General features: G+C 70.6%; 50 protein-coding genes, 1 pseudogene and 1 riboswitch (1 of these 52 only partly in view). Of the genes and pseudogenes, 26 read left to right on the top strand and 25 right to left on the bottom strand.

Annotated features, from left to right (window positions below):
• Positions 1–136: 136 nt before the first annotated feature.
• Positions 137–1978 (top strand): AMP-dependent synthetase/ligase, encoded by a 1842-nt coding sequence (locus tag ACSMXX_RS25160; protein WP_473180973.1) that lies wholly within the window; start codon positions 137–139, stop codon positions 1976–1978.
• Between the two features lie 80 nt (positions 1979–2058).
• On the opposite strand, the gene ACSMXX_RS25155 is transcribed toward ACSMXX_RS25160, so the two are convergent.
• Positions 2059–3201, bottom strand: a complete 1143-nt coding sequence (locus tag ACSMXX_RS25155; protein ID WP_473180972.1) for a glycosyltransferase family 4 protein — start codon at positions 3199–3201, stop codon at positions 2059–2061.
• A gap of 236 nt (positions 3202–3437) precedes the next feature.
• On the opposite strand from ACSMXX_RS25155, the gene ACSMXX_RS25150 reads away from it, so the two are divergent.
• The gene (locus ACSMXX_RS25150) at positions 3438–4880 is read left to right on the top strand and encodes a glycosyltransferase 87 family protein (protein WP_473180971.1); all 1443 of its coding nucleotides are present in this window, start codon (positions 3438–3440) and stop codon (positions 4878–4880) included.
• Here ACSMXX_RS25150 and ACSMXX_RS25145 read toward each other — a convergent pair.
• The 5 genes from ACSMXX_RS25145 to ACSMXX_RS25125 all read right to left on the bottom strand — a co-directional run bounded on the left by ACSMXX_RS25145 (position 4837) and on the right by ACSMXX_RS25125 (position 10599).
• Positions 4837–6141: a hypothetical protein gene (locus tag ACSMXX_RS25145; RefSeq protein WP_473180970.1), complete on the bottom strand. Its 1305-nt coding sequence runs from the start codon at positions 6139–6141 to the stop codon at positions 4837–4839. The genes ACSMXX_RS25150 and ACSMXX_RS25145 overlap by 44 nt on opposite strands.
• A 34-nt stretch (positions 6142–6175) precedes the next feature.
• A complete protein-coding gene (locus ACSMXX_RS25140; RefSeq protein WP_473180969.1) occupies positions 6176–7168 on the bottom strand; it encodes a C40 family peptidase in 993 nt (330 codons plus the stop codon).
• Positions 7169–7490: 322 nt separating this feature from the next.
• Positions 7491–8522 (bottom strand): C40 family peptidase, encoded by a 1032-nt coding sequence (locus tag ACSMXX_RS25135; RefSeq protein ID WP_473180968.1) that lies wholly within the window; start codon positions 8520–8522, stop codon positions 7491–7493.
• Positions 8523–8888: 366 nt separating this feature from the next.
• Positions 8889–10178 carry an NYN domain-containing protein gene (locus ACSMXX_RS25130; RefSeq protein WP_473184952.1) on the bottom strand — a complete coding sequence of 430 codons (1290 nt, stop codon included), beginning with the start codon at positions 10176–10178 and terminating at the stop codon, positions 8889–8891.
• A 181-nt stretch (positions 10179–10359) separates the two neighbouring features.
• Positions 10360–10599, bottom strand: coding sequence for a hypothetical protein (locus ACSMXX_RS25125; protein ID WP_473180967.1), 240 nt, complete (start codon positions 10597–10599; stop codon positions 10360–10362).
• Between the two features lie 187 nt (positions 10600–10786).
• On the opposite strand from ACSMXX_RS25125, the gene ACSMXX_RS25120 reads away from it, so the two are divergent.
• Positions 10787–11467, top strand: coding sequence for a rhomboid family intramembrane serine protease (locus ACSMXX_RS25120; protein ID WP_473180966.1), 681 nt, complete (start codon positions 10787–10789; stop codon positions 11465–11467).
• Positions 11464–11745 (top strand): Lrp/AsnC family transcriptional regulator, encoded by a 282-nt coding sequence (locus ACSMXX_RS25115; RefSeq protein WP_070011961.1) that lies wholly within the window; start codon positions 11464–11466, stop codon positions 11743–11745. The genes ACSMXX_RS25120 and ACSMXX_RS25115 overlap by 4 nt, the downstream gene beginning before the upstream one ends.
• A gap of 133 nt (positions 11746–11878) precedes the next feature.
• Here the strand turns inward: ACSMXX_RS25115 and ACSMXX_RS25110 are convergent.
• The 6 genes and pseudogenes from ACSMXX_RS25110 to ctaE all read right to left on the bottom strand — a co-directional run bounded on the left by ACSMXX_RS25110 (position 11879) and on the right by ctaE (position 19243).
• A pseudogene (locus ACSMXX_RS25110) lies at positions 11879–13339 on the bottom strand (aminotransferase class V-fold PLP-dependent enzyme).
• Positions 13340–13404: 65 nt separating this feature from the next.
• Positions 13405–13524: riboswitch (SAM riboswitch) on the bottom strand.
• A gap of 92 nt (positions 13525–13616) precedes the next feature.
• Complete coding sequence (trpD, locus tag ACSMXX_RS25105; RefSeq protein ID WP_473180965.1) at positions 13617–14681, bottom strand: anthranilate phosphoribosyltransferase; 1065 nt, start codon at positions 14679–14681, stop codon at positions 13617–13619.
• Positions 14682–15019: 338 nt separating this feature from the next.
• The gene (gene qcrB / locus ACSMXX_RS25100; RefSeq protein WP_473180964.1) at positions 15020–16654 is read right to left on the bottom strand and encodes a cytochrome bc1 complex cytochrome b subunit; all 1635 of its coding nucleotides are present in this window, start codon (positions 16652–16654) and stop codon (positions 15020–15022) included.
• Positions 16651–17718, bottom strand: coding sequence for a cytochrome bc1 complex Rieske iron-sulfur subunit (gene qcrA / locus ACSMXX_RS25095; protein ID WP_473180963.1), 1068 nt, complete (start codon positions 17716–17718; stop codon positions 16651–16653). Before qcrA ends, qcrB begins: the two co-directional genes overlap by 4 nt.
• Complete coding sequence (gene qcrC, locus ACSMXX_RS25090; protein WP_473180962.1) at positions 17715–18527, bottom strand: cytochrome bc1 complex diheme cytochrome c subunit; 813 nt, start codon at positions 18525–18527, stop codon at positions 17715–17717. Before qcrC ends, qcrA begins: the two co-directional genes overlap by 4 nt.
• Before the next feature lie 95 nt (positions 18528–18622).
• Positions 18623–19243, bottom strand: coding sequence for an aa3-type cytochrome oxidase subunit III (gene ctaE, locus ACSMXX_RS25085; RefSeq protein WP_473180961.1), 621 nt, complete (start codon positions 19241–19243; stop codon positions 18623–18625).
• Between the two features lie 189 nt (positions 19244–19432).
• On the opposite strand from ctaE, the gene ACSMXX_RS25080 reads away from it, so the two are divergent.
• Entirely contained in the window at positions 19433–19849 is a 417-nt protein-coding gene (locus ACSMXX_RS25080) for a hypothetical protein (protein ID WP_473180960.1), read from the top strand.
• A gap of 24 nt (positions 19850–19873) precedes the next feature.
• Here the strand turns inward: ACSMXX_RS25080 and ACSMXX_RS25075 are convergent, their stop codons facing one another.
• The 4 genes from ACSMXX_RS25075 to ctaC form a co-directional block, all read right to left on the bottom strand.
• On the bottom strand, positions 19874–21145 hold the full coding sequence (locus tag ACSMXX_RS25075; RefSeq protein ID WP_473180959.1) for a L,D-transpeptidase: 1272 nt from the start codon (positions 21143–21145) through the stop codon (positions 19874–19876).
• Between the two features lie 113 nt (positions 21146–21258).
• Complete coding sequence (locus ACSMXX_RS25070; RefSeq protein ID WP_070011953.1) at positions 21259–21657, bottom strand: cytochrome c oxidase subunit 4; 399 nt, start codon at positions 21655–21657, stop codon at positions 21259–21261.
• The gene (gene ctaD, locus ACSMXX_RS25065; protein WP_473180958.1) at positions 21654–23384 is read right to left on the bottom strand and encodes an aa3-type cytochrome oxidase subunit I; all 1731 of its coding nucleotides are present in this window, start codon (positions 23382–23384) and stop codon (positions 21654–21656) included. The genes ACSMXX_RS25070 and ctaD overlap by 4 nt, the downstream gene beginning before the upstream one ends.
• On the bottom strand, positions 23381–24376 hold the full coding sequence (ctaC, locus tag ACSMXX_RS25060; protein WP_473180957.1) for an aa3-type cytochrome oxidase subunit II: 996 nt from the start codon (positions 24374–24376) through the stop codon (positions 23381–23383). The genes ctaD and ctaC overlap by 4 nt, the downstream gene beginning before the upstream one ends.
• A 246-nt stretch (positions 24377–24622) precedes the next feature.
• On the opposite strand from ctaC, the gene ACSMXX_RS25055 reads away from it, so the two are divergent.
• The gene (locus tag ACSMXX_RS25055) at positions 24623–26194 is read left to right on the top strand and encodes an aminotransferase class V-fold PLP-dependent enzyme (RefSeq protein WP_473180956.1); all 1572 of its coding nucleotides are present in this window, start codon (positions 24623–24625) and stop codon (positions 26192–26194) included.
• A gap of 142 nt (positions 26195–26336) precedes the next feature.
• Here the strand turns inward: ACSMXX_RS25055 and ACSMXX_RS25050 are convergent, their stop codons facing one another.
• Positions 26337–27311, bottom strand: coding sequence for a carbohydrate kinase family protein (locus tag ACSMXX_RS25050; protein WP_473180955.1), 975 nt, complete (start codon positions 27309–27311; stop codon positions 26337–26339).
• A gap of 138 nt (positions 27312–27449) precedes the next feature.
• On the opposite strand from ACSMXX_RS25050, the gene ACSMXX_RS25045 reads away from it, so the two are divergent.
• Positions 27450–27725 (top strand): hypothetical protein, encoded by a 276-nt coding sequence (locus tag ACSMXX_RS25045; protein ID WP_473180954.1) that lies wholly within the window; start codon positions 27450–27452, stop codon positions 27723–27725.
• A gap of 209 nt (positions 27726–27934) precedes the next feature.
• Positions 27935–29602, top strand: a complete 1668-nt coding sequence (locus tag ACSMXX_RS25040) for a hypothetical protein (protein WP_473180953.1) — start codon at positions 27935–27937, stop codon at positions 29600–29602.
• Between the two features lie 158 nt (positions 29603–29760).
• On the opposite strand, the gene ACSMXX_RS25035 is transcribed toward ACSMXX_RS25040, so the two are convergent.
• Positions 29761–30114 (bottom strand): HesB/IscA family protein, encoded by a 354-nt coding sequence (locus ACSMXX_RS25035; RefSeq protein WP_473180952.1) that lies wholly within the window; start codon positions 30112–30114, stop codon positions 29761–29763.
• Positions 30115–30356: 242 nt separating this feature from the next.
• On the opposite strand from ACSMXX_RS25035, the gene nadA reads away from it, so the two are divergent.
• A complete protein-coding gene (gene nadA, locus ACSMXX_RS25030) occupies positions 30357–31553 on the top strand; it encodes a quinolinate synthase NadA (protein WP_473180951.1) in 1197 nt (398 codons plus the stop codon).
• 85 nt (positions 31554–31638) lie between these two features.
• Here the strand turns inward: nadA and ACSMXX_RS25025 are convergent, their stop codons facing one another.
• The 4 genes from ACSMXX_RS25025 to ACSMXX_RS25010 form a co-directional block, all read right to left on the bottom strand.
• Complete coding sequence (locus ACSMXX_RS25025) at positions 31639–32346, bottom strand: response regulator (RefSeq protein ID WP_473180950.1); 708 nt, start codon at positions 32344–32346, stop codon at positions 31639–31641.
• Positions 32343–33968 (bottom strand): sensor histidine kinase, encoded by a 1626-nt coding sequence (locus tag ACSMXX_RS25020; RefSeq protein WP_473184951.1) that lies wholly within the window; start codon positions 33966–33968, stop codon positions 32343–32345. Before ACSMXX_RS25020 ends, ACSMXX_RS25025 begins: the two co-directional genes overlap by 4 nt.
• A gap of 169 nt (positions 33969–34137) precedes the next feature.
• Complete coding sequence (pspAA, locus tag ACSMXX_RS25015) at positions 34138–34416, bottom strand: PspA-associated protein PspAA (RefSeq protein ID WP_473180949.1); 279 nt, start codon at positions 34414–34416, stop codon at positions 34138–34140.
• Between the two features lie 108 nt (positions 34417–34524).
• Positions 34525–35421 carry a PspA/IM30 family protein gene (locus ACSMXX_RS25010; protein ID WP_473180948.1) on the bottom strand — a complete coding sequence of 299 codons (897 nt, stop codon included), beginning with the start codon at positions 35419–35421 and terminating at the stop codon, positions 34525–34527.
• A gap of 249 nt (positions 35422–35670) precedes the next feature.
• Between ACSMXX_RS25010 and ACSMXX_RS25005 the strand changes: the two genes are divergently transcribed.
• Together ACSMXX_RS25005 and ACSMXX_RS25000 are read left to right on the top strand one after the other, a co-directional pair.
• Positions 35671–36270: a DUF3043 domain-containing protein gene (locus ACSMXX_RS25005; RefSeq protein ID WP_473180947.1), complete on the top strand. Its 600-nt coding sequence runs from the start codon at positions 35671–35673 to the stop codon at positions 36268–36270.
• 96 nt (positions 36271–36366) lie between these two features.
• Positions 36367–37092, top strand: a complete 726-nt coding sequence (locus ACSMXX_RS25000; protein ID WP_473180946.1) for a class I SAM-dependent methyltransferase — start codon at positions 36367–36369, stop codon at positions 37090–37092.
• Positions 37093–37393: 301 nt separating this feature from the next.
• Here the strand turns inward: ACSMXX_RS25000 and ACSMXX_RS24995 are convergent, their stop codons facing one another.
• Positions 37394–37621 carry a hypothetical protein gene (locus ACSMXX_RS24995; RefSeq protein ID WP_473180945.1) on the bottom strand — a complete coding sequence of 76 codons (228 nt, stop codon included), beginning with the start codon at positions 37619–37621 and terminating at the stop codon, positions 37394–37396.
• 83 nt (positions 37622–37704) lie between these two features.
• On the opposite strand from ACSMXX_RS24995, the gene ACSMXX_RS24990 reads away from it, so the two are divergent.
• The 8 genes from ACSMXX_RS24990 (at position 37705) to ACSMXX_RS24955 (ending at position 49266) form a co-directional block, all read left to right on the top strand.
• Positions 37705–38922 carry a bifunctional adenosylcobinamide kinase/adenosylcobinamide-phosphate guanylyltransferase gene (locus ACSMXX_RS24990; protein WP_473180944.1) on the top strand — a complete coding sequence of 406 codons (1218 nt, stop codon included), beginning with the start codon at positions 37705–37707 and terminating at the stop codon, positions 38920–38922.
• 185 nt (positions 38923–39107) lie between these two features.
• Positions 39108–40247, top strand: a complete 1140-nt coding sequence (locus tag ACSMXX_RS24985) for a nicotinate-nucleotide--dimethylbenzimidazole phosphoribosyltransferase (RefSeq protein WP_473180943.1) — start codon at positions 39108–39110, stop codon at positions 40245–40247.
• 297 nt (positions 40248–40544) lie between these two features.
• Positions 40545–41315: an adenosylcobinamide-GDP ribazoletransferase gene (locus ACSMXX_RS24980; RefSeq protein ID WP_473184950.1), complete on the top strand. Its 771-nt coding sequence runs from the start codon at positions 40545–40547 to the stop codon at positions 41313–41315.
• Between the two features lie 470 nt (positions 41316–41785).
• A complete protein-coding gene (locus ACSMXX_RS24975; protein WP_473180942.1) occupies positions 41786–43348 on the top strand; it encodes a leucyl aminopeptidase in 1563 nt (520 codons plus the stop codon).
• 321 nt (positions 43349–43669) lie between these two features.
• Positions 43670–45058, top strand: coding sequence for a dihydrolipoyl dehydrogenase (lpdA, locus tag ACSMXX_RS24970; RefSeq protein WP_473180941.1), 1389 nt, complete (start codon positions 43670–43672; stop codon positions 45056–45058).
• An 83-nt stretch (positions 45059–45141) separates the two neighbouring features.
• Complete coding sequence (gene sucB, locus ACSMXX_RS24965; RefSeq protein WP_473180940.1) at positions 45142–46905, top strand: 2-oxoglutarate dehydrogenase, E2 component, dihydrolipoamide succinyltransferase; 1764 nt, start codon at positions 45142–45144, stop codon at positions 46903–46905.
• 247 nt (positions 46906–47152) lie between these two features.
• Positions 47153–48187, top strand: coding sequence for an ArsR/SmtB family transcription factor (locus ACSMXX_RS24960; protein WP_473180939.1), 1035 nt, complete (start codon positions 47153–47155; stop codon positions 48185–48187).
• Between the two features lie 428 nt (positions 48188–48615).
• Entirely contained in the window at positions 48616–49266 is a 651-nt protein-coding gene (locus ACSMXX_RS24955) for a DUF6461 domain-containing protein (protein ID WP_473184949.1), read from the top strand.
• 94 nt (positions 49267–49360) lie between these two features.
• Here ACSMXX_RS24955 and ACSMXX_RS24950 read toward each other — a convergent pair whose 3' ends face one another.
• A complete protein-coding gene (locus ACSMXX_RS24950; RefSeq protein WP_473180938.1) occupies positions 49361–49939 on the bottom strand; it encodes a YdeI/OmpD-associated family protein in 579 nt (192 codons plus the stop codon).
• A 98-nt stretch (positions 49940–50037) separates the two neighbouring features.
• Between ACSMXX_RS24950 and ACSMXX_RS24945 the strand changes: the two genes are divergently transcribed.
• Positions 50038–50574, top strand: coding sequence for a P-loop nucleotide/nucleoside kinase family protein (locus ACSMXX_RS24945; RefSeq protein WP_473180937.1), 537 nt, complete (start codon positions 50038–50040; stop codon positions 50572–50574).
• A 119-nt stretch (positions 50575–50693) separates the two neighbouring features.
• Positions 50694–51350, top strand: coding sequence for a GntR family transcriptional regulator (locus ACSMXX_RS24940; RefSeq protein WP_473180936.1), 657 nt, complete (start codon positions 50694–50696; stop codon positions 51348–51350).
• 103 nt (positions 51351–51453) lie between these two features.
• Here the strand turns inward: ACSMXX_RS24940 and ACSMXX_RS24935 are convergent, their stop codons facing one another.
• The gene (locus ACSMXX_RS24935) at positions 51454–52341 is read right to left on the bottom strand and encodes a PaaX family transcriptional regulator (RefSeq protein ID WP_473180935.1); all 888 of its coding nucleotides are present in this window, start codon (positions 52339–52341) and stop codon (positions 51454–51456) included.
• A 108-nt stretch (positions 52342–52449) separates the two neighbouring features.
• On the opposite strand from ACSMXX_RS24935, the gene ACSMXX_RS24930 reads away from it, so the two are divergent.
• From ACSMXX_RS24930 to ACSMXX_RS24910, 5 genes are all read left to right on the top strand, one after another.
• Complete coding sequence (locus tag ACSMXX_RS24930) at positions 52450–53367, top strand: SDR family NAD(P)-dependent oxidoreductase (protein ID WP_473184948.1); 918 nt, start codon at positions 52450–52452, stop codon at positions 53365–53367.
• Between the two features lie 38 nt (positions 53368–53405).
• Complete coding sequence (locus ACSMXX_RS24925) at positions 53406–54311, top strand: amidohydrolase family protein (protein WP_473184947.1); 906 nt, start codon at positions 53406–53408, stop codon at positions 54309–54311.
• Entirely contained in the window at positions 54308–54766 is a 459-nt protein-coding gene (locus tag ACSMXX_RS24920; RefSeq protein WP_473180934.1) for a MaoC family dehydratase, read from the top strand. Before ACSMXX_RS24925 ends, ACSMXX_RS24920 begins: the two co-directional genes overlap by 4 nt.
• 116 nt (positions 54767–54882) lie before the next feature.
• Positions 54883–56238, top strand: coding sequence for an MFS transporter (locus ACSMXX_RS24915; RefSeq protein WP_473180933.1), 1356 nt, complete (start codon positions 54883–54885; stop codon positions 56236–56238).
• Positions 56239–56240: 2 nt separating this feature from the next.
• On the top strand, positions 56241–57671 hold the 5' portion of the coding sequence (locus tag ACSMXX_RS24910; RefSeq protein ID WP_473180932.1) for an acyl-CoA synthetase. It continues 66 nt past the right edge of the window; the window shows 1431 of its 1497 coding nt (coding positions 1–1431); the start codon lies at positions 56241–56243; its stop codon lies off the right edge, out of view.

Below are 57671 nucleotides of genomic sequence, written 5' to 3'. Positions count from 1 at the left end.
CCCTACCCCGTTGACCCTACTCGTGGGTAACGTCCGGGCCGTCAGACATCCGGGGCCTTCCCGCGGCCCTGGATCCGAGCCATCGGAGGCCGCCCCCACGGTCGCCGTCCTCCGGCCGCGACGAGGAGCAAGAGTCTTGCGCGAGTTCAGCCTTCCGGCACTCTACGAGGTGCCGGCCGACGGCAATCTGACGGATCTCATCCGCCGCAACGCGGCTCAGCATCCAGATGTCGCCGTCGTCGCACGCAAGCAGGGTGGAGAGTGGGCAGACGTCAGCGCCGCCGCTTTCCTGGCCGAAGTGCAGGCTGCCGCAAAGGGTTTGATCGCAGTGGGTGTCCAGCCCGGCGACCGCGTGGCCCTGATGTCCCGTACGCGCTACGAGTGGACGCTGCTCGACTTCGCGATCTGGAGCGCCGGCGCCGTCACCGTCCCGGTGTACGAGACGAGTTCGCCGGAGCAGATCGCCTGGATCCTCGGCGACTCGGGCTCGGTCGCCTGCGTCGTCGAGACGGAGGACCACACCCGGGCTGTCGAGTCCGTACGGGACCGGCTGCCCGCTCTCGCCCACGTCTGGCAGATCGAGCCGCAGCCGGCCGCGGCCGGTACGGACGCTCTCGGTACGGACGCCGCCGGTACGGGCGCGGTCGAGCAGCTCACCGCGGCCGGTGCCGTGGTGGACGACGCGACGGTCGACGTCCGCTCCTCCAGCGCGCACGCCGACTCCCCGGCCACCATCGTCTACACCTCCGGCACCACCGGCCGCCCCAAAGGCTGCGTGCTCACCCACCGCAGCTTCTTCGCCGAGTGCGGCAATGTCGTCGAGCGGCTGCGCCCCATGTTCCGTACGGGCGAGTCCTCGGTGCTGCTCTTCCTTCCCGTCGCCCATGTCTTCGGACGGCTGGTGCAGGTCGCGGCGGTGATGGCGCCGATCAAGCTCGGCCATGTCTCGGACGTGAAGTCCCTGACGGACGAACTGGCCGCCTTCCGGCCGACGATGATCCTCGGTGTGCCCCGCGTCTTCGAGAAGGTCTTCAACTCCGCGCGTGCGAAGGCCCAGGCGGACGGCAAGGGCAAGATCTTCGACAAGGCGGCGGAGACCGCGACGGCCTACAGCCGCGCGCTCGACGACCCTTCGGGTCCGTCGCGCCGGCTGAAGCTGCGGCACAAGCTGTTCGACGTGCTCGTGTACAGCAAGCTGCGCGCCGTGCTGGGCGGGCTCGCCACTCACGCGATCTCCGGCGGCGCGCCCCTGGGCGAGCGGCTGGGGCACTTCTACCGGGGCATCGGCTTCACCGTGCTGGAGGGCTACGGCCTCACGGAGTCCTGTGCGGCGACGGCCTTCAACCCGTACGACCGGCAGAAGATCGGCAGCGTCGGACAGCCGCTGCCCGGCTCCGTGGTTCGCATCGCGGACGACGGGGAGGTGCTGCTGCACGGCGAACACCTCTTCACCGGCTACTGGAACAACGAGCAGGCCACACAGGAAGCGCTCGCCGACGGCTGGTTCCACACCGGCGACCTGGGCACCCTCGACGCCGACGGCTACTTGGCCATCACCGGGCGCAAGAAGGAGATCCTGGTGACCGCGGCCGGCAAGAACATCGCGCCGTCGGTCATCGAGGACGGCATCCGGGGGCACGCGCTGGTCGCCGAGTGCATGGTCGTGGGCGACGGCCGTCCCTTCGCCGGCGCGCTCCTCACCGTCGACGAGGAGTTCCTGCCGCGGTGGGCCGAGAAACACGGCAAGACGGAGCTCTCGTACGAGGAGCTGCTGAGCGACGAACAGCTGCTCGCGGAGCTCCAGGTGGCCGTCGACGGGGGCAACGCCCTGGTCTCGCGGGCGGAGTCGGTACGCAAGTTCCGTGTGCTGAAGGTCCAGTTCAGCGAGGAGTCGGGACACATCACGCCGTCCCTGAAACTCAAGCGTGGGGTGGTCGCCAAGGACTTCGCGGACGAGATCGAGGCTCTGTACGTCTGAGGGCGCGCCGGATGCGAGCACGGCCCGGCGGGGCCCGCCGGTCACGCCGGTCACGCCGGTCACTCAATGCGCAGGCCCCGTTAGAGCAGCGCCTTCAGCTGCTCCGCGAGCATGTCCCAGCGCCACCGCTGCACGACCCACTCCCTGCCCCTCTCCCCCATGCGGGCGCGCAGAGCGGGATCCTTCAGGAGTGTGATCACGCGGTCGGCGGCCTCTCCGGGGGCTCCGCCGCGTACTACCCAGCCCGTCTCCCCTTGCAGCACGGCGTCCGGTGCTCCGCCCGAGTCGCCCGCGACGACGGGCAGTCCGGTCGCGGACGCCTCCAGATAGACGATGCCGAGGCCCTCCACGTCCAGCCCTCTCCGGCGGGTGCGGCACGGCATGGCGAACACGTCGCCCGCGCCGTAGTGCGCGGGAAGCTCCTCCCAGGGGACGGCCCCGGTGAAGCGTACGGAGCGCTCCACCCCGGTCGCCGCCGCCAGCTTCTCCAGGTCACCGCGGTACGGGCCACCGCCGACCACCAGCAGTACGGCGTCGGGCACTTCGGCGAGAATCCGCGGCATCGCCCGGATCAGGGTGTCCTGGCCCTTGCGCGGCACCAGCCGGGAGACGCACACGACCACCGGCCGGCCGCTCAGGCCGAGCCTCTCGCGCACCAAGTCGCCGCCGGAACCGGGGTGGAAGGTCTTCTCGTCGACGCCGGGCGGCAGCTGCACCATCCGGGACGCCGCCTCGGGCGTGAGAGCACGGGCGATCCTCGACCGCGTGTACTCGCCGAGGTGGGTCAGGACGTCCGTGCCCTCGCCGATGCGGCGCAACAGCTGCCGGGAAACGGGCAGTTGGGCCCACGCCGCCTCGTGCCCGTGCGTCGTCGCCACCAGGCGCCCGGCACCCGCACGCCGGAGCGCCGGCGCCATCAGCCCGAGCGGCGCCGCGGCGCCGAACCAGACCGAGCCGCAGTCGTGTTCACGCAGCAGCTCCACCGCGCGCCGTGTCACCCGCGGCGTGGGCAGCAGCATCGTGCTGCGGTCGCGTACGACGGTGAAGGGCTGCTCGGCGTCGAACCGTGCGGTCTCCTCGGCTCCCGCACGGCTCCGCTTGAAAGTGGAGGCATAGACGACGACGCGGGAGGGATCCAGGCGCAGCGCCATGCTGTGCAGGAACGCCTGGATACCGCCGGGTCGCGGCGGGAAGTCGTTGGTGACGATCAGGGTCTTGTCCATCGCCGCCGACAGTACCGTCCGGGTGACCGGCACCGTCCGCCGACGGCCTGTCACCCGCGGCGTGCGGACAGCCGGGCATGATGACGCGCAGCGGCCACCCGGACGGGCAGAAGCACAGGCGGACGATGCACGGGGACACGGTCAACGGGGAACACGGTCAACGGGGAACGCGGTGAACGGGGCGTCGTGGCCAGGCCACGGCACGGCAGGCCACGGCAGGTGACGGCAAGGTGGGTATGACGGACAGCACGGCGGCTCCGGCATCACAGGAGGCCGGGACGGAAGCGCCGCGGACCAGAAGCGGCAGGCGGAACGGCGGCCGCGGCAGCCACCGGCGCCGGGGGCACCGCCCCGCACTCACCGCGCTCGCCGCGCCCGTCACGGTCTGGGCGCTCACGCGCACCGCGCTGCTGCTGTGCGTCTTCAAGGTCGTCATCCTGCCCGGCCCGGACTTCACCAACGACGTCAACGTCATCTACCGGGGCTGGTTCGAGGTACTGAAGTCCGGTGCGTTCCCTGAGAACGACGTCACCTGGCAGTACCCACCGGCAGCCGCTCTGGCGATCCTCTCCCCCGCCCTGCTGTCCTTCCTCGACTATTCAGCGGCCTTCTACCTGCTGGCCTGCGCCGCCGACGCCGTCGCCTTCGGTCTGCTGCTCCATGCCTCCGGGCGCCCCGGGCGGCGCCGTACGGGTGCCTGGGGCTGGGTGGCGGGCGTGGCTGTGCTGGGCCCGACCGCGTACGCGCGCTACGACCTGATGGTCACCGCCGTCGCCATCGGGGCGCTCCTCGCCGGGGCGCGGCATCCGCGTGCGGCCGGTGCCCTCGCGGCGTTCGGCGCGATGCTGAAGATCTGGCCCGGGCTGCTTCTTCTGGGGACGCCGCGAGGCCGTGCGACGCGCAAGGCGTGGACCGCCGCCCTGATCACGGGTCTTGTCGTCATGGGCCTGTTCGCGGTGACGATGCCGGGCACGTTCGCCTTTCTGGGATTCCAGCAGAGCAGGGGCACCGAGGTGGAATCGCTGGGCGCCCTGGTCTTCCATGTGGCACGGCAGTTCGGCTGGGACGGACAGGTGCTGCTCAATTACGGCTCGATGGAGTTCATCGGCCCGTACGTGAATCTCGTGAGCGACGCCGCGCTCCTGCTGACGCTCCTCGCCTTCGCGTGGCTGCTGCTGTGGCGGCTGCGTGCGGTCGAGTGGACGGAGGCGACTCCGGCGGACACCGCGTTCACCGCGGTCCTGCTCTTCACCACCACCAGCCGCGTCATCAGCCCGCAGTACATGATCTGGCTGGTGGGTCTCGCCGCCGTCTGTCTGACGCTGCGCGCGAGCCGTCAGACGCTGCCCTCGGTGCTGGTGCTGGCGGCCACGGCGGTGACGCTGCTGGAGTTCCCGCTGGGCTTCGCCCATGTCGTCGCCAGCGACTGGCTGGGCGTGCTGCTACTGACCCTGCGCAACGGCCTCCTCGTGGCCGCGTCGCTGCTGGCGTGCCGGCGCCTGTGGCGCTCGACCAAGCCCGCGCTGAGCGAGGCCCGTTCGGACGACGAGCACGGCTCGGACCACGAGGACGGCTCGGACCACGAGGACGGTTCGGACGACGAGGACGGCTCAAGCGGTCCGGACGGTCCGGGCGTCACTCCAGCTCCTTCTGTACGTACGAACGCCACCGCTCCGTGAACTCCCCCAGGCTCAGCCCCAACTCCGCCTGCATCGCCTCACCGACAGCCGCGTCCTGCCTCTTCTGCGAGGAACCGACGCGCAGATAGAGAGCCATCAGCTTCTTCTCGCCCCACTCGTCCGCGATGAGGCGGCACGCCAGCCAGCCGCTCTCATATGCGCGTCCCAGCGCCTCCGGGTCGCTGCCGAAGCGGAAGTCGCGGTCGGCGGGGAGTTCGCGGGGCAGCTTTCCGCCCTCCGCGGCGCGTACGAGTTCCGCCGCGCCCTCCTTGGGACTGCGGCCCGTGCCGCCGTAGCCGATCCAGTCGGCGAGTCCTTCCGACAGCCACAGCGGCGTGGCGCGGTTGGTGTGGGTGCGGCTGGCGACGTGCACCGTCTCGTGGGTGACGACGACCTGCTGTCCCTCACCGCTCAGCTCGCCGTACGCCTCGGGGTTGACCACGATCCGGTCCGCGGGCGCGTCCGTGTGCTCCCCGGCCTCGCCCGTGGTGACGGCGGCGATGCCCTCGTAGGAGGAGGCCGGTGCGTCCAGGAGCTGCGCCATGTTCCGCAGCGACGAGGGGGATTCGACGACGACCCTGCGCGGCCAGCTGCGCGGCCACTCGCGGTCCACCTCTGCGACCGCCCTGTCCGCCTTGCCTGCGAGGGCGCCGAGCGCCTCGCGGCTGCGGTCCGCTCCCAGCACCAGGCTCTGCTTGCCGCGCACCACGGTGACCTCGCCCTGCTCCCACAGCTGCCGGTCGCTGTCCGCCAGTTCGGCGCTGACATACCACTTGCCGCCGCGTTCGGTGAAGGCCAGACGTTCGGTGGCGGAGACGGGGGTCTGGTCGTCGCCGCCAAGCTTGTAGCGCAGGCGTACGTCGGCCTCGATGCGTCCCCGGCTTCCCGCCTTGTCCCCCTTGTCGCCTTTATCGCCCTTGCCGCCTTCCGCGCGGGCCTGCCGTACGTCCCCCACGTGATACGTCCACTGCGTCAGCGGCAGCCTGCGCAGGTTCTCGAACACCTGCCGCTGCGCGCTGCGGTAGCTCTCCTCACGCGGATCGACGGACGCCAGATAGGCGCCCTCCTCCTCACCGCGCACCGCTGCCGCCATCCGGTCCAGCACGCGCTGCACGGCGGCACGTTCACTGCTCTGACGGCTCGGCTCGGCGCCCGAACCACAGCCGCACGCCACGGCCAGCACGACGCCCGTCACGGCCGCGCTCAGCGCGCGGCGGCGTGCGGCGCTTCTCGCGTCACACCACTTCCCAGGTCCAGCCACGCGCACGATCGTACGGCGGTGTCCTGGAACCGGTTCACGGCCGGGTCACGGAGGAGACCGGCATCATGTTCACCGGGTCGTAGCGCACGGGCGCACCCGGATGCGGTGCGTGCACCACCTGGCCGTCCCCGACATACATGCCGACGTGGCTGGCGTCGTCGCGGTAGACCACCAGATCGCCGGGCCGTGCCTGACTCATCGGCACCTGCCGGCCGGCCGAGCGCTGCGCCTGGGACGTACGCGGAATGGACACACCGGCCCGGCCGTACGCCCACTGTGTGAGCCCGGAGCAGTCGAAGGAGGCGGGACCGGAAGCGCCCCACACATACGGCTTGCCGACCGCCGAGCGTGCGGCGGCGACGGCGGATGCGGCGCGCTGCGAGGAGGCCTGCGCGCCGCCGCCAGGTACGAACGAGCCGCCGCGCCCGCCCGCACGGGAGGCACGCTCGCGCTCCGCCCGCTCGGCGGGGGAGAGTTCGTGCAGCAGCTCGCGAGCCGCCTTGAGCTTCTTCAGCACGGCCTTCTTGTGATGCTTACGCTCGGCGCGCTCCCGCTGCAGCATGGTGAGCTTCGCCCCCGCCTCGGTGCGCTCCTGCTTCAGGGAGCGCTGGGAGCTCTTGAACCGCTGCAGTTCGTCCTGCTGGCGGCTGCCGATGCGGTCGAGGGTGGCGGCCTTGTCCAGATATCCGTCCGGGTCCTCGGTGAGCATCAGGGCGAGGGACGGGTCGACGCCGCCGGAGCGGTACTGCGCGCCGGCGAGCGAAGCGAGCGCGGAGCGGAGGCGGTTGACTCGCTGCTGCTTCCGGGCGGCGCTCTCCTGTGCGTACTCGACCTGCCGTTGCAGCTCACGGGCGCGCTCGTCGGCCGCGTTGTACTTCTCGGTGGCGGCCTCGGCCTGCGCGTAGAGCCTGTCGATACGGGAGCCGACCGCCGCCCGGTCCGCCGGCGCCCCCGGGTCGGCCGGCCTGGCGCCCGCGGGTGCGGCCGGGGACAGGGCGGCTGCGGCACCCGCCACCGCTGTCAGCACGGCGATACGGCTCGGCCAACTTCGGCCATGGTGGGCGGGTTTTCGATGAGTCCGGTAAGCGACCACGGCGGACGCGCTCCTTCCGTTACGGCGCGGCGAATCTAGCCGCACCGCCAGGAAGGTTCCACGCACCGCGCGCGGCGCGGTAGCCCGGACATATGCGCGGACCCCGCCGATCGACGCAGGTCAACGGCGGGGTCGGGGATCATTCCGGCGTGTTCGCTTTCACCCGTACGAACGACCTTGCCCGATGGGCGAGATGACGCGTGTGTTGCCGGAGTGGCCCAAGTTGCTGTGGAAACGGACGCCAGGAGGCGGAGAGTCAGCCGATCCGCACGCCGAACTGGAACGGCATGTTGTTGATCGACTCGTAGCGCACACCGGCACCCGGCTTCGGCGCGTGCAGGATCTGGCCGTTGCCGGCGTAGAAGGCGACGTGATGCTGGTCGCCGTAGAAGATGACCAGGTCGCCCGGGGCGAGTTCGCCGCGGCCGATCTGCGTTCCGGCCCTGGCCTGATCCTGGGAGATACGGGGAAGAGAGACGCCGGCCTGCTGGTACGCCCACTGGGTGAGACCGGAGCAGTCGAAGGAGCTGGGGCCGGTCGCGCCCCACACGTACGGCGAACCGATCTTGCCCTTGGCGGCGGAGAGCGCGGCCGAGGCACGCTGCGAGGCGGAGGCGTCGCTGCCGAGGTCGACGCGGGAGGCGGAGGCCCGGTCGGCTCTCGCCTGCTGGGCGGCGAGCCTCGCGCGGTCGTCCGCGGTCAGGGTGTTGAGAAGCGAACGGGCCTTGGAGAGCTTGGCCTGGATGTCCTTCTTCTTCTCGCCGAGCTCCTTGCGGGTGTCCTCGAGATCCTTCAGCTTGTCCGAGGCCTCCTGGCGCTGCTGCGACAGATTGCGCTGCTTGGCCTGGATCTTCTTCAGCGCCTCGGCCTGCTTGCTGCTCAACTGGTCGAGCGTGGAGGCCTTGTCGAGATAGCTGTCGGGGTCCGAGGAGAGGAAGAGCTGTACGGACGGGTCGACGCCGCCGGTGCGGTACTGCGCGGTGGCCATCGAACCCAGGCCGTTGCGCATGTCGTTGAGGTCGTCCTGACCGCGCGCCACGCTGTCCTGGAGGTTCGCGACCTCCTCGTTCAGCTTGCTCTGCTTCTCCTTGGCGCCGTTGTACTTCTCCGTCGCACCTTCGGCGTCCTCGTAGAGCTTGTCGACCTTCTCCTTGACCTCCTTCTTGGAGGCCTTGGGGTCGGCTTGTGCCGCCTGCGTGGTGAGGGCCACGGCCGCCGCGGCGGTTGCCGTGAGCACGGTCACGCGGCGAGTACGGCTGGGCTGCTTGGGTCGACGGTGGGACGCCACTGGGGCGAGCTCCTTCTTCCTCAGCCGCCTGCCGGACTGACACTCCGGCTCCACTTCGCCTTGGGCGGGGCTCTGCGGAACGAGGCGGTCCTCCGCCGTCGTCCCGGATGGACGGCCAACTGTGCGGAGGTTCGGGGCCAGACATTAGCCACGGGTAATCGTCGGATCAAATCACTCTGAGAAAAAACCTGTCACACAAGCGGATTCTTTACTCAGCTCGCACAGCGAGCGACAGGAGCGTCACGCAGGGGTGCGAACGCTGCCCAAGTGCGCCCGAGTTGAGCACCTGCGTCAGGAGTTGAGCGCGGCACACCCAGGACGGGACAAGCGGGTCGCGGCTGCCCTGAGCAGTACATCTCGGTACATCTAGGTGCGTCCGAGGCGGCGCAGAAGGAGAGTTGAGGAGACGGGGCGCGCTCCGGCAGCGGCGCAGCCGTCCGCCACTTCACGGTCCGAGGAGACGACCACCACGGCACGTCCCGCCGGTTCCGCCCGTACGAGCCGGCGGATGAGTTCGTCCGCGGTCTGGCCCGGCTTGCTGAAGAGCACCCGCACGCCGCGCGGCGGTGCCAGCAGCACGGGAGCGGCGAGTTCGGCACCGTCGAAGACGCATGTGACCTCTGCGCCGGACTGGGCCGCGAGACCGGCCAGTCCACCCAGCAGCCGCAGGCGCTGCTTGTCCAGTGGCATCGTCGGATAGCCGGTCTTGGTGACGTTGTAGCCGTCGACGACAAGATGCGCCTGCGGCAACGCGAGGAGCTGGTCGAGGAGTTCCGGATCGGTCTCCGAGAGGGCACGCGCGGCGATGTCACGCGGGGTCATGCGGGCCGGCTCGACGGCCTCGACCGTGTCGGCGGGCCGGCTCGTCGTCGGCGGCAGAGCCAACTCGCGGCGCAGGCCCTGTGCAGCGTCCAGCACGCTGTCCAGCAGCAGCCGCACCCGCATGTCCTGCACGCTGCGCCCCTCGCGAGCGGCTCGGCGTCCGGCCTCCAGCGCCGATTCCGCTTCCGCGAGCCGCGTACGGAGCCTGCGGCTCTCGCTCTCCGCGGCCGACTTCTCCGCGGCGGATGAGGAACGCAGCTCGTCCAGTTCGGCCCGGAGCTTCCGCGCATCCGCCTCGCGTCGCTTCACATCGCTCTGGGCGCTGCGCAACTTCCGCCTGGTCGCCTCCAGTTCCTTGCGCAGCGACTCCAGTTCGCCGCGGCCCCGTTCGGCCTCCGTGCGCGCGGCGGTACGCGCTTCGGTCAGTTCCCCGCGGAGTCGGGCCAATTCGCGCTGCGCCTCCTCGCCCGCCTGTTCGGCCTGGGCCCGCTGTGCCTCTTCGCCGGCGGCAGCGACCAGCTTCGGCCAGTCGACAGGGCGCAGTACGTAGGCCACGGCTGCCACATCGACCGGATCCGCGGCCGGCGGCGGAGTGCCGGACGCGAGCGCGTCGGTGAGCTCCGGGAACCGCTCACGCAGCTGTTCGGCGATCCGCTCGCGGAAGGCGGGCTCGCCCTCGAGAGCGGCGGCCATCGCGTTCGCGCCGAACCGGATGCGGCGCTGCGGGGTGAAACGTGCGTACTGACGCAGTGGGGCGGGGAGTTCGCCGACGGTCAGGCTGCCCAGCGCATCCCCCGTGAACGAGACCACCCTTCTGCGCACCTTCTCCGGCAGCGGCCTGTCGAACGGCTCGGCGTCCCCGGAGCGCGGCGGACCGGCGGGACCGGGCTCGCCACCGCCCCCGCCGGGAGCCGGCGCCGTGCCGGGCTCATGCTCCGGCTCGGCGCCCGGTGCCGACGGCTCGCGCTCCGGGCCGCCGGCAGTCCCATCCACCACCGTTCACACCTGCCGTTTCTCAGACCTGAGCGCCCGGCCGGTCCACGAGCTCGACCTGGTCGGCGGCGTCACACCACCGGCAGCGCACGGATTCGATGCTCTCACTGAGCACCTCCTGCTCCTCGGTCCGCGCCTCACCGGCCAGGTCCAGGTGGACGTACTCGACGACCTTGCTGGAGCGCGTCACGTCGAAGCGCGTCAGATTGCCGCAGAGTGTGCAGCGCCACCTGGTTCCGTCCGTGGGCTTGGGGACCGTCATGGTCTCGACCTCATTCCTTCGAGCGTTCACGGGCTTCGGAGCGGTGCGACCACGAGTGCGTGCGGTAACCGGACGAAAGCACAGCATCGCCTGCCGTAACCCTAAGACCTGCCGCACACCGTGTGTCCCGAGGAGCCTGCCCAGTGGCCGAGCCGTCATGAACCGCACCGCGCCGAAGCTTCCAGTTGTGACCTGTGCACTTGTCCTCCTGTGCGCCGTGATCTTCCTCACCGGCCCGGTCTCGGGCTTCCTGCCGGTCTACGGCACCGGGTCCGCCCTGCACCGGGCGCAGGCCTCGTATCTGAACCACTGGGGTGTCGTGCCGCGCACGCTGTGGAGCGGTGCCCTGCGGCCTTTGATCACTCCGTTGACCGCGCTCTTCCTGCACGGAAGCTGGCTGCACCTGCTGGGAAACCTGCTCTTCCTCCACGTCTTCGGCGGCCCGGTCGAGATGCGCATGGGCCGGCTGCGCTTCGCCGTCTGCTATCTGAGCGTGGGCTGCACCGCCATGCTCTGCTACGCGGCGGCGCACCACCAGTCGGCGGAGACGCTGGTGGGGGCCTCCGGGGCCGTCTCGGGGGTGCTGGGCGCCTTCCTCTACCTCCACCCGACGGCCCGGGTCACCAGCCTCTTCCCGTTCCTCTACTTCCTGCCGCTGCGCTTTCCGGCCTGGCTGGTGCTGGTCTTCTGGCTCGCGCTGCAGTGGATCGCGGCACGGGGCGACACCGACGGGCCGGGCGTGGCCTACCTCGCCCATGTGGTCGGATTCACCCTCGGCTTCCTCTACGCCTGGGCGCGTTTCCGCCGTTTCCGTACGGCTACAGTGGGCACGCCCGCTCCGGCGACCCAGGGAGAGTCGACACCGTGATCACCTCGATCGTGCTCATCAAGACCAGCACCGAACGCATCCCCGAGATCGCCGAGCAGATCGCCGCGCTCGAGGGTGTCAGCGAGGTCTACTCGGTCACCGGTGCGCACGACCTGATCGCGATGGTGCGGGTGGCGCGGCACGACGACCTCGCGGACGTCATCCCCGGCCGGATCAGCAAGGTGCCGGGGGTGCTCTCCACGGAGACCCACATCGCCTTCCGCACCTATTCACAGCACGACCTGGAGTCGGCCTTCGCCATCGGTCTGGACGCCTGACGGAGCGGCCCCCCCCGGCGGGCCGGCTCCGTTCTCCGCGACGATGCCGCCCGGCTCCGTCTCGGTACTCCGTTTCCGTACTCCGTCCCGTGCTCCGTCTCCGTCCCGGCTCAGGCCGGGAGCTCCGGACCGGCTACGGGACGCGGCCGCCCGGCTCCGGCACGCACCGGCCGTTCTCCGTGCGGTAGCGCCACCTCGCGCCGTCCCGTACGAGTTCGCGCACCGCCCGTACGAACCGCTCCACGTGCTCCTCCGGCGTCCCCGCGCCGATGCTCACCCGTACGGCGTTCAGTGACTGCCCCTCGGGGGCACCGCACCCGCCGGTGTCACCGCCTCCGGCTCCCAGCAGCGCGCCCACCAGAGGGTGGGCACAGAAGAGGCCGTCGCGTACGCCGATGCCGTACTCCGCGGAGAGGGCGGCGGCCAGATGCGAGCTGTTCCAGCCCGCCACGACGAACGAGACGACACCGACCCTGCGCGAAGCCCGGCCTTCGGCCCGCGAGCCGGTGCCCGTGCCCTCGTCGTCGCTCCCGAAGAGGGTGAGCACCTCCACCTGCGGCACCTGGTCCAGCCCGGCGAGCAGCCTCCGCGTCAACTCCTCCTCACGTGCCGCAAGTTGGGCGAATCAGGCCTCCGTAAGAGCCCGGCATGCGGACGCGACGGCGTACGCCCCGATCACGTTCGGCGAACCGGCCTCGTGCCGGGCGGGCCCGCTCTGCCACTCCACCTCCACGCCGCCGTCCGCGCCGCGCGCGACCTTGCGGCTCGCGCCGCCGCCCGCCAGATACGGCTCCCCCGCGTGCAGCCAGTCGGTGCGTCCGGCCAGCACACCGGTTCCGAAGGGCGCGTACAGCTTGTGTCCGGAGAACGCCACCCAGTCGACGTCCAGTTCACCGATGTGCACGGGCCGGTGCGGGGCGAGCTGTGCCGCGTCCAGCACGATGCGGGCTCCGTACCGGTGCGCGGTGGCGGCCAGCCTCCGTACCGGCCAGATCTCACCCGTGACGTTCGAAGCCCCCGTCACGCACACCAGCTTGGGACCTTCCGGTGCGGCGCTGAGCGCGCTCTCCAGCGTCGCGACGGCCTCACGCGGCGACCGCGGCGCGTCCAGGAAGACCGTCGTCGCACCGGCGCCCTGCCAGGGGAGCAGCGCCGCGTGGTGTTCGGTCTCGAAGACGAACACCCGTGTGCCCGCCGGCAGCGCCGACGCCAGCAGGTTCAGCGAATCGGTGGTGGAGCGGGTGAAGACGACCTCGTCGCTCTCGCGGCAGCCGAGGAACGAGGCCACCGTGGCCCTGCTCCGTTCGAAGAGAGCGGTCGAGTGCTGGGAGAGGTACCCGGCGCCTCGGTGCACGCTGCCGTAGTACGGGGCGTAGGCGGCGACTTCGTCCCAGACGCTGCGCAGTACGGGCGCGCTCGCGGCGTAGTCCAGCGCGGCGTAAGGGAGTTCGCCGCCCGTCACGAGCGGCGCGAGGACGTCCAGACCCAGTACCGGCAGCGGTTCCGGGACCACCGGAACGGCAGCGGACTCGGACGCGGATGCGGATCCGGAAACCGGCGCGGAAACGGACGCGGGCGCGACGGACAGGCTCATGCGATGACTCCCTCAAGACCAGGGATCCCTGCCTTGGGACTCCCCGCCGAAGGCAGGGGAAGAGGGATCCGTGCTTGCCGAACGGCCCTGCTGCCGTACGGCCCGGTCATCACCCGGGGCACCCCACCACGGAAGGAGGGTTGCCGGACAGCGGGCCGGGGCCTTCATCGCTGTCACTCGTGACCTGGCGGGAAGTATGGCACAACGTTCCGACGGCCCTGCCCCGCAGTCCGTATCCCGGACAGGGCCGGCAACGGGGCAGGACCGGACACAGGTGTCACATGTGGCTGGCCGTCACCCAGCGGTCCAGCGCGGCCCGTGCGGCACCGGTGTCGACGGACTCGGCGGCCCGTTCCATCGCGGCGCGGATCTGCTCGGCCAGCGGGCCCTCCCGGGGCTCCAGGGCGACGAGAGCCGCCGCCGAGTTGAGCAGCACCGCGTCCCGCACCGGGCCGCGCTCACCGTCCAGCACACGGCGGGCGACATCCGCGTTGTAGGCCGCGTCGGAGCCTCGCAGCGCCTCGACGGGCACGATGTCGAGCCCGACGTCACGCGGGTCGAAGGACTCCTGGCGCACCGCTCCGTCCCGTACGACCCACACCGTGGAGGTGGCGGTCGTCGTGAGCTCGTCCAGGCCGTCGTCACCGCGGAAGACGAGGGCCGAGGAACCGCGCTCGGCCAGCACGCCCGCCATGATGGGTGCCATGCGGGCGTTGGCGACGCCCGTCGCCTGTGCCTGCACACGGGCGGGATTCGTCAGCGGGCCGAGGAAGTTGAATGAGGTGGGGATGCCCAACTCGCCCCGCGCATTGGCCACATGCCGCAGCGACGGATGGAACTTCACCGCGAAGCAGAAGGTGATGCCCGCCTCGGAGGCCACCTCGGCGACACGCTGCGGGCTCAACTCCAGGTTGACGCCCAGCTTTTCCAGTACGTCGGAGGCGCCGCTCGCGCTGGAGGCCGCGCGGTTGCCGTGCTTGACGACCTTCGCGCCGCATCCGGCGACGACGACGGCCGACATCGTGGAGATGTTGACCGTACGTGCCCTGTCGCCGCCCGTGCCGACGATGTCCACCGTCGGGCCGGGCACCTCGATCACGTTGGCATGCTCGTACATCGCCCGCACGAGACCGGCGATCTCCCCGACCGTCTCACCCTTGGCGCGCAGCGCCACTGCGAAGCCCGCGATCTGGGCGTCGGTCGCCTCGCCCCGCATGATGCAACCCATCGCCCACGCGGTGGCGTCGGCGCTCAGATCCTCACCGGCGAGCAGCGACGTCAGTACGTCGGGCCAGGTGCGGAGGCCCCCGGTGGGAGAGCCGGCAGACGGAACGGCACTCATGATCCCTCCTGAGGTCCTCGGATCGGCTGTGCCCGCACGCCGGTTCCCCTGCCGGAGCTGCGGAGGCACCGCGGCGGGACCGGTATGCGGGGTACGGCGTGGGGGCGGCCCGGGCTCCGGGCCCGGCCAGCCACCACCCTAGCGGCACACGTCCCCGGCCAGGACATCCGTTTCCGTGAGCGGGTCGGGACGCCGCCGCCGGTACGGGCGGCACGGCCCGCCCTGCGTACAGCCTCCGCACCCCGGGGCGCCGCTTCCGGCGTCCGGGCACACGCGACGGGCCGGGCTCCCGTTCGGGAAACCCGGCCCCTCGTACGTGGCGGCTCGTACGCCGCGGCTCAGTGGTGGCCGTGGCCGCTGGTGAGCTCCTTGTACTCCTCGGCGGTCGGCTTGGGGATCTGCGCCTGTTCGCCGTAGTAACCCTTGGAGAGCCGTGCCCGCAGCTTCTGCCCGCGGCCGACCTTGCGCTGGACGCCGTTCTCGTCGACCTCGGGACCGGCCTCGTACGGCTTGTGCTGCTCGTGCGAGGTGAGGGTGTGCAGCTGCTCCTGCGAGAGCTGCTCGTGCACCTCGATGAACTCGCCGTGCGGAAGCCGCTTGATGATGCCGGACTCGCGTCCGTGCAGCACCTTCTCCTTGTCGCGGCGCTGCAGGCCGAGACACACGCGGCGGGTCACGAAGAAGGCGATCACCGGCACCACGAAGAACGCGATCCGCACGAACCATGTGATCGAGTTGATCGACAAGTCGAAGTGCGTCGCCACCAGGTCGTTGCCGCCGCCGATCAGCATCACCGTGTACCAGGCGATCCAGGCCACACCGAACCCGGTTCGGGTCGGGGCGTTCCGCGGGCGGTCGGCGATGTGGTGCTCGCGTTTGTCGCCCGTCACCCACGACTCGATGAACGGGTACACGGCGATCGCGGCCAGCACCAGCGGGAAGACCATGAGCGGGATGAACACGCCCATCACAAGCGTGTGCCCCCACAGATGGATCTCCCAGCCGGGCATGATGCGGATCAGCCCTTCGGAGAAGCCCATGTACCAGTCGGGTTGGGCGTTGGTCGACACTTGATCCGCCCGGTACGGGCCGAGCGCCCAGATCGGGTTGACCGTGAAGGTCGCCGAGATGACAGAGATGACGCCGAAGACGAGGAAGAAGAAGCCCCCCGCCTTCGCCATGTACACCGGCAGCAGCGGCATGCCGACGACGTTCTTGTTCGTACGGCCGGGACCGGCGAACTGCGTGTGCTTGTGGTAGAAGACCAGGATCAGGTGGGCCACCAGCAGGCCCAGCATGATGCCCGGCAGCAGCAGTACGTGGATCGAGAAGAACCGCGCGACGAAGTCGTGGCCGGGGAACTCGCCGCCGAAGAGGAACATCGACATGTAGGTGCCGATGATCGGCATGGAGAGGATCGCGCCCTCCATGAACCGCACGCCGGTGCCCGAGAGCAGGTCGTCCGGCAGCGAGTAGCCGGTGAAGCCGGTGAACATGCCGAGCACGAACAGCAGGAAGCCGAACAGCCAGTTGATCTCGCGCGGCTTGCGGAACGCGCCGGTGAAGAAGACGCGCATCATGTGCACGAACATCGCACCGAGGAAGATCAGCGCCGCCCAGTGGTGGATCTGCCGCACGAGCAGACCGCCGCGTACGTCGAAGCTGATGTCCAGGGTGGAGGCGAAGGCCTCCGACATGCGCACGCCCTGCATCGGCACGTAACTGCCGTGATATTCCACCTCGTTCATGGACGGGTGGAAGAACAGCGTCAGATACACGCCGGTCAGGATGATGATGATGAAGCTGTAGAGCGCGACCTCACCCAGCATGAAGGACCAGTGGTCCGGGAAGATCTTGCGCATGTTGGCCTTGGCCAGGGTGTAGATGCCCAGGCGGCCGTCGGCCCAGTCCGCGACCCGCTCGCCGGCGGGTGCCTTGCGCTTCGGGGCTGTGGTCTCGGTTGCTGTACTCATGCTCGACGCTCCCAGTAGGCCGGGCCCACGGGTTCTTCGAAGTCGCCCAGCGCTTCGAGGAATCCGTCGTTGTTGACGCTGATCTTCAGCTGCGGCAGCGCGTGGCCAGCAGGGCCGAAGATCACTCGCGCACCGTCCGCCAGGTCGAATGTCGACTGGTGGCACGGGCAGAGCACGTGATGTGTCTGCTGCTCGTAGAGGCTGACAGGACAGCCGACGTGGGTGCAGATCTTGGAGTAGGCGACGATCCCCTCGTGGGACCAGTCCAGCTCCCGCTTGTCCTTGATGTCCTCGGGTTCGAGACGCACCAGCATCAGGGCCGCCTTGGCGACCTCCTTCTGGAACTCCTCGTCCTCCTCCTCGAGCCCCTCGGGCCAGGCGAAAGTGAGCGATCCGACGCTGATGTCCTCGGGACGCAGCGGCTCATGGGTGTTCTCGTTGATGAGCAGCTTGCCCTTGCTCCACAGCGTGTGCTCCAGCTTGTCCTCGGGCAGCGGGCCTAGGTCACGCAGCAGTACGACGCCGGAGAGCGGCAGCAGGGTCAGTGCGCCGAACATGGTCTTGCGGATCAGCGAACGGCGGCCGAGACCCGACTCCTTGGCACCCTGCGCGAAGTCCTCCATGACCTTCGTGCGGGTCTCCGGCTCGGCGGAGACGGCGTGCCGCTCGTCGACCAGCTCGTGGTCGGACATCAGGGTGCGCGCCCAGTGGACCGCGCCGGCGCCGATGCAGAAGAGCGCGACGCCGAGGGTCGTACCCAGCGCGAAGTTCAACGCGCCGATGTTCCCCGCCGGCCAGACGTAGATGATCTTGTCGACGGGAATCAGCACGAAACTCGCGATGAAACCCAGTGTGGCCAGCATCGACGCGGTGAAGAGCATGGCCACGACGCGCTCGGAGCGCTTGGCGGCACGCTCGTCGAGGTCCTGGATCCGTGGCTCGTGCGGGGGCATTCCCGGGTCGGCGAACGGATCGTCCGCGACGGCTACCGCGCCGTGACCGTTTTCCTGCTCTTTCGGCAGGTGCTTCTCTGACACGTTCTCGTGTGATCCAGTCTCGCTCATGACTTCTTGGCCTTTGCGGTGCGAGCTGCGACCCAGATGGCGACGAGGATGAGAACGCCGAGACCGAAGATCCAGGCGAACAGGCCCTCGATGACCGGGCCGAAGCCGCCGAGCTTGTAACCGCCGGGGTTCTCGGAGTCCTTGCTGTTCACCGCCTTCATGTATGCGGCGATGTCCCGCTTGTCCTGCTCCGGCATCACCTTGTCGGGGAAGGACGGCATGTTCTGCGGGCCTGTTTGCATGGCCTCGTAGACGTGCTTGGGGTCGACGTCCGCCAGGTTCGGCGCGTACTTGCCGTGCGTCAGCGCCCCGCCCTCACCGGTGAAATTGTGGCACTGGGCGCAGTTGGTACGGAAGAGCTCGCCGCCGTTCGCGATGTCCGCACCACTCGGGTCGTACTGGCTCTTGGTGGGCGTGACGGGACCGGACCCCAACGAGGCGACGTAGGCGGCGAGCTGGTCCGTCTCGTGCTGGCTGTAGATCTTCTTCTTCTTCGGCACCTGGGCGCCCGGCTGCTGGGCGGGCATACGGCCGGTGCCGACCTGGAAGTCCACGGCCGCGGAGCCGACGCCCACCAGACTGGGGCCGTCGCTGCTGCCCTGGCCGCCCGTTCCGTGGCAGCTGGAACAACCGACCTGGTAGAGCCTCTTGCCCTCCTCGATGGCGAGGGACTGGCTCGACGACTGGTCGGCCTTCGCTTCACCGGCGGGAGCGAACGCGGCGTACAGCCCCCCGGTGGCCGCCAGCGCGAAGATGAGAACGACGAGCGCCGCCAGCGGATGGCGCCGTCGTGCGGAGAGCTTTTTCACGGATTACCCCGGTGTCAGGATCTTCTGCGTCGATGCTTCTGCTTGCGTCTGTCACTGTCCGGCTCGCGCTCGCGCACGGACCGGCGCCCGATCAGCTACTTGATCAGGTAGATCGTGGCGAAGAGGCCGATCCAGACGACATCGACGAAGTGCCAGTAGTAGGACACGACGATGGCTGCAGTGGCCTGCTGATGGGTGAAGCGCTTGGCCGCGTACGTCCTGCCGAGCAGGAGCAGGAACGCGATCAGACCACCCGTCACGTGCATCCCGTGGAAGCCGGTGGTCAGGTAGAACACCGATCCGTAGGGATCCGAGGAGAGGGTGATGCCGTCCTTCTCCACCAGCTCCGTGTACTCGAAGATCTGGCCACCGATGAAGATCGCGCCCATCACGAACGTGATGATGAACCAGCCCCGGAGCCTCTTCACATCGCCCCGCTCTGCGGCGAACACACCGAGCTGGCAGGTGAGCGAGGAGAGCACCAGGATCGTGGTGTTCGCCGCCGAGAAGGGCACGTTCAGCGAGTCGGCGTGTTCCTTCCAGAAGTCCGCACCCGTCACGGACCGCAGGGTGAAGTACATCGCGAAGAGGGCCGCGAAGAACATCAGCTCGGAACTCAGCCAGATGATGGTTCCGACGCTGGTGAGGTTCGGCCTGTTGACCGACGGGTGCGCGTGCCCGGTTTCTACTGCTGTTGCTGTCGCCACGACCGACATTATGTCGGTCGCTCATACGGCCCTTACTGCCGGGGTGCCGTTCGGTGTGTCCAGCACGCGTGCACCGCTCAAACAGGCCTCTCCCGCGGGCACACGGAGCGGTGTCGACCGGGCGCGCCAGGGAGTAACATCCGCGCTGCGGCCCCTTGCCGCCATGTGTTCACGTGCGAGACGTCCAGCGGAGGAACGATGCAGCCGACCGCCACGGTGCTGGTCTACAGCGACAACGCCGACACCCGCGAGCAGGTCCGGCTCGCCGCCGGCCGCCGCCCCGCCGCCGACGTGCCGCCCGTCGAGTACGTGGAGTGCGCGACGCTCCCCGCCGTCCTGTCCACGCTGGAGAAGCACCGCATCGACGTGTGCGTGCTCGACGGGGAGACGGCACCGGCCGGCGGTATGGGTGTGTGCCGGCAGATCAAGGACGAGATCTTCGACTGCCCGCCCGTGCTGCTGCTGATCGGACGTCCCCAGGACGCCTGGCTGGCGTCCTGGAGCCGCGCTGAGGCCGCCGTATCGCACCCGGTCGACCCGGTCGCCCTCGCGGGCGCCCTGGCGGGGCTTCTCCGTGAGGGCGACGGGGCGTCCGCTCAGGTGCAGCCTCTCTGAGCCGTTCCGGCCCTGCGGTGCCGGTCAGACCTGGGGACGGAGCCGGTTCACTCCGGTTGCGGAATCGACGCCGGCGTGGTCCTGGGTGCCGCGGAGAAGGGCGCTGCCCTTCTTCCACTTCTTCCAGGACAGGTTCCAGTCCCCGAACCCGTTGCCGAACGGCGCCATGTCCTCGCCGCCGGAGTTGACGTACTTCACCGGCACGCCCTGCCGTACGTTCTCGAAGAACCACTGGGCGTTCGCGGTGCTCATGCCGGTGCAGCCGTGGCTGCTGTTGGACACCCCGTGCGAGCCGGACGACCAGGGGGCGGCGTGCACGTACTCGCCGCTCCAGGTGAGCCGCGACGCCCAGTGGACACCCAGGTCGTAGGACTCGCCGCCGCCGATGCCGACGCTGCCGCTGCGCATCCGTACGTACGACTCACGGCCCAGGATGACCTTGGTGCCGTTGCGGGTCTCGAAGCCGGCCTTGCCGGTGGTGATCGGTATCTCCTTGACGACCTTGCCGTTCTTGCTGAACTTCATGGACAGGCCGGACGCGTCAGCGAGCGCCTCCACCCGGTCGCCGGTCTTCAGCTTGACGGGCTTGGCCTTGTCCCCGTACAGGCCCTCGCGCACCTTCAGGCCCTTGAGACGGGAGCTGACGCTGATGCTGGCGTGCGCGGGCCAGTACTCCTTCGGGCGGTAGTGGAGCTCCTTGCTGTCCACCCAGTGCCAGGCGCCCTCGACGTGGGGCGAGGACTTCACCCTGAGCGCTCCCTCGACGAGCTTGCGCTGCTTGGCGCCCTTGACCTTGTGGCTCAGCTCGGCGGTGACGGGCTGAGCCACGCCGTAGGTGCCGTTGTCCGGCCCGAAGGTGACACCGAGCCGCTTCGCGTGTGCGGGCTTGGTCTGGAAGTTCAGCGTCCGGCGCCCCTGCTCGCCGGAGCCGTTCTCGGTGCTGATACGGACGGTGTAGCGGACGCCCGAGGCGAGGTCCGAGGTGCTCCGCCAGCGGGTGCCGTCCTCGGAGAGCTTGCCGCTGAGGAAGCGTCCCGCGGTGTCGACGGCCGTGACGTCGGCTATTCGTCCTTCGTCTCCGGTCGTGGTCACTTCGAGGGGCTTGGAGGGGTCCACGACGGCCCCCTCCTCACCCGCGCTGACGGATATCTGGTTGCTCGCGTCGTACGGGGCACCTGCGAGCGGGCTCCCTTCGCTGCCGACACTGCACGCGGACAGTCCGACAGCCATGGGCGCGAGGGTGAGGGCACAGCCGGCTGTGATCCGGCGCTTCATCCTGTTCGAAGAGTGATTCATAGGCCCAAGGTAGGAAGTGTCGCCATTCAGGGCCTGTTGGGCGCATGCAAACGGGTCGGCCCCCGGTGATCACCGGGGGCCGACCCGTTTGCGGACTGCCTCAGCCTGGAGCCTTACTGGGTGCGATTCTCGCCGTGGTAGTACTCGAAGACCCAGCCGAAGAGGCCGACGAAGAGCAGCGGAGCCGATACGAACACCAGCCACCATCCGAAGGCCACGCCCAGGAAACCGAAGGCGGCGCCGAGCCCGAGAGCCAGCGGCTGCCAGCTGTGCGGGCTGAAGAACCCGACCTCGCCAGCGTCGTCCGCCACCTCGGCCTCTTTGTTGTCCTGCGCGCCGACGTCCACGCGACGGGCCGTGAAGGCGAGGTAGTAGCCGATCATCACCGCCAGGCCGAAGGCGAGGAACAGCCCGGTGGTACCGACCGGCTCCTTCGACCAGGCTCCGTAGATGATCGCTGTGGCCAGCAGGAAGACCGCCAGGCCGAGGAACATCTTGCCCTGGATCTTCACTTCGAGCCCTCCTTGCCGCCGACGAGCGTCCGGTCGCCCGCGGCCTGCTGCTCACCGAGCTGGTCGAGGGCCGCGACCTCTGGGTAGTGCAGATCGAAGGCCGGAGACTCCGAACGGATGCGCGGCAGCTGCAGGAAGTTGTGCCGCGGGGGCGGGCAGCTCGTCGCCCATTCGAGGGAACGGCCGTAGCCCCACGGGTCGTCGGCCTCGACAGTCTTTCCGTACTTGGCCGTCTTCCAGATGTTGTAGAGGAACGGCAGGACCGACAGCCCCAGCACGAAGGAGCTGATGGTCGAGACCGTGTTCAGGGCGGTGAAGCCGTCGGCGGCCAGGTAGTCGGAGTAGCGCCGCGGCATGCCTTCGGCGCCCAGCCAGTGCTGGACGAGGAAGGTGCCGTGGAAGCCCGCGAACAGCGTCCAGAAGGTGATCTTGCCGAGTCGCTCGTCGAGAATCTTTCCGGTGAACTTCGGCCACCAGAAGTGGAAGCCGGCGAACATCGCGAAGACGACCGTCCCGAACACGACGTAGTGGAAGTGCGCCACCACGAAGTAGGAGTCGGAGACGTGGAAGTCCATCGGCGGCGCGGCCAGGATGACACCGGTCAGACCGCCGAAGAGGAACGTGACCAGGAAGCCGATCGACCAGAGCATCGGTGTCTCGAAGGACAGCGAGCCCTTCCACATCGTCCCGATCCAGTTGAAGAACTTCACGCCTGTCGGCACCGCGATCAGGAACGTCATGAAGGCGAAGAAGGGCAGCAGCACCCCGCCGGTGACGTACATGTGGTGGGCCCAGACGGTCACCGAGAGGCCCGCGATGGCGATCGTCGCGCCGATGAGGCTGATGTACCCGAACATCGGCTTGCGGCTGAAGACCGGGATGATCTCGGAGATGATGCCGAAGAACGGCAGCGCGATGATGTAGACCTCTGGATGGCCGAAGAACCAGAACAGGTGCTGCCACAGCAGCGCACCGCCGTTGGCCGCGTCGAAGACATGGGCCCCGAACTTCCGGTCCGCCTCCAGTGCGAACAGCGCCGCGGCGAGGACCGGGAAGGCCAGCAGCACCAGCACACCGGTGAGCAGCACGTTCCACGTGAAGATCGGCATCCGGAACATCGTCATGCCGGGTGCGCGCATGCAGATGATCGTGGTGATGAAGTTGACGGAGCCGAGGATGGTGCCGAACCCGGAGAGCGCCAGGCCCATGATCCACAGGTCGGCACCGATGCCCGGTGAGCGGACCGCGTCCGAGAGCGGCGAATAGGCGAACCACCCGAAGTCCGCGGCGCCCGACGGCGTGAGGAAGCCGCCGACGGCGATGAGCGAGCCGAAGAGGTAGAGCCAGTACGCCAGCATGTTCAGCCGCGGGAAGGCCACATCGGGCGATCCGATCTGCAGCGGCATGATCCAGTTCGCGAAACCGGCGAACAGCGGGGTGGCGAACATCAGCAGCATGATCGTGCCGTGCATGGTGAACGCCTGGTTGAACTGCTCGCTCGACATCACCTGTGTGCCGGGCCGTGCCAGTTCGGCACGCATGAACAGCGCCATGACGCCGCCGAAGAGGAAGAAGACGAAGGACGTGACGAAGTACAGCGTCCCGATCTTCTTGTGGTCGGTCGTGGTGGCCCAGTCGACCACCATGGCGCCGGGCGTCTTCTGCCGTACGGGCGGTGCTGCCTCGGCCGTCGCGGCGGCACCCTTGGGTTCGTTGAGGATGCTCACGGGTTATTCGTCTCCGCATTCCTGGCGTCGCCGGTGGTGGCGGTGCCCGACGGGATGTAGCCGGTCTGGCCCTTCTCGGCCAGGTCCTTCAGATGCTGCTGGTAGCGCTCCGGGGACACGACCTTCACGTTGAAGAGCATCCGGGCGTGGTCGACGCCGCACAGTTCGGCGCACTTGCCCATGTAGGTGCCCTCCTTGGTGGGGGTCACCTCGAAGCGGTTGACGTGACCGGGGATGACGTCCTGCTTCATCAGGAACGGCACCGGCCAGAAGGAGTGGATGACGTCGCGTGAGGTGAGGATGAACTGCACCTTCTCGCCCTTGGGCAGCCAGAGCGTGGGGCCCGGGTTGCCGTTCTGCGGGTTGCGCTCGGCAGGGGTCCCGACGGTGTAGACGCCGTCGGCGCCCTTGGGGAAGGTCGTCCTCATCCGGTCCGGGATCGCGGAGAGTTCCTTGTCACCGGTGTTGGAGGTGGAGGCCTTGCCGTCCACGTCCTCGATGTAGTTGAAGCCCCAGCTCCACTGGAAGCCCACCACGTTGACGACGTGATCGGGCTTCTTCGACGTCGCCAGAAGCTTGGTCTCGTCCCGCGCGGTGAAGTAGAAGAGCACCGCGACGATGATGATGGGGACCACTGTGTACAGGGCCTCGATGGGCATGTTGTACCGGGTCTGCGGGGGAACTTCGACCTTGGTCCTGGAACGGCGGTGGAAGACCACGCTCCACACGATCAGGCCCCACACCAGAACGCCCACGGCGAGCGCTGCCGCCCATGATCCCTGCCACAGGGAGAGGATCCGCGGAGCCTCGTCGGTGACCGGGGTGGGCATGCCGAGGCGGGGGAAGTCCTTGTATGTGCAACCGGTAGCGGTCGCCAGGACCAGGCCCGCGGCAAGCGCCTGCTGCAGCTTCCGCCGCATCGGGCGCCGCGACATGGGGGTACCGCCCACGCCCGGCGGGCGGTGGGGGAGGTCGGAGCCGTTGGGACTCACGTAGCGCCTTCCCGAGAGTCTCGCCCGCCCATGCCGGCTCGGCCGTTTTGCAGGTCGGGCGCGGGTCCTGGCGCGGGCAGGGGTTTGGATGTTTATGCGGGGCAAACCTTACTGGACCGTTCTTGGGGCCTCGCGGGGAGGGTCCCCAACGCGCCGCACCCCCTTCAACAGGCGCTCTGCGGCGCCCCGTCGGGCACCACGGGGCACCCGCGAGCCCGTACGTCCGCAGCGCGCTAGCGTTCCTGTGTGCCCTACTTCGACGCCGCGTCCTCCGTGCCTCTGCATCCCGTCGCCCGCGAGGCGCTCGTCGCCGCGCTGGACGAGGGCTGGGCGGACCCCGCACGTCTGCACCGCGAAGGACGGCGGGCGCGGATGCTGCTCGACGCGGCGCGGGAGACGGCCGCCGAGGCGGTCGGATGCCGCCCGGACGAGCTGGTTTTCACCCCATCGGGTACCAGGGCCCTGCACACCGGCATCGCGGGTGCGCTCGCGGGGCGGCGCCGTGCGGGACGGCGGCTGGTCGTATCCGCCGTCGAGCACTCCGCGGTGCTGCACGCGGCGTCCGCTCACGAGGCCGCGGGCGGGGCCGTGGCCGAGGTGCCCGTCAGCCGTACGGGGCAGGTGGCCGCGGCGGACTTCGGTGCGGCGCTCGGTGAGCACGGCGAGAAGGCCGCGCTTGCCTGCCTGCAGTCCGCCAACCACGAGGTGGGCACCGAGCAGCCCGTAGCGGAGGTGGCCGGGGCGTGCGCCGACGCGGGTGTGCCGCTCCTGGTCGACGCGGCGCAGTCGCTGGCCTGGGGCCCGCCCGGGGGCAGTTGGTCGCTACTGGCGGGCAGCGCGCACAAGTGGGGCGGCCCGCCCGGCGTGGGGCTGCTGGCCGTCCGCAAGGGCGTGCGCTTCGCGGTGCCGCCGCCCGTGGACGAGCGGGAGGCGGGGCGCGCGGCCGGTTTCGAGAACATTCCGGCGATCGTGGCCGCTGCCGCCTCGCTGCGGGCAGTGCGTGCCGAGGCCGGCGCCGCGGCCGCCCGGCTGCGCGGCCTGACCGACCTGGTGCGGTCGCGCGTGCCGGAGCTGGTGCCGGACGTCGAGGTCGTCGGCGACCCGGTGCGGCGCCTGCCGAACCTGGTGACCTTCTCCTGCCTGTACGTGGACGGTGAGGCGCTGCTGCACGCGCTGGACCGGCAGGGCTTCTCGGTCTCCTCAGGGTCGTCCTGCACGTCGAGCACGCTGACGCCGAGCCATGTGCTCCGCGCGATGGGGGTGCTGTCCGAGGGCAACATCCGGGTGTCGCTCTCCCCGTCGGCCGGGCCGTCGGCGGAGGAAGAGGTGGAGCGCTTCCTGGAGGTGCTCCCGGAGGCGGTGCGCGAGGTGCGCGCGCAGCTCGACGCGGCCGGCGGTACGAAGGCGGAGCCGCGAAGGGAACCCGGCGAGGAATCGGGCGAGGAGCCGCGCGAGCGGTCGGGCGGGGCGTGGCGGGCGGCAGGGGCAGCACACCAGGCCGACCAGACGGACCAGGGAGACCAGACGTACCAGGAGGGCCAGCAGGGCCAGCAGGACCAGCAGGACCAGCAGGACCAGGAGGTGCCCGCGCCACCCGCCGGGTCCCCGGCCGTGACGGTGGACGCGCTCGGTTCGCTGTGCCCCCTGCCGGTGATCGAACTGGCGAAGGTGATCGGCGACGTACCCGTGGGCGGTGTGGTCGCGGTCCTCGCGGACGACGAGGCCGCCCGCGTGGACATTCCGGCCTGGTGCGGGATGCGCGGCCAGGAGTATCTCGGCGCGGACGGCACCGAGTTCAGGGTCCGCCGGCTCAACTGACCGTGTGCGGCGCCGCGTACGGACGCTCCACGGGTCGGGACGTCCAATACGTCCGTACGTCCGGACCGCACGAACGCGTACGGCGGGGCGGCCGGTGCCGCCCCGCCGTACGGGGAACCCAGGGGTCCGGCGCGTCAGCGCATCAGTTGAGGTGCGCGGCGACCTCGGCGGCCGCCTCCTCGCCGTACTGCGTCGTGAAGCGCTCCATGAAGTGGGACCGCTTCAGCTCGTACTCCTGCGTGCCCACCGTCTCGATGACGAGGGTGGCCACCATGCAGCCCACCTGCGCGGCGCGCTCAAGGCTCACGCCCCACGCGAGGCCCGAGAGGAAGCCCGCGCGGAACGCGTCGCCGACGCCCGTGGGGTCGGCCTTGGCCTCCTCCTTCGGCACACCGACCACGATGGGCTCCTCGCCCTCCCGTTCGATGCGGACGCCCTTCGCGCCCAGCGTGACGACCCGGGTGGCGACCTTGGCGAGTATCTCCTTGTCGCTCCAGCCGGTCTTGGTCTCGATGAGCTCCTTCTCGTACTCGTTCGAGAAGAGGAAGGTGGCGCCTTCCACGAGGGTGCGGATGTCCTCGCCCTGCATGCGCGCGATCTGCTGCGAGAAGTCCGCGGCGAAGGGGATCCCGCGCTTGCGGCACTCCTCGGTGTGCCGGGTCATCGCCTCGGGGTCGTCGGCGCTGATGCAGACGAGGTCGAGGCCGCCGACGCGTTCCGCGACGGTCTGGAGTTCGATCTGGCGGGCCTCGCTCATGGCCCCGGTGTAGAAGGAGCCGATCTGGTTGTGCGCCTCGTCGGTGGTGCAGACGAAGCGGGCGGTGTGCCGCAGTTCGGAGATGTGGACGGACTCGGTGTCCACCCCGTGCCTGTCGAGCCAGGCGCGGTACTCCTCGAAATCCTCGCCCGCGGCGCCGACCAGGATCGGGTTCGCTCCCAGCTGCCCCATGCCGAAGGCGATGTTGGCACCCACGCCGCCGCGCCTGATCTCAAGCGAGTCGACGAGGAAGGAGAGCGAAACGGTGTGCAACTGGTCGGCGACCAGCTGGTCGGCGAAGCGACCAGGGAACGTCATCAGGTGGTCATTCGCGATGGAGCCGGTGACTGCGATACGCACGGCGAAAACTGCTCCTGTCGGAGGACGCTGTCGGATGGCACCATCACGCTACCTGCTCCTCCCGCGTAACCGAACAGGACGTAACTACCAGATAGTAGGGCCTTCCAGGCGCCTCACCTGCTGCGTAGCGTCGGCTGCATGCCCGATCTGACGCGGCGCACGGCCGCAGAACCCGAGTCGATGGACCAGCTGCTGGGTGACTGTGCCCACATGGCGCGGCACTGGACAGTCCCCGTGTCCGACCCCGCGCTCGACCTGCTCTCCCCCTGGGCCTCGCGCCCCGGGTGGTGCCCCCAGGCTGATCCCGGCGTCCCGGCCGTCCCCGCGGCGTCGTACGAGGCGCTGCACGGGGTGCGGGTTCCGGCGGCCTCGGTGCGGGTCCTGGAGGGCATGTCCGAGTACGGGGTCTGGTGAACGTACGGACGAAGGTGCCAGCCCCGGCGCGCGCCCCTGCGCGTGCCTGCGGGCCTCCGGCCGCACGGGCCGCCGCGCTTCGCTGAGATCTTCCGGGGACTTACGGGAACCTTCCGGCCTCCGGCTCCGTCACATGGGTGTCCATCGCGGTTCTCGCGCCAGGCAGGGGCGGGAGGAGGCGCGATGAGCGGAGCCGAAGGAGCACTGCCGTGAGCACCGAACCGTCCCCCGCCTCCGGCGGGGAGACCTCTGCCGCCCTGGGGACGCCACCCGGGCCGCAGGGCCCAGGGGGAGAGCCGGCCGTCCGGCGGCGACGGCACCGCTTGCCTGTGATCACGGTGGCCGCAGCCGTACTGGTGACCGGCGGCGGTGGTGCCTGGTGGGCCTCGACCGGCGGCCCAGGGGGAAGCTCCGCGGGAACCGGCAGTGCGTCCGAGCCGCCGAGGCTCGCACTGGACGGCCTCGTCTCCGCCGAGCAGAGCGGTGAGGACGGACGCGACGGGCCGGGCATCGCGCCGGGCGAACCGCATCCGCAGGTCTACCGCGCCAACGGCGAGCTGCCGGACGGCCCGGACGCCGCAGCCGTCTACCGGAATCCGGCCACCGTCGAGCGGGGCTCCGTCTCGGCGCTCGCCGGGGTGCTCGGGGTGACGGGAAAGCCGGAGAAGAAGTCCGGCCGCTGGGTCGTCGGTGAGGACGAGAAGTCCCCGGGCGGCACGGCCCTCACCGTGAACGACGACCGGATGGCCGGCAACTGGACGTACCGGTCCGGGAGTTGGCCCGGCATGCCCTGCGGCAAGCCGCCGGTGAGCGCCGGCCTCGTGCCGCCCGAGGGCGGCGGCGTCCCGGATTCCTGCCCCGCCATGCCGGGGTCCGGCGAGGGCGATCCGATCTCGGAGGGCAAGGCGAAGAGCGCCGTACGGCCGGTGCTGAAGACGCTGAAGCTCGAGGACGCCGAGCTGGACGCGGGCGTGACCGCGGGCTCGCTGCGCATGGTGACCGCCACCCCGAAGGTGGCCGGCATGAAGGCGAACGACTGGAACAGCACCTTCACGGTGAACAAGGACGGCAAGGTCGTGCGGGGCCACGGCAACGTCGGCGAGCTCAGGAAGGGCGCCTCCTACCCGGTGATGTCGGCGGAGGAGACGCTCAAGCACCTCAACAAGCAGGGTTCGGCGGGGGCCGGCGCCGGCGCGGGCACCGTTCGTGAGCCGTGGGCCCACGACGGGAAGGCCGAGCCCGGCACGGAACCCGCGAAGCCCGACCCCGGGAAGCCCGGGGAGACCGAGCCGGGAAAGCCCGACTCCGGGAAGGTCCAGCCCCGCAAGCCGCTGAAGGTGACCGGTGCGGAGTTCGGGCTGGTCACGCGCTACACGGTAGGCAAGCCCGTGCTCGTGCCGTCGTGGATCTACGAGGTGCGGCTGGGCGGCGACCAAACGGCGAGCGTCGCCCACCCCGCGGTGGAGCCCGAATACCTCAAGCCGGCGCGGCCCGCGCAGCCGGGTTCCGGCGATGCGCCGGATTCGGACTCCGGTTCCGGGCCGGCCCCGGCCCCGGGGTCAGGTTCCGGCTCGGATTCGGATTCCGGCCAGGCGGCGGAGCCGGGACCGGCGCCCGTACAGGCCGTCAACTCCTACGAGGCGGACGGCCGCAAGGTGAAGCTGACCTTCTGGGGCGGCGTCTGCAGCGGCTACGAGGCGGTCGCCGAGGAGTCCGGGAAGACGGTGAAGGTGAGCGTGCGTCAGAAGGAGAAGGACCACAAGAAGGTGTGCGTGAAGATGGCCAAGCTCCAGAGCGTCGAGGTCGAGCTGGACAAGGCGCTCGGCGACCGCAAGCTCGTGGACGCGGCCGACGGGCAAGGACTTCCGCGCAAGTGAACCTGCGAGCGGTGGGTAGGCATAGCGGCATCGCGACGCCGGTCAGGACCTGAGAGCACGGGGGCGGGAACGACGAAGGCGGCGGACCCCTGGTGGGGGGAGTCCGCCGCCTTCGTCTTGTTCAGATGTGCGGCCGCGCCGGCCTTGACGGCCCCTTCTCAGTTGAAGGAGTCGCCGCAGGCGCAGGAGCCCGTCGCGTTCGGGTTGTCGATCGTGAAGCCCTGCTTCTCGATGGTGTCGACGAAGTCGATGGAGGCGCCGCCCAGGTAGGGGGCGCTCATCCGGTCGGTGACGACCTTCACACCGTCGAAGTCCTTGATCACGTCGCCGTCGAGCGACCGCTCGTCGAAGAAGAGCTGGTAGCGCAGGCCGGAACAGCCACCGGGCTGGACGGCGACCCGGAGCGCCAAGTCGTCGCGGCCCTCCTGCTCGAGCAGGGTCTTGACCTTCGCCGCGGCGGCGTCGGACAGGATGATGCCGTCGCTCACAGCGGTGTCGTCCGATACGGACATCTGCTTCTCTCCCGGGTTGTTCGGACTGCTCTGCCGTCGAATCAACCGACGGCGTCCCGGATTCATTCCAGGGGGACACGTTCTTTTCTACGTCGTTCTCCTCCCTCATGCTCGCACACGCCGGGAGCCGCCGGGAATGCGTCACATCGACGCGAACGCCATCGTCAAAGTGACGTGAAGCGGTTATGATTAATAGCGTCAATTAGACGAAAAGCCGCTTGCGGCGATGGAGAAAAGGGAGGGTGGGTGCCGTGACCGCCCCACTGGATGTACAGCCGACTCCGCTTGCGCTGCTGCTCCTCGGCCGCGAGTCCGACCCGAGGAGCGAGCGCGGCGTCGAGTGTCCCGGGGACCTTCCCGCCCCCTCGGATCCCGGTCTGGTCGAGCGTGCGCGTGCGGCCAAGGAGAAGCTCGGCGAGCGGGTCTTCGTGCTCGGCCATCACTACCAGCGCGACGAAGTGATCGAGTTCGCTGACGTCACAGGGGACTCCTTCAAGCTGGCACGGGACGCGGCGGCCAGGCCCGGTGCGGAGTACATAGTCTTCTGCGGCGTGCACTTCATGGCCGAGTCGGCCGACATCCTCACCTCCGCCCGTCAGAAGGTCGTCCTTCCAGATCTCGCCGCGGGCTGCTCCATGGCGGACATGGCCACCGCCGAGCAGGTCGCCGAGTGCTGGGACGTGCTCACCGAGGCCGGGGTCGCGGACGCGACGGTGCCCGTCTCGTACATGAACTCCTCGGCCGACATCAAGGCGTTCACGGGCAGGCACGGCGGCACGATCTGCACGTCGTCCAACGCGCGGCGCGCTCTGGAGTGGGCCTTCGGGGAAGGCGATCCCCGGCAGAGCCGGCGGAAGGTGCTCTTCCTGCCTGACCAGCACCTCGGGCGCAACACCGCCGTACGGGAGCTGGGGATGTCCCTGGAGGACTGCGTCGTCTACAACCCGCACAAGCCGGACGGCGGGCTGACGGCGCAGCAGCTGCGCGACGCGAAGATGATCCTCTGGCGGGGCCACTGCTCGGTGCACGGACGCTTCTCTGTGGACTCGGTGCGGGACGTGCGCGAGCGCATCCCGGACGTCAACGTCCTGGTGCACCCGGAGTGCAAGCACGAAGTCGTGGCGGCAGCCGACCAGGTCGGCTCGACCGAACACATCATCAAGGCTCTAGAAGCCGCGCCCGCCGGTTCGAAGTGGGCCGTCGGCACCGAACTCAACCTGGTGCGGCGGCTGGCCGCACGCCACGCCCCCGACAAGGAAGTCGTCTTCCTCGACCGTACGGTCTGCTTCTGCTCGACGATGAACCGCATCGATCTGCCGCATCTGGTCTGGGCGTTGGAGTCGCTGGCGGAAGGCAAGGTCGTCAACAGGATCGAAGTCGACGCGGAGACCGAGAAGTTCGCGAAGCTCGCCCTGGAGCAGATGCTGGCCCTGCCGTAACCGGCGGCGGATGCTTCCGGGGCCGCGGGCGCCGGTGCCTGTGCCGGTGCCCGCCCGGTCAGTGGCTGCGGGTGCCGGTGCCCGGTCAGTGGGTGCCGGGCCGCACGAGGCCGTTCTCGTACGCGGCGACCACGAGCTGCGCACGGTCCCGCGCCGCCAGCTTCGACATGGTGCGGTTGACGTGCGTCTTGACGGTGAGCGGGCTGACGGCGAGCCGCTGCGCGATCTCGTCGTTGTTGAGGCCGCCTCCGATCAGCGTCAGCACCTCGCGCTCCCGGCCTGTGAGCGCGTCGAGCGGGCGCTGCTCCTGCGTCCCGCCACGGCTCGCCTGCTCCTCGGTGTCCATCGTCGCGTACGGGCCTCCCTGCGCCAGGAAGGAGGCGATCAGGCCCTTGGTGGCCGCCGGCGAGAGCAGGGCGTCGCCCTTCGCGGCCGTACGGATCGCGGCCAGCAGCTCCTCCGGTTCCGCACCCTTGCCGAGGAAGCCGGAGGCCCCCGCACGGAGCGCCTGCACGACGTAGTCGTCCACCTCGAACGTGGTGAGGATGACGACCCGGACCTCGGCCAGGGACGGATCGGCGCTGATGGCGCGCGTGGCGGCGAGACCGTCAGTGCCCGGCATCCGGATGTCCATGAGCACCACGTCGGCCCCCGACTCGCGCACCGCTTCCACGGCTCTGGCTCCGTCGGAGGCCTCGGCGACGACCTCCATGTCCGGCTCGGAGTCCACCAGCACCCTGAATGCGCTGCGCAGCAGTGTCTGGTCGTCCGCCAGCACCACGCGGATCGTCATGCGGAGGCGCCTTCCTCGGCTCGGGGCTCCCGGTCGCGGCTGCGTGGCTGCACCGGGAGTCGTACGTGGACACGGAAACCGCCGTCCGGCAGCGGCCCCGTCTCACACTCTCCGTGCAGCGCCGCGGCCCGCTCCCGCATTCCCATCAGGCCGTGGCCGCCGCCCGGCTCGGGGAGGTCCGTACGGGCTTCGTCGGCGGCGGGCGACGCTCCGCTCGACGTGCCGGTGGTCTCCGCGGCTTGTGCCGCCTCGGCCGCGCCGACCGCCTGTGCTGCCGGGGCGTCGGCGGAGCGTCCCCCTGGGGTGTTGCTTTCCTTGCCGTCGCCCTGGCCGTCGGCTTGGGCGTCCGCTCGGCCGTGCCCTCGGCCGTCCCCTCGGCCGTCGTCGGTCACGGTGATCTCCAGGGCGCCGGGCCGGTTGACGATCCGCACCTCGGCGTGGGCGCCGGTGCCGACGTGCTTCTGCACGTTCGTCAGGGCCTCCTGCACCACGCGGTAGGCGGTGAGATCCACCGCGGACGGCAGTCCCGCCGCCGCTACGGCTCCGGCGGAGGCCTCGGCTCCGGAAGCCTCGGTCTCGGTTCCGGCTCGCTCCTCCCCCGCAGGCGCCCCTTCCGCTTCCGGCCCGGGAAGCGCGTACGGGCCCGGCGCCGGCTCCGGTGGCCGCTCCCGCTCACTCGCACCCCCTGGCTCCGCGCTGACGTCCACCGAGACGACGAGCCCGGCTCTGCAGAAGCCGTCGACCAGTTCGTCCAGGACGCCGAGCCCCGGCGCGGGTTCCGTGGGCGCCGTGCTCTCCCCGGACTGCCGCAGCAGCCCGACGGTGGCCTGCAGCTCGTTCAGCGCGTGCCGGCTCGCCTCGCGTACGTGTGCCAGCGCCTCCTTGGCCTGGTCGGGCCGCTGGTCCATGACGTGCGAGGCCACACCCGCCTGGACGTTGACGAGCGCGATGTGATGGGCGACGACGTCGTGCAGCTCGCGGGCGATGCGCATGCGCTCCTCGGCGACGCGCCGCCTCGCCTCCTCCTCGCGTGTGCGCTCGGCCCGCTCGGCCCGCTCCCTTATGGCGTCGACGAAGGCGCGCCGGCTGCGTACGGCCTCTCCGGCGGCGGCGGCCAGCCCCGTCCAGGCGAAGGTGGCGAGGTTGTCCTGCGCATACCACGGGCGGCTGCCCAGCAGCATGCCCGCGGCGGTGAGCACGCCCACGGTGACGGCGCCGACGCGCACGCTGGTGACGCGGTCGGTGCGGTTGGAGACCGTGTACAGCGCGATGATCGCGGAGATGACGATGGGGGCCCGGTGTCCCTCTGCGGGAACGCCGGCCCCGGGATCGACGACCAGTCCCACGACGGTGACGAGGCTGGTGATGCACAGCACCGGCATCGGAGCCCGCCGGCGCAGCACCAGCACCGCGCACGCCAGCGCCGCCGGCACGACCGTCTGCGGGGGCACCTCGCGCCGGCCGAAGTGGGGGCGGACCTCCTGGCCGGAGGGCTCGGCGGCCGCGCCCAGCAGGATCGCGAGGAAGGCGCCCAGCGCGATCAGCGCGTCGACGGCGTAGGGATGCGCGCGCATCCACTGCCGTACATCGGTCAGGGCGCCTGCTGCGGGCTTCGCCGTCATATCGGGCACGTCTGCTGCGTCAGGCTCGTCGGGTTGTGGAGCAGGTTGTGGAGCGGGTTGTGCGTCGGACCGTGGGGCAGGTTTGCCGTGTCCTGCCAGGGCTTGTGCTTGCCGGTGCGCCGGGTGGTGCCGGCCGGGCGGGCCGTCCGTCCGGCCCTCCCGGGAGGGCTCAGTTGGGGATGAGGCCGTCGTCGGTGAGCATCTCTCGTACCTCTTCGAGGGTGGCGTCCGGGGCCGGCAGGATCAGCTCCGACGGCTCCAGGGCGTCGTCGGGAAGCGAGGAGCCCATCGTCCGTACGGCGTTGAGGAGCGCCGTCAGCGTGCGGCGGAAGCCCTCCTGGTCTCCCGTCTCCATCTCGGAGAGCAGCTCGTCGTCCAGCTTGTTCAGCTCGGCGAAGTGGCTGTCGTCCAGCTTCACCTGGCCTTCCCCCATGATCCGTACGATCATGTCGCTCTCCTTCTGGCGCGGGGCCGTCAGCTGCTACTCGGTGTCGCTGCCCGTGCGAGCCGGGGAGCCCGTGCCGCGCACGGCGCTCCCCCGCGCTGCGTGCGGCCGTTACTTCTCGAACTTCGGGGCGTCCTGGGACTGCTGCTGCTCCTGGCCCTGGCTCTTGGCCTGCCCGGCGCCGCTGCCGCCCTCGATGGCCTGCTGTCCGCCGCTCTCCGAGCCGCCGGCCAGCTCGGCCTTCATCCGCTGCAGCTCCAGCTCCACGTCGCTGCCGCCGGAGAGCCTGTCCAGCTCGGCGGTGATGTCGTCCTTCGAGGTGCCCGACACGTCGTCGAGCGCGCCGGAGGCGAGCAGCTCGTCGATGGCTCCGGAGCGGGCCTGGAGCTCCGCGGTCTTGTCCTCCGCCCGCTGGACCGCCATGCCGACGTCGCCCATCTCCTCGGAGATGCCGGAGAAGGCCTCCCCGATGCGCGTCTGGGCCTGGGCGGCGGTGTAGGTGGCCTTGATCGTCTCCTTCTTCGTACGGAAGGCGTCCACCTTCGCCTGCAGCCGCTGGGAGGCGAGAGTGAGCTTCTCCTCCTCGCCCTGCAGCGTCTGGTGCTGCGACTCCAGGTCGGTGACCTGCTGCTGGAGCGCAGCACGGCGGGAGAGCGCCTCGCGGGCGAGGTCCTCGCGGCCGAGCGCGAGAGCCTTCTTGCCCTGCTCCTCCAGCTTGGAGGACTGGCCCTGGAGCTGGCTCATCTGCAGTTCGAGCCGCTTGCGGGACGTCGCCACGTCGGCGACGCCGCGGCGCACCTTCTGCAGCAGCTCCAGCTGCTTCTGGTACGAGTAATCGAGCGTCTCGCGCGGGTCCTCGGCCCGGTCCAGGGCCTTGTTGGCCTTCGCGCGGAAAATCATCCCCATACGCTTCATGACACCGCTCATGGGCCTCGCGCGCCCCCTTCGTAACGGACTGAGCCTCAGCAGCACACCTTCAAGACCCAAGACTACGGGCCCTGGTTCCATTACCGCACTGTTCGGCAGCGGATGCGCTCCTCCTGAAGGACGATCGGGCCGGGGAACCTCCGGCGCAGGGAGTAGGGCGGGCCCGTTTTCTGCTGCCGCTACCGGGGCGATACGGGCCGTTACGGACGGTTCGGCGGTACGGCCCCCTCGGGGGGTGGCCGGGGGTCGAGACGTACCGCGGACGGTGTTGCGAGATCGTTCCCGGCAGGGCCTGGGGGCACCCCCGCGGGGCACCGTAGTCTTGGGAACGTGTTCCGAAGCCGTTCGAAGGACGGGCAGGCCGCTCCCACCACCCAGGTGACCGCCGCCGAGCCCCAGCAGACCCGTGATCCTGAGGCCCCCAAGGGCCGGCCGACGCCCAAGCGCAGCGAGGCGCAGTCGCAGCGCCGCACGCTCGCCAAGGCCCCGGCCAACCGCAAGGAGGCCGCCAAGCGGCAGCGCGAGGCGCGCCGCAGCGACATGGCGCGGCAGCGTCAGGCGCTGGCGGGCGGTGACGAGCGTTACCTGCCCGCGCGCGACAAGGGCCCCGTGCGGCGCTTCGCCCGCGACTACGTGGACTCGCGCTGGTCGGTCGCCGAGTTCTTCCTGCCGCTCGCGGTGATGATCCTCGTGCTGAGCATGATGCCCTCGCTGCAGCTGAAGAACATCTCGCTGCTGCTCTGGCTCTTCGTGATCGTGATGATCGTGCTCGACTCGATCGGGCTCGGCTTCCGGCTCAAGAGGGACCTGCGGGCGCGCTACCCCGACGAGTCCAAGCGCGGCGCCATCGCGTACGCCCTGATGCGTACGCTCCAGCTGCGCCGGATGCGCCTGCCCAAGCCGCAGGTCGCACGCGGCGAGAAGCCCTGAACGGGCGGCAGGCTCCGCGGAGCCGGTCCGGGCGTCCCGTCGGCACCTTCACGGAGTTCCTCACCGGCGTCGTCGTGACCCCGTCCAGGGTGCGCCGTGGACCTGAGTGACCCCGGACAGCTCGGGCAGCGGCTGCTCGCCCGTCAGCTGGACGAGCAGATATCGGCAGGCTTCGCTGTGGGGCGCAGGCTTCGCGTGCTCGACGTCGGCCTCGGCCGCGGCGTACAGGCCCTGCGGCTGGCCCGCGCCGGCCACCGGGTGACGGGCCTGCAGTCCGACCCCGACCTGCGCGAACTCTTCGAGAAGGACCTCGCCGAGGAGCCCGAAGGCATACGCAAGCGCGTGCGCCTCGTCGCCGGCGGCAGCGAGGACACCGGCGCGCACTTCCTGCCCGGCACCTTCGACGTCGTGCTCTGCCACGACGGGCTGATCCAGGCACGCGACCCGGGCATCACCCTCGCGGGTCTCGCGCGGGTCCTGGACACGGGCGGCCTGCTGTCGCTGCTGATACGGAACGACGCCGCGCTGGCCATGCACCCAGGGCGCTCCGGCGACTGGGACGCGGCGCTCGCCGCCCTCGACTTCCCGGAACGGACCGGGAACGCCCTGCGCCTGGAGACGCTGACCAGGGGGCTCGCCGGGATCGGCACACCGCTGCGGCAGTGGTACGGGGTGGGGATATTCGGCAACGACGACTGCCCCGCCGAGGAGGAGAAGGCGGACCGGATGCTCGCCGCGGAGGAGCGTGCGGGGCGCAGCGACCCGTACCGCTCGGTGGCGGCGATGCTGCACGTCTGCGGGGTACGGGGCGGCGCGGGCTGACCCGGGCCCGGGCCTGCGGACCGCCGTCCGGCTCAGGCACGCAACGGCGCCCTCCGACGGAATCGGAGGGCGCCGGGGCGCCGGGCGCCGAGGGGCGTCGGCGGGTCCGCGGCTAGGGGGTGTCCGGCGGATCCTCGCGGGCTCGCGATGCCCGGCACCGCACCTCGCTACGTTGTCGGGCTCGTCCGAATACTCCCCTGGCCTCCGGCATGGGGGACCCCAGTATGAGAACGACCCTCCGCCTTGCGATGCACGGCACCGGACACCGCTCGCTGACCCACGAAGATCCGCCGGACACCCCCTAGACGTTCTCGCCCTCGTAGCCGTCCTGGGCGTGCAGGCTCATCGGGCCGTAGACCTTGCTGCCGTCGTCCAGCAGGGTCACCTGGTCGGTGCCGCCTTCGAGCAGCTCCCTCCAGACCTCGCCGATCCAGGACTCGGCGTCGCCCTGGGTGGGGAACTCCTCGGGCGCCACGGCAGGTTCGGTCTCCGATCCGTCGGCCTTCTCGAACCGCCACGTCCACGCCATGTGTGCCTCCAGAGATCGACTGTTGCTGCCCGCAGACTAATCCTGAGTGGGCAGGCGCCGACCGCGCACGAGACGATCGGGGTGTGGAACTCACTCTGCTCGGCACGGGAGCCCCCGCGGGACTCCCCCGGCCCGACTGCCCGTGCGCCGTGTGCGCCGCCTGCGTCAGGGGCCGTACGAACGCACGCGCCGCCACCGCCGTCCTGGTGGACAGCACCGTGCTGCTCGACCTCACCCCCGGTCCCGCCTTCGCCGCCGCCCGGGCAGGGCGTTCCCTGCACGGCGTACGGCAGGTGCTGCTCTCGCACCCGCACGACGGCCCGGTGATGGAGCTCCCGGCCGGTCTGCCCGCACCGCTGCGCGTATCCGAGCGGCAGGATCTCGCCCTGATCAGCGGCCACCGGATACGCGCCGTCGCCCTGGACTCGCCCGGCACCGGCTACCAGGTGACCGGCCCCGGCGGAGAGCGCCTCCTCTACCTGCCCCCGGCGGCGGCGCCCGCCGGTCTCGAAGAGGGACGCGAACCGGCCGCCTCCCCCTACGACATGGTGCTCCTCGACGTGCTCGGCCGCCCCGAGGCGCTCGCCCGCCTCCGCTCGGCCGGCGCCGTGGGCCCGGCGACCGACGTGGTCGCCCTCCACATCGACCACGACGTGCCGCCCGGCCCCGAGCTGCACCGGCGTCTCGCGGCGGCGGGAGCGCACACGGAACCGGACGGCACGACCCTCGTCGTCGGCGACTACCCGGACGTCCCCGAGATCCCGCGGCGCACGCTCGTACTCGGCGGAGCGCGGTCCGGGAAGTCCGCCGAGGCGGAGCAGCGACTGGCCTCCTTCCCCGGAGTCGTGTACGTGGCCACCGGCGGCGCTCGCGAGGGCGACACCGAGTGGGCGGCACGCGTCAGCGCGCACAAGGAACGCCGCCCGGCCTCGTGGCGTACGGAGGAGACCTGCGATCTCGTCCCGCTGCTGGACGAGCCGGGCCCGCCGCTGCTCATCGACTGCCTCGCGCTGTGGCTGACGGACGCGATGGACTCCGTCGGCGCCTGGGACGACGAACGCTGGGCGACGGTCGGTTCGCGGATGCTGCGGGAGCGGGTCTCCGCCCTCGTATCGGCGCTGCGCAGGACCCGGCGGACGGTGGTGGCGGTGAGCAACGAAGTCGGTTCGGGCGTCGTCCCGGGGACGCCTGCGGGGCGGCGCTTCCGCGACGAACTGGGCCGTCTGAACGCGGAGTTCGCGGCCGAGTGCGAGCACGTGCTGCTCGTCACCGCGGGCGTGGTGCACCCGTTGCGCGGCTGACGGCACGGCACGGCGGCCCCGGTTCGGCCGCCCGTACGGCGGTCCGGCGCGGGGCCGGCGCCGGACCGAAGCGGCAGGGTGCCGGGACCCCCGGAGCCACCCCGGCAGCGGGCGCCGCGGCGACCCGCACGTACGTCCGCACCGCGCCGCCGTGAGCGCCGGCCCGTACCGTACGCTTCGCCAACATGACTGACCGCACCCTGGACCTGGATGACTTCTCCGATCTCATCGAGCGCCCACACGGCGGGCTGCGCCGGGACGCCGAGGAGCGGAGGGCACGGACCGGGCTGCCGCCCGAGGCGCTGGGCAGGCTGGACGAGCTGGGCGAGTGGCTGACGGCGGCTCAGGGGCGGCTGCCCGTCGAACCGGTACGGCAGCCGCGCCTGGTCGTCTTCGCGGGCGATCACGGCGTGGCCTCGCTGGACGTCTCCTCCCACCGCGCCGGCTCCGCGCACACGCTCGTACGGGAGGCCCTGGAGGGCACCACACCCGCCGCGATCCTCGCCGGCCGCCTCGAAGTCCCGGTCAGGGTCGTCGACATGGCGCTCGACTGCGATCCGGCGGAGTTCCCCGCCGAGGTGACCCGGCACCGGGTGCGCCGCTCCTCGGGCCGCCTGGACATCGAGGACTCGCTGACCGCGCAGGAGGCGGAAGCGGCCTTCCGTGCGGGGATGGCCGTCGCGGACGAGGAGGCGGACGCGGGCACCGATCTGGTCGTCCTCGGTGATCTCTCCGTCGGCGGCACGACGGCGGCCGGGACGCTGATCGCGGCGCTGTGCGGCACCGACGCCTCGGTCGTCACGGGCAGGGGCGGCGGGGAGATCGACGACCTCGCGTGGATGCGCAAGTGCGCGGCCATCAGGGACGGGCTGCGCCGCGCACGGCCCGTGCTGGGCGATCAGCTGGAACTGCTCGCCGCGGTCGCGGGCGCCGATCTCACCGCGATGACCGGGTTCCTGCTGCAGTCCGCGGTACGGCGCACGCCCGTGGTGCTCGACGGCGTCGTCTCCGCGGCATGCGCGCTCGTGGCGCAGCGGGTCGCGTTCCGCGCGCCCGACTGGTGGGTGGCCGGGCACGCGGGCGGCGAACCGGCACAGGCGAAGGCACTCGACCGCATGGCGCTCGACCCGCTGCTGGAACAGCGGGTCGAGGTCGGCGGCGGCACGGGCGGGCTGCTCGCCCTGCCCCTGGTGCAGGCGGCCGCCGAACTAGCGGCGGGGCTGCCCGTACGGGAGGACGGGGACGGGGACGGGAAGGACAAGGACGGGGACACCGGCGGAGACGGCGGCGGAGGCAGCAACTCGCCGGCGCTGGACGCGACTTGAGCCTCTCGGGCGGCAGTTGCGCGCTCTCCTCCGCCGTGAACGGTCGTGCGCGGGCGGTGCCGTTGCGGATCGTGAAGCGCTAGCCTGCGCTGCGTGGACACCACTCCCCCGGACGGGCCCGAACAGGCCGACGGCCCCGGCGAGTCCGGCCAGGCCGACGGCGGCTCCGGCAAGTCCGGCCAGGCCGACGGCGGCTCCGGCAAGTCCGCGGACCGAGGAGCCGAGGACGGCAGGGACCAGGACCGCGAAGGCGCCGCCGCAAAGGCGGCGGACGCGGGCGCTTCCGCCGAGGACGGCATCCGCTTCGCTCTGGGCACCCTCACCGTCCTGCCCGTCGGCGTCCCCCGCTGGGACCGCGAGTCCGCCCGCCGCGGAATGGAGTGGGCACCGCTCGTGGGTCTCCTCGTGGGGCTGACGGCGGCCGCAACGGGCTTGCTGGCGCTGCTGCTCGGCACGTCATCGCTCCTCGCCGCCGTCGTCTCGGTGGCCGTGCCCGCAGTGCTCACGCGCGCGCTGCATCTGGACGGTCTCGCGGACGTCGCCGACGGCCTGGGGAGCGCGAAACCCGCCGGGGAAGCGCTGCGCGTCATGAAGCGGTCGGACATCGGCCCGTTCGGGGTGCTCGCCCTCGTCCTCGTGCTGCTGGCACAGGTCGCGGTCGTCAACGAGCTCTACGGCGAAGGGGGTTGGGCGCAGGGCGCGCTCGCCGTCATCGTCTCGTCCGTCGTCGCGCGCACGGCGCTCACGCTCGCAGCTCGTTCGGGTGTTCCTGCCGCACGCCCGGAAGGCCTGGGTGCTCTGGTCGCGGACACGGTTCCGGTACGTACTGCGGTGGTCGTCGCCGCGGGTGTCGCCGTGGTGAGCGCGGCGCTGGGCGGGATCGTCAACTGGTGGAACCCTCTCTTCGGCGCCGTCTCGTACCTCTTCGCCATGGTTCTCGGACTGGCCGCCGCGGAGCTGCTGTTGCGCCACTGCCGCCGCCGTCTCGGGGGCGTCACCGGCGATGTCTTCGGTGCGCTGGCGGAGTGCGCGGCCACCGCGGCACTGGTGGTGCTCGCCTTCGGCTGACCCGGCACCCGCTGCGGGACGAGGGCGTGTCCGCAGAGTCCCTCCCCCGGACTCCCTCTGGGTGGGGGTCCCCCCCCCAGCGCAGCGAGGGGGCGTGCCCCCAGCGTTGTCGGTCGTCGGCGCAGCCCTCCCCCTGGGCCTGGCGGCCCAGGGGGTGCCCCCACCCTCCGCCTTGCCATCGCACGCACCAGACCCCATCGCACGCACCAGACCCCGCAGCCCCCGCCCTACTGGGGGCACCTCCCGGGCCGAAGGCCCAGGGGGAGGACGACGCTACTTCGCGGACACGCCCTACGCCTGCGGGCCGTCATCACCGGCCCCGGCGCCCGGATTTGACGGCCGCAGTGAGCGTAAGGTCTCCCGCATACGACGTTTTTCGCGGGCATACGATGCCCGGTGCCGGAAGCCGCTCACCGTGTCCGGCGGTCCGCGCCTCCGGCGTCCGAAGAAGGAAGAAGGTCCCTCTCACCGTGTCTGCTCTGACTCTCAGCACCTCGTCCGCCACGACTCAGCGCGCGGACGTAGTCGTGATCGGCGTCGCCAAGGGCGCCAAGGGTCCCGTCGTCGCGCTCGGCGGCGAGACCGTGGACAAGGCGTACGGCGGGAAGCTCGCCACGACCCTTGACGCACTCGGCGCAGGCGGCAGCGAGGGCGAGACCACCAAGATCCCGGCGCCGTCCGCCGGGATCAAGGCACCGGTCGTGCTGGCCGTGGGCCTGGGCGAGGCACCCGGCAAGCACGAGTCCTACGACCTGGAGACGCTGCGCCGTGCAGCGGGCACGGCCGCCCGTGCGCTGTCGGGCACGAAGAAGGCCGCCTTCGCGCTGCCCGTCGAGGACGCGGCGGCGGTGGCGGCCGTGACGGAGGGCGCGCTGCTCGGCGCGTACGCCTTCACCTCCTACCGCAGCTCCGGCGAGGGCAAGAACGGCAAGAAGAGCGACAAGAGCGACCGGAAGGACAAGGACGGCGCGGGCGCACCGCTCGCCGAGATCACCGTCGTCGGCGCCAAGCCGCGGGACAAGGCGCACAAGGCCGCGGCCGAGCGCGCGGAGGTGCTGGCCTCCGAGGTGGCACGCGCCCGCGACCTGATCAACACCCCGTCCAACGACCTGACTCCGGCCGTCTTCGCCGACCGCGCGAAGGAGGCCGCGAAGCAGCACAGCCTCGACATCGAGGTGATGGACGAGGGCGCGCTCACCAAGGGCGGTTACGGCGGCATCCTCGGAGTCGGCAAGGGTTCGGGCAACCCGCCCCGCCTGGTGCGGATCGCGCACACCCATCCCAAGGCGAAGAAGTCCGTCGCGCTCGTCGGCAAGGGCATCACCTACGACTCCGGCGGCATCTCGCTCAAGCCCGTCGGTCACAACGAGACGATGAAGTGCGACATGAGCGGCGCCGCCGCCGTCTTCGCCGCCGTCGTCTCGGCCGCCCGGCTCGGCCTGCGTGTCAACGTGACGGGCTGGCTGGCGCTCGCCGAGAACATGCCCTCGGGTACGGCCACTCGTCCGGGTGACGTGCTCAACATGTACAGCGGCAAGACCGTCGAGGTCCTCAACACCGACGCCGAGGGGCGGCTGGTGCTCGCGGACGCGCTGGCCCGCGCGTGCGAGGAGTCCCCGGACGCCGTCGTCGACGTCGCCACCCTGACCGGCGCCATGGTGCTGGCGCTGGGCAACCGCACCTTCGGCGTGCTCAGCAACGACGACGACTTCCGCAGCACCCTGCACGAACTCGCGGAGGAGGCGGGCGAGGCGTCCTGGCCGATGCCGATGCCGACGCATCTGCGCAAGGGCATGGAGTCGCCCGTCGCCGACATCTCCAACATCGGCGAGCGTCCGGGCAGCGGGCTGGTGGCGGGTCTGTTCCTGAAGGAGTTCGTCGACGAGGACGTCCTGTGGGCTCATCTCGACATCGCTGGACCGGCGTTCAACGACTCGGGCCCCTTCGGCTACACCCCCAAGGGCGGCACCGGCTCCGGTGTGCGCACCCTCGTACGTCTCGCCGAGCGCGCGGCGGCGGGCGAACTGCCCTGAGGCTCCGCCGGGCTGTGCGCCCGCGATCCGCGTGATCCCGGCGTGAGCAGGGTCACACTTTCCGCTCCTTTTCAGGGGTACGTCAGGCAGTCGCCCGGCGGTACGGCCGAGTTCGCCGAAAGCGATCGTGCCCGTACCGCCGGGTACACGGCCCCGCGTCCCGCTGCCCGCCGACAAGTGCGAAGATGGGTCCCCGGCAGGACAGGGCCCCAGCGCGGCTTCACCAAGCCGAGTCCAGGGCCGAGCAGAACAGCGGCCGCAATACAGCCGCCCGGTCTGAAGGAGACCGGCTCCGGCGTACCCATGCATGGAGGACGTGACGTGGCGAACGACGCCAGCACCGTTTTCGACCTAGTGATCCTCGGAGGCGGCAGCGGCGGCTATGCCGCCGCACTGCGCGGGGCGCAGCTGGGTCTGGACGTCGCCCTGATCGAGAAGGACAAGCTGGGCGGCACCTGTCTGCACCGGGGCTGCATCCCCACCAAGGCTCTTCTGCACGCCGGCGAACTGGCCGACCAGGCCCGCGAGGGCGCGAAGTTCGGCGTGCAGAGCACCTTCGACGGCATCGACATGGCCGGGGTGCACAAGTACAAGGACGGCGTGGTCTCCGGGCTGTACAAGGGCCTGCAGGGGCTCGTCGCCTCCCGCAAGATCACCTACGTCGAGGGCGAGGGCCGCCTGTCCTCCCCCACGTCGGTCGACGTCAACGGCCAGCGCTACGAGGGCCGCCACATCCTCCTCGCGACGGGCTCCGTACCGAAGACGCTGCCCGGCCTGGAGATCGACGGCAACCGCATCATCTCCTCCGACCACGGGCTGCGCCTCGACCGCGTCCCCGAGTCCGCGATCATCCTGGGCGGCGGCGTCATCGGCGTCGAATTCGCCTCGGCCTGGAAGTCGTTCGGCACGGACGTCACCATCGTAGAGGGCCTTCCCCACCTGGTGCCGGCGGAGGACGAGAGCAGCTCCAAGCTGCTGGAGCGCGCCTTCCGCAAGCGCGGCATCTCCTTCTCCCTCGGCTCGTTCTTCGAGAAGGCCGAGTACACCAACGACGGCGTGAAGGTCAGCCTCGCCAACGGCAAGGAGTACGAGGCGGAGGTGCTGCTGGTCGCCATCGGCCGCGGCCCGGTCTCGCAGGGCCTCGGCTACGAGGAGGCCGGGGTCGCCATGGACCGCGGCTTCGTCCTCGCCGACGAGTACTGCCGTACGAACGTCGAGACGATCTCCGCGGTCGGCGACCTCATCCCGACCCTCCAGCTCGCGCACGTCGGCTTCGCCGAGGGCATCCTCGTCGCGGAGCGGCTGGCCGGGCTGAACCCGGTGCCGGTGGACTACGACGGCGTGCCCCGCGTGACGTACTGCCACCCGGAGGTCGCCTCCGTCGGCATCACGGAGGAGAAGGCCAAGGAGGTCTACGGGGCCGACAAGGTCGTCACCCTCAAGTACAACCTCGCCGGCAACGGCAGGAGCAAGATCCTCAACACCACGGGCGAGATCAAGCTGGTCCAGGTCCGCGATGGTGCCGTGGTCGGCGTCCACATGGTCGGTGACCGGATGGGCGAGCAGGTGGGCGAGGCTCAGCTCATCTACAACTGGGAGGCGCTGCCGGCCGAGGTCGCGCAGCTCATCCACGCACACCCGACGCAGAGCGAAGCCCTCGGCGAGGCCCATCTGGCCCTCGCGGGCAAGCCTCTGCACTCCCACGACTGACTTTGGGGCCTCCCCACGGCGGAGCCGTAGGGGAACGGGCGCTACCCCGCATCCGCACCATTCCGTTAGGAGCAACCGAAACCATGGCGGTTTCCGTAACCCTGCCGGCGCTCGGCGAGAGCGTCACCGAGGGCACCGTCACCCGCTGGCTGAAAGCCGAGGGTGAGCAAGTGGAGGCCGACGAGCCGCTGCTCGAGGTCTCCACAGACAAGGTCGACACCGAGATTCCGGCGCCCGCCGCCGGCACGCTCTCCTCCATCAAGGTCGCCGAGGACGAGACGGTCGAGGTCGGCGCCGAACTGGCTGTGATCGACGACGGTGGTGCCACGGGCGCGGCGGCCGAGGCCCCTGCCGAGCAGCCCGCGGCGGCACCGGCCGCCGAGCCCGAGCCGCAGGCGCAGCCCGAGCCGGAGCCCGCGGCCGCCGCGGCGCCCGCCGGCGGTGGTGGCGGCGGCTCGGCGCAGGGTACGGACGTCGTCCTCCCCGCGCTGGGCGAGTCGGTCACCGAGGGCACCGTGACGCGCTGGCTGAAGCAGGTCGGCGAGGAGGTCCAGGCGGACGAGCCGCTGCTGGAGGTCTCCACGGACAAGGTCGACACGGAGATTCCCGCTCCGACCGCCGGCACGCTGCTGGAGATCGTCGTCGGCGAGGACGAGACCGCCGAGGTCGGCTCCAAACTGGCCGTGATCGGCAGTGGGGTCTCCCCGGCGCAGCCAGGGGAAGGGTCCGCTCCGGCGGCCGAGCCCGCACCGGCACCCGCGCAGCCCGCGCCGGCGCCGGAACCGGCCAAGCCCGCCGAGCCCGAGCCCGCCCCCGCGCCGAAGGCGCAGGCCGCTCCGGCACAGGCGGCCCCGGCTCCCGCTCCGGCCCCGGCACCGGCGGCTCCCGCCGCTCCGGCCGCTCCGGCCGTGAGCGAGTCCGACGGCGCGTACGTCACCCCGCTCGTCCGGAAGCTGGCCAACGAGCAGGGCGTGGACCTGAGCACGGTCAAGGGCACAGGCGTCGGCGGCCGTATCCGCAAGCAGGACGTCACCGCCGCGGCGGAGGCGGCCAAGTCGGCCGCACGGGCACCGGCCGCCGCCACCACTCCGTCGGGCCCCAAGTCGCCGAAGCTGGAGCCCTCTCCGCTGCGCGGCCAGACCGTCAAGATGCCGCGTATCCGCAAGGTGATCGCGGAGAACATGATGAAGGCGCTGCATAACCAGGCGCAGCTGTCGACTGTCGTGGAGGTCGACGTCACGCGCGTGATGCGGCTGCGTGCCCGCGCCAAGGACTCCTTCGCGTCCCGCGAGGGCGTCAAGCTCTCCCCCATGCCGTTCTTCGTGCAGGCGGCGGCGGAGGCGCTCAAGGCGCACCCGTCCGTCAACTCCCGGCTCAACGACGACGGCACGATCACCTACCACGACGTCGAGAACATCGGCATCGCGGTGGACTCCGAGAAGGGCCTGATGGTCCCGGTCATCAAGGAGGCCGGGAACCTCAACCTCGCGGGCATCGCGCGCAAGACGGCGGAGCTGGCGAAGAAGGTCCGTGAGGGCGGGCTGGGCCCGGACGACATGTCCGGCGGCACGTTCACGATCAGCAACACCGGCTCGCGCGGCGCGCTGTTCGACACGGTCATCGTGAACTACCCGCAGGTCGCGGAGCTCGGCATCGGCGCCACCGTCCGCCGTCCGATGGTGATCGACCACCCGGAGCTGGGCGAGACCGTCGCCATCCGCGACATGGTCTACCTGACCCTCTCCTACGACCACCAGCTGGTCGACGGCGCTGACGCGGCCCGCTACCTCGGCGACGTCAAGGCCCGCCTGGAAGCAGGCGAGTTCGAGGGCGAACTGGGTCTCTGACCCGGCCACGGCCCCACGGGCTCACGGGCTCACGGCGGCCCCGCACGGACGGCTCCGGCTGCTCCGCGCGGGGCCGCCGTCGTTGCGGGGAGCAGAGCCGTCGCGGTGGCGGTGAACCGACGCGTCGCGGTTGCGGCGAAACCGACCCGCCGCGGCGCAGACCGTCGCAGCGAAGAGCCCCGGAGGCCGTGCGCCGCCGCGAGTGCGCGTACGATCGGCACCCGGCCGAAACACCGGAGAACACCGCATGCTGCGCATCCACTTCACCGGTACGGATCTGGCGCGCACGCACGTCGCCGAGGGCCCCGATCCCCTCTGGGAGACGGTCTTCAGCCTGCACATGCTGCGCGCCCGCTACGGCCGCCTGCCCTTCGCCGACTGGCGCCGCAGGGTACGGGCGGATCTGCGCCGGCACGGTTGCGCGGACGATGTGCGGCAGTTGCTGCCGCTCGTGCCGGACGCGAGCTACTTCCCCGACTTCCTCACACCGCCCGAGGGCCTGCTCGGCCTGGAGGAGGGCGTCGAGGCCGTCGTCGCCACGCCGCGCGAGCGGATCTCGCACGAACTCGGCATCCTGCACGAGCGCGTCGGCGCCCCGAGCTGGGCGCAGGACCTCACCGACCACTCGCCGCACGCCCGCCGCCGCCTCGGGGAGATGATCTCCGGGTATCACGCGAGGGCGCTCACCCCGTACTGGCCCGCGATCAGACGTCGCGCGGCGGCCGACCGTGCGGTCCGCGTCCGGGCTCTGCGTACGGGCGGAGTGGGCGGCGCCCAGGGCCTGTTGGCGAGCTTCCGCCCGGCGATGCGCTGGCGACCGCCCGTACTGGAGATCCCCACGCACCCCGTGGACCGTGATCTGCATCTGCAGGGACGCGGACTGCTGCTGGCGCCCTCCCAGTTCCTCTGGAACCGGCCGGTGCCGCTGGCCGACCCCGAACTGCCGCCCACGGTTCTGTATCCCCTCGACCGTGACCCGCGGTGGATGTCGACCGCTCCGTACGGCACCGGCGAGCCCTTCCCGTCCGCCGACGCGCTCGCCCGGCTGCTGGGCGGGACGCGGGCGGCGGTACTGCGGGCCGCGGCCGACGTGCCCAACACGACCGAACTCGCGCGCCGCGTGGGTGTCTCCCCCTCCGCGGCGAGCCAGCATGCCGCGGTGCTGCGTGAAGCGGGGCTCATCGTCAGCCACCGGCACGCCAACAGCGTTTTTCATCAGCTCAGTTCGGCCGGCGGCGCGCTGCTGCGGGAGCAGACGGAGGACGACTCCGGCCGGATGTGACGGGACTTCGGCAGCCGCCCGGTCGCTCTGCGTCCTTGCGCGGAGCAGGGCCCCCGTCTGCGGTTGCGAGGCAGACGGGGGCGCCCCTCGGGCGGCCGCGGCCGGTTGTCGCTTGCCGTTCCCGGCCGGCGACCGCCCCGACAACAGAGACGGGCCTGGATCGCGATCCGCGGCCCCTCTGCTGTCTCCCCCGGTACCCAGGACGGAGGTACGCCCTGTACGCAAGGGACTCTGACGGAGAAGCCCCGCTGGTGCCACGGTGTTGAAGCCGGAGGAACAACACCCAGGTCAGAGCGGCGAGTTGAGAGTCAAGGCCAGGTCACCCCCCGGTTCGGCGGGGAGCCCGAACGGCGCCCGCCCCGGACTGTCAGTGCCGGATGCGAGCATGCCGTTACCCGGTCGAAGAGTCATGAGGAGGCGTGAGTGACATGAGAGGCATGGTCCGCGATCCCCTGGAACAGCTTCGATGGCTGGACGTCGGCGAGGGGCACTGCCCGTTGGGCGAGATCTTCAGCGTGTCCTTCTTCCACGGCCTCGACGCGGACGAGGTGCTGCGCCGCTTCGGCGCCGACGCGCAGGGTGGCACGCAGCGCGGCGCAGAAGGCGGCGCGCGGATGAGCTTCAGCGAACTCTGTGACCGGGTGGGGAATCTCGTCCCGGAGAGCGACGGCGGAGCCGGCGTCCAGTATGTCGGTGTCCTGAATGCCGGCGAGTGGAGTGTGGCCGTCGAGGTGTCGGGATGGGAGGCCACCCTGCCCGACGTCGCTGAACGCCTCTCCCTGGCCTGCGAGTTGGTGGCAGTCACGCGTCACGACTACGCGGAGCACGACTTCGTCTACGCGGTCGACGGCAGCTTCGTCACCGGCTTCAACGCGCACACTCCCAGCTACCGGTACGGCAGCGACCCGGAAGCACTGAACCCGCTGATACGTGCGATCGGCCTGGATCCCCAGCACGAGGAGATGTGCCTGGACGACCCCATCGCGACGTCGTTCGCCCTGGCGGCCGAAATCACCGGGGTGGTCTTCACACCGGACACCCTTGAGCAGCCGCTGCTCGTCGGCAGCGTGAGCACGTAGGCACGGTCACGCGTCCGGGAGCTGCCCGCCCCGGTGCCGGGCGGCCCCGCATGACGTCGCCCAGTTCCCCGGCAGGCCGGCGGCCGGCCAGGACCTAGGTCACCTTCCGGCCGGACTCCATCGAGGCGATCATTCTGCGCAGCCGCTCCGCCCTGCTGCGCTGGTTCTTCGCCGTCGTCAGCCGGAGGATGACGATGTACCTGTCGCTCTTTCCGAGCTGGTCGAAGAATGAATGTGCCCGCCCGCTCCGTTCCAGCGCGGCGGTGAGGTCGTCGGGGACGACGGCTTCCTTCTGCGGCGGATACGCCGCGGCCCACCGCCCGTCCGCCTGCGCTGCCGCGACCTCCGTACGCCCCGGCTTCTTCATGCGCCCGGCGGCGACCAGCGCCTCGACCTTGCGGATGTTCACCTGCGACCACAGGCTTCCGCGCCGGCGGGGTGTGAACTTCTGCAGGTAGTAGGTGTCGTCGCAGCGCTTTCGCTGGCCGTTGATCCACCCGTAGCACAGGACGACGTCGAGGGCCTGTTCGTCCGTCACGGACGGCACCCCGGAGTTCTTCTTCGCCATCTTCACCCACACACCGGGCCGCTGGGCGTGATGCGCTGCGACCCATGCCTCGAACTCGGCTTCGTCGGCGCAGCGGATGACTTCCAGGTCGTCGGGTGAATCCATTGCCCACTCCACGGGGTGGTTCTCTCGCCTGGTGCGAAGTCTACGGGCACCCGGAAACCGGATCGCGCGAGCGGGACGCGGGCTGGCACGCTGCCGCGATGGACAGCATGGAAGCACTACTCATCGGTGGACGGGCCGGGGTCGGCAAGTCGAGTGTGGGGTGGGAGGTTTCGGTGTGGCTGCGTGCTGCCGGAATTCAGCACGCCCTCATCGAGGGCGACTTCATGGGGCACGTCCATCCGGCCCCGGAAGGGGACCCGCGCCGTACGGGGATCGTCGAGCGCAACCTCACCGCCGTCTGGGCCAACTACGCGGCGCTGGGCCACAGTCGCCTGATCTACACCAACACCCTCAGCGTCATGCCCGAGATGGGGGCAGTCTTCCGGCGCGCGATGGGTGCGGACGTGCGTATCGTCCGCGTGCTGCTCACCGCCTCCGACGAGACGTCCCGCGCACGGCTGACTGAGCGCGAGCGCGGGTCCGAGCTGGAGGCGGGGCTGAGGAGCAGCCTGCGCAAAGGACGGATGCTGGACAGGCGGGCGCCGGCGGACACCGTGCGGGTGTCGACCGACGGCCGTGACGTCGTGGACATCGCGCGAGAGGTCGTGGTCGCCACCGGCTGGGTGGCCGGGTGACGAACCACTCGCACACCGTGGCTTCCTGCGGGCGCGGCCGTAACCTACGGGGCCGTATCGTCGAGGCACCAGCCCCGCCGTGCCGCCCCGCGAACGCCCCAAGGAAGGAAGCAGCCCCCGTGACCTCGACTCCGTCCCCCTCCCGGCCGCTCGCCCACTCGCTGCGTGAGCAGATCCGCGAGCACATCGTGGACGGCATCGTCAGCGGCCGGTGGAAGCCGGGCGAGCGGATCGTCGAGCGGCGGATCGCGGTGGAGCTGGAGGTCAGCCAGACACCGGTGAGGGAAGCGCTGCGGGAGCTGGAGACGCTCCGGCTGATCGAGTCGGCGACCAACAAGGGTGTACGGGTACGGGAGTTGTCGGCGGCCGACCTGGAGGAGATCTACCCGGTGCGCGCAGGCCTGGAGCAGATCGCCGCGGAGCTGGCGGCCCCGCACCTTGCGGGTGACGCGTCCACGCTCCAGCCGCATGTGGCGGCGCTGTACGAGGCGGACCGCGCCGGTGACGGCGAGGCCCAGGTACGGCACACGGTCGCCTTCCACCGGGAGCTGGTGCGGGCGGCGGGCAACAGCGTGCTGCTGCACACCTGGGAGTCGCTGGGCATCGAGGTGTGGACGGCGCTTTCGATCCGCTGGCTGGGAACGGTGCAGCAGTCGTACGCGGAGGAGCACGAGGCGGTCATGGAGGCCTTCCGGCAGCGCGATCCCCGTATCGCGGAGCTGGTCAAGGCCCATGTCCTGGGCTGCGCGCCCGCGCCGCGCGACTCCGGGGCCTGAGCGGCTCTCGGCCTCCCGGGCTTCCGGCTTTCCGCCGCTCAGCGGACGTAGTTCTTGAGGATCTCCGTGTCCAGCTCGATGCCGACCGGCTCGGGGACGGCGCTCAGCCCGGTTCCAGTACGTCCAGCACCTCGTCGGCCAGAGCCGCCGCGACCGGTTCGTACGTACGGGCCAGCGTGCGGAAGCAGGTCTCGGCCCTGATCGCGGGCCAGTCGCCGGGAAGGTGTTCGGCCGGGAGGTGCGGGTCCTGGCGTACCAGCTGGAGCCAGTCGGTGTGCAGCATCAGCTGGCGCGCGAGGTCGTCGGGGGCGGAGGGCAGCGCGGGTCCGGGCGCGGTGTCCCAGCGCTGGAGGAAGGCCCGGTATCCGCCGGCGATCGACACGGTGTCGAAGGCCTTGCGTACGAGGTCGGCGGCCTCGGTCGGCTTGAACGCCTGTGCGCGGAGCACAGTGACGTGTTCGTCCAGGCCCAGCGGCGCGAGGATCGCGGCGGCGTCCTTCTCACCGGGGGCGATCCACAGCCCGCTCTGCAGCGGGCCGAAGCCCTCCCAGGTGAGCCGTGAGCGCAGGTCGTGCCGCTCTCGGCGGCGGCTGTCGGGCAGGGAGAAGCCCACGAGCGTCCAGGTGCCGTCCCAGTCACGGTTGACGGCGCCGGTCTCCCAGATGCGGCGGTGGCCGTCCTGGAGGACCTCCTCGGCGTGCGGCGTGAGGCCGAAGTACACCTTGCGGCCCATGCGGTGGCGCACGAGGAGGTTCCGTTTGGCCATGCGGGCGAGCGTCGAGCGGACGGCCTCCTCTCCGACTCCGGCGCGGGCAAAGACGTCGATGATGCTGCCCGAGTAGACGCCCGTGCCCCGTCCGAGCACGTGGATTCCGAAGAAGCTGAACATGAGGGACTGCGGACGGACGGCGGGCCCGGGCCCGCGGCCCTGGTCTTCTGCTTCTCCTGCTGCTTCTGTTTCTGCTTCTGCTTCTCCATGGCCCGGTTTCACACGGATGAGCGTAGCCTCCGAGAGCCGATGTTGTGCACATTATTGACGGACGTCTCAGAACAGCCTTACGTTCCTTGGCGTACCGACGCCGACGGAAAGTACGTGCCCATGGACTTGTCCGGGAAAGCAGCCGTCGTCACCGGCAGCGGCCGGGGGCTGGGCCTCGCCTATGCGGAGGCACTGGCCGTCGCCGGCGCGTCCGTCGTGGTCAACGACGTCGACGCCGAAGCCGCCGGAGCGGCCGTCGAGAAGATCACGGCCGGAGGCGGCCGAGCGGTGTCCGTGGTCGCTCCCGTCGGGGACGCCTCGACCGCGGACGCCCTGGTGGAGGCGGCGGTCGGGAACTTCGGACGGCTGGACGTCATGGTCACCAACGCGGGCGTCCTGCGCGACAAGGTGCTGTGGAAGATGTCGGACGAGGACTTCGACACCGTCGTCGGCGTACATCTGCGGGGCACGTTCACCTGTGCCAGGGCCGCCGCCGTGCGCATGCGCGAGCAGGGCACGGGCGGACGGCTGATCCTCGTCTCCTCCCCCGCCGGACAGCGCGGCAACTTCGGGCAGACCAACTACGCGGCGGCCAAGGCGGGCGTCGTCGCCATGGCCCGTACATGGGCGATGGAGCTGGCCCGCGCGGGTATCACCGCCAACGCGGTCGTGCCCGTCGCCGCCACCGAGATGACGAAGACGATCCCCGCGTTCGCGCCCGTCATCGAGGAGGCCGAGAGGACGGGTGCACCGCTGCCCGAATGGCTACGCAAGGACGAGGGGTTCGGGACCGCCGAGGACGCCGCCGCGCTCGTGGTCTTCCTCGCCTCCGACGCGGCGGGCGAAGTGACGGGCCAGGCGATCGGCATCGGCGGCGACAAGCTGGCCATGTGGTCGCATCCGCAGGAGAAGGCCGTGGCCTACGCGGACCGCGGCTGGAGCGCGGACGCGATCGCCGGCTCCTGGAGTACGGGCGTCGGCTCCAGCCCGGAGACGTACGGCATCCCCGCACCGCGGACACCGGAGGGCCCGCAGTGACCGGCGCAGCGGCCGGGCGGCGGCCCGGCGAACTCACCATCGACGCCGACGAGTTGACGGCGATCGACGTGCACACCCACGCCGAGGTCTCGGCGAGCGGGCACGGCTCGCTCAGCCCCGGGCTCTTCGGTGCCTCCGCCGAATACTTCAAGTCGCACACCGAACGGCAGCCCACCATCGGGCAGATGGCGGCCTACTACCGCGAACGGAACATGGCCGCCGTCGTCTTCACCGTCGACGCGGAGCACGCCACCGGCCATCCCCGTATCTCCAACGAGGAGATCGCCGAGACCTGCGCGCGCCATTCCGACGTGCTGATCCCCTTCGGGAGCGTGGACCCCTGGAAGGGGAAGGCCGCCGTGCGGGAGGCGCGCAGGCTCGTCACCGAATTCGGCGTGCGCGGCTTCAAGTTCCACCCGAGCATCCAGGCGTTCTCACCGGACGACCGTATGGCCTACCCGCTCTACGAGGCGATCGAGGAACTCGGCGTCCCTGCCCTCTTCCACACCGGCCAGACCGGCATCGGCGCCGGTGTGCCGGGGGGCGGCGGGATCCGGCTGAAGTACAGCAACCCGATGTCGGTCGACGATGTCGCCGTGGACTTCCCGGAGTTGCGCATCGTCCTCGCCCATCCGTCCTTCCCGTGGCAGGACGAGGCACTGGCCGTCGCGACGCACAAGCCGTACGTGCACATCGACCTGTCCGGCTGGTCACCGAAGTACTTCCCGCCGCAGCTCGTGCGCTACGCCAACAGCCTGCTCAAGGACAAGGTCCTCTTCGGCTCCGACTATCCGGTGATCACGCCCGACCGCTGGCTCTCCGACTTCGACAAGCTGGAGATCAAGCCCGAAGTACGTCCCAAGATCCTCAAGGAGAACGCGGCACGGCTGCTCGGTCTGACCAAGCCGGCACCCGGCGGCCCGGCGAAGGGAGTCAGCACGTGACCACGAAAGCTCACGGCCTGGAGGAGCTGAAGGCCCTCGCGGGCACGGACCTCGGCGGCAGCGACTGGCTGGAGATCACCCAGGAGCGGGTCGGCACGTTCGCCGACGCGACGGACGATCACCAGTGGATCCATGTGGACACGGAAGCGGCGGCCTCCGGTCCCTTCGGCGGCACCATCGCGCACGGCTATCTCACGCTCTCCCTCGTCATCCCGCTCTTCACCCGGCTGCTGGAGATCAGCGGCGTCTCGATGAGCGTCAACTACGGGCTGAGCAAAGTGCGTTTCCCCAGCCCGGTACGCGTCGGCAGCAGGATCCGGCTGACCGGCACCGTCGGCGCGGTGGTGGACGTCGCCGGCGACGGTGTGCAGATGGAGCTGAACTTCGCCGTCGAGAACGACAGTTCGGAAAAGCCCGCCTGTGTGGGCCAGGCCCTCTACCGGCACTACGCCTGACCCGGCTGAGGCAGGCCCGCTGAGCCCGGCGATCACCCTCACCCCCCTCACCCCCTCACGATCGCCCTGAACTCCCTGAACTCCCTGAACCTCCCTACGGACACGGGACGGCAGCCATGGACAGCACACCATCGCCGCACACCGGCAGTACCCAGCTCCGCCGAGCGGTCACCTCCAGCTTCTTCGGCAGCGTGATCGAGTACTACGACTTCCTCCTCTACGCGACCGCCTCCGCGATCGTGTTCAGCAAGGTCTTCTTCACCGACCTTGACCCGCTGGCCGGCACCGTCGCCAGCTTCGGCACCTTCGCCGCCGGATATCTGGCCCGTCCCCTCGGCGGCGTCGTCTTCGGGCACTTCGGCGACCGGCTGGGCCGCAAGCGGATGCTCGTGATGACGATGACCCTGATGGGCACCGTCAGCTTCCTCATCGGCGTGCTTCCGACGTACGAACAGGTGGGCAGCTGGGCGGCGGTCATGCTGGTGCTGCTCCGCGTCCTGCAGGGCGTCGCGGTCGGCGGCGAGTGGGGCGGCGCCGTGCTGATGTCCGCCGAGCACGCGAGGTCGCGGCGGGGGCTGTGGGCGAGCTTCACCAACGCCGGAGCTCCGTTCGGCATGGTGCTCTCCACCGCGGCGCTCACCGGGACCGGCGCCCTCGTCGGCGAAGAGGCGTTCCTCGCATGGGGATGGCGCATTCCGTTCCTGCTGAGCATCGTGCTGCTGGCCGTCGGACTGTTCGTACGGCTGCGCGTCGAGGAGACCCCGGTCTTCGCGGCGGCCCGCGCCGGGGGCGGTACCGGGGACGCCGCTGAGGGCGGCGGCAGGCTGCCCCTCCTGGACGTGCTGCGGCGCCATCCGCGGAACCTGCTGCTCGCGGTCGCCGTCGGGCTGGCGGCCTTCGTCGCGCAGGGCACGCTGACGACCTTCCTCATCGCCCACGGCGTCCAGAACGGCCACGAGCGGCAGACGGTACTCAACGCGCTCACCCTCTCCTCCGCGCTGGCGGTGCCGGCCATCATCGGCTGGTCGGCGCTCTCGGACCGGCTGGGCAGGCGGCCCGTCGTCCTCGCGGGGGCGGTCGCCATGGGCCTCTTCTCCTTCGCGCTCTTCCCGATGGTCGACGCCGGGAGCGCGCTGCTGCTGACCGTCGCGCTGGTGCTGGGCCAGTCCGTCATCCACCCGATGATGTACGGGCCGCTGGCGGCGCTGTACGCCGAGCTCTTCAGCACCCGCAGCCGGTACACCGGTGCCTCGCTCGGCTACCAGCTCGCCGGGCTGGGCGCCGGCCTGGCGCCGCTGCTCTTCGCCGAGATCCAGCGGGCGGCCGGCGGCGGCGCGACCCTCGTGGTGTCCCTGGTCGTCGCGGGCTTCTGCGCACTGACCGTGGTGAGCATCCTGCTGCTGGGCGAGACCCGCGACCGGGACCTCTCGGAGAAGGCAGGACCCGGCCCCCGTCCCCTGGCGAGGAGTTGAGGATGCGCAACGAGGGCATCGGATCGTGGCCCGTACGAAGGGCACAACTCTCGCCCGGCCGCACGGCGTTCATCCACGACGGCGAGCCAGTCACCTACGCCGCGGTCCACGAGCGCAGCGTCCGGCTGGCCTCGCGGCTGCGGTCCGCGGGGGTGGAGCCGGGCGACCGGGTCGCGTATCTGGGCGCCAACCACCCGTCGTTCGCCGAGACGATGTTCGCCACGCACATGATCGGCGGCATCTTCGTGCCGCTCAACTTCCGTCTGACGGCCCCCGAACTCGACTACGTACTGGGCCACTCGGGGGCCTCCGCGCTGATCCACGCCCAGGAGTGCGCCGTCGACGCCCTCACGGCGCAGCCCCGTACCGTCGTGTCGCTCGCGGACTACGAACCCTGGCTCGCCTCCGGCGACTTCGCCCCGCTCGACATCCCCGTCTCGCGGGACGATGCCGCCTTCATCCTCTACACCTCGGGGACCACCGGCAGGCCCAAGGGCGCCGTCCTCACCCACGCCAACGTCATCTGGAACACGCTGAATCTGATGGTCGGCCTCGACATCGCCTCGGACGAGGTGACGCTGATCAGCGCCCCGCTCTTCCACGTCGCCGCGCTGAACCAGACGCTGCTCCCGACGTTCCTCAAGGGCGGCTGCAGCGTGATCATGCCGACGTGGGACGCCGACACCGCCTACGACCTGATCGCCGAGCACCGCGTCACCTGGATGTTCGGCGTGACGACGATGTTCGCCGCCTTCGCCCAGTCCCCGCGCTGGGCGGGCGCCGACCTCTCGTCCCTGCGCAGCCTGATCTCGGGAGGAGCACCGATTCCCGAAGCCCTGATCCGTACGTACCAGGAACGCGGCCTGGTCTTCTGCCAGGGCTACGGGCTCACCGAGACCTCACCCGGCGCGACCTGGCTCGAAGCCGCCGAGAGCATCAGCAGGGCGGGCACGGCGGGCCTGCCCGTCTTCTTCGCCGATGTGCGCCTCGTACGGCCCGACTCGACGGACACCGAAACGGGCGAGAGGGGCGAGGTCCTCATCGCCGGCCCCAACGTCTCACCGGGCTACTGGAACGACCCCGAAGCCACGGCCGCCGCCTTCTCCGAGGGCGGCTGGTTCCACTCCGGGGACATCGCCACGCGTGACGAGGACGGCTACGTCACGATCGTCGACCGGGTCAAGGACATGTTCATCTCGGGCGGCGAGAACGTCTACCCGGCCGAGATCGAGGCCGCCCTCTTCGAGCATCCCGCGATCGCGGGATGCGCCGTGATCGGCGTTCCGCACGAGAAGTGGGGGCAGGTGGGCCGCGCCTTCTTCACCCTGCGCCCCGGCATGCACGCGTCCCCGGACGAGCTGCGCTCCTTCCTCGCCGCCCGCCTCGCCAAATACAAGATCCCGGCGCACTTCGACGAGACGGAGTCGCTGCCG

Source organism: Streptomyces sp. DSM 116795, from assembly GCF_055792905.1.
The sequence above is the reverse complement of the archived record's forward strand: the minus strand, read 5'-3'. Positions and strand labels throughout refer to the sequence as shown.

Coding starts and splice junctions, on each gene's coding strand:
- ACSMXX_RS24985 (WP_473180943.1), top strand. CDS start 39,108: ATGACTGACCGCACCCTGGACCTGGATGACTTCTCCGATCTCATCGAG.
- ACSMXX_RS25010 (WP_473180948.1), bottom strand. CDS start 35,421: ATGGAACCAGGGCCCGTAGTCTTGGGTCTTGAAGGTGTGCTGCTGAGG.
- ACSMXX_RS24945 (WP_473180937.1), top strand. CDS start 50,038: ATGGACAGCATGGAAGCACTACTCATCGGTGGACGGGCCGGGGTCGGC.
- ctaE (WP_473180961.1), bottom strand. CDS start 19,243: ATGTCGGTCGTGGCGACAGCAACAGCAGTAGAAACCGGGCACGCGCAC.
- ACSMXX_RS25020 (WP_473184951.1), bottom strand. CDS start 33,968: ATGACGGCGAAGCCCGCAGCAGGCGCCCTGACCGATGTACGGCAGTGG.
- qcrA (WP_473180963.1), bottom strand. CDS start 17,718: ATGAGCGAGACTGGATCACACGAGAACGTGTCAGAGAAGCACCTGCCG.
- trpD (WP_473180965.1), bottom strand. CDS start 14,681: ATGAGTGCCGTTCCGTCTGCCGGCTCTCCCACCGGGGGCCTCCGCACC.
- ACSMXX_RS25025 (WP_473180950.1), bottom strand. CDS start 32,346: ATGACGATCCGCGTGGTGCTGGCGGACGACCAGACACTGCTGCGCAGC.
- ACSMXX_RS25035 (WP_473180952.1), bottom strand. CDS start 30,114: ATGTCCGTATCGGACGACACCGCTGTGAGCGACGGCATCATCCTGTCC.
- ACSMXX_RS25045 (WP_473180954.1), top strand. CDS start 27,450: ATGCCCGATCTGACGCGGCGCACGGCCGCAGAACCCGAGTCGATGGAC.
- ACSMXX_RS25125 (WP_473180967.1), bottom strand. CDS start 10,599: ATGACGGTCCCCAAGCCCACGGACGGAACCAGGTGGCGCTGCACACTC.
- pspAA (WP_473180949.1), bottom strand. CDS start 34,416: ATGATCGTACGGATCATGGGGGAAGGCCAGGTGAAGCTGGACGACAGC.
- ACSMXX_RS24950 (WP_473180938.1), bottom strand. CDS start 49,939: ATGGATTCACCCGACGACCTGGAAGTCATCCGCTGCGCCGACGAAGCC.
- ACSMXX_RS25150 (WP_473180971.1), top strand. CDS start 3,438: ATGACGGACAGCACGGCGGCTCCGGCATCACAGGAGGCCGGGACGGAA.
- ACSMXX_RS24955 (WP_473184949.1), top strand. CDS start 48,616: ATGAGAGGCATGGTCCGCGATCCCCTGGAACAGCTTCGATGGCTGGAC.
- qcrB (WP_473180964.1), bottom strand. CDS start 16,654: ATGAGTACAGCAACCGAGACCACAGCCCCGAAGCGCAAGGCACCCGCC.
- ACSMXX_RS24960 (WP_473180939.1), top strand. CDS start 47,153: ATGCTGCGCATCCACTTCACCGGTACGGATCTGGCGCGCACGCACGTC.
- ACSMXX_RS25155 (WP_473180972.1), bottom strand. CDS start 3,201: ATGGACAAGACCCTGATCGTCACCAACGACTTCCCGCCGCGACCCGGC.
- ACSMXX_RS24915 (WP_473180933.1), top strand. CDS start 54,883: ATGGACAGCACACCATCGCCGCACACCGGCAGTACCCAGCTCCGCCGA.
- sucB (WP_473180940.1), top strand. CDS start 45,142: ATGGCGGTTTCCGTAACCCTGCCGGCGCTCGGCGAGAGCGTCACCGAG.
- ACSMXX_RS25075 (WP_473180959.1), bottom strand. CDS start 21,145: ATGAATCACTCTTCGAACAGGATGAAGCGCCGGATCACAGCCGGCTGT.
- ACSMXX_RS25080 (WP_473180960.1), top strand. CDS start 19,433: ATGCAGCCGACCGCCACGGTGCTGGTCTACAGCGACAACGCCGACACC.
- ACSMXX_RS24930 (WP_473184948.1), top strand. CDS start 52,450: ATGGACTTGTCCGGGAAAGCAGCCGTCGTCACCGGCAGCGGCCGGGGG.
- ACSMXX_RS24995 (WP_473180945.1), bottom strand. CDS start 37,621: ATGGCGTGGACGTGGCGGTTCGAGAAGGCCGACGGATCGGAGACCGAA.